Source organism: Geodermatophilus africanus, assembly GCF_900107105.1.
GTDB classification, from domain to species: Bacteria; Actinomycetota; Actinomycetes; order Mycobacteriales; family Geodermatophilaceae; genus Geodermatophilus; species Geodermatophilus africanus.
Window position 1 is genome coordinate 1 of record NZ_FNOT01000015.1, and the last position, 57,671, is coordinate 57,671.

At 74.5% G+C, this 57,671-nt stretch carries 49 protein-coding genes, 2 tRNA genes and 1 pseudogene (1 of these 52 running past the window's edge); 18 read left to right on the forward strand and 34 right to left on the reverse strand.

Annotated features, from left to right (window positions below):
• The 4 genes from BLW63_RS20795 to pknB all read left to right on the forward strand — a co-directional run.
• On the forward strand, window positions 1-886 hold an 886-nt coding region (locus BLW63_RS20795; RefSeq protein WP_139263709.1), incomplete at its 5' end, for an FtsW/RodA/SpoVE family cell cycle protein.
• Window positions 883-2,325: a peptidoglycan D,D-transpeptidase FtsI family protein gene (locus BLW63_RS20800; RefSeq protein ID WP_091158315.1), complete on the forward strand. Its 1,443-nt coding sequence runs from the start codon at window positions 883-885 to the stop codon at window positions 2,323-2,325. The genes BLW63_RS20795 and BLW63_RS20800, both read left to right, overlap by 4 nt.
• The gene (locus BLW63_RS20805) at window positions 2,325-4,127 is read left to right on the forward strand and encodes a serine/threonine-protein kinase (protein ID WP_091158316.1); all 1,803 of its coding nucleotides are present in this window, start codon (window positions 2,325-2,327) and stop codon (window positions 4,125-4,127) included. Before BLW63_RS20800 ends, BLW63_RS20805 begins: the two co-directional genes overlap by 1 nt.
• A 127-nt stretch (window positions 4,128-4,254) precedes the next feature.
• Window positions 4,255-6,189: a Stk1 family PASTA domain-containing Ser/Thr kinase gene (pknB, locus tag BLW63_RS20810; protein WP_091158317.1), complete on the forward strand. Its 1,935-nt coding sequence runs from the start codon at window positions 4,255-4,257 to the stop codon at window positions 6,187-6,189.
• A gap of 138 nt (window positions 6,190-6,327) precedes the next feature.
• Here the strand turns inward: pknB and BLW63_RS20815 are convergent, their stop codons facing one another.
• Window positions 6,328-6,984 (reverse strand): aminodeoxychorismate/anthranilate synthase component II, encoded by a 657-nt coding sequence (locus BLW63_RS20815; RefSeq protein ID WP_091158318.1) that lies wholly within the window; start codon window positions 6,982-6,984, stop codon window positions 6,328-6,330.
• Between the two features lie 71 nt (window positions 6,985-7,055).
• Window positions 7,056-7,823, reverse strand: a complete 768-nt coding sequence (locus tag BLW63_RS20820; protein ID WP_091158319.1) for a DUF881 domain-containing protein — start codon at window positions 7,821-7,823, stop codon at window positions 7,056-7,058.
• A gap of 68 nt (window positions 7,824-7,891) precedes the next feature.
• Here BLW63_RS20820 and BLW63_RS20825 point away from each other — a divergent pair, with 68 nt between their 5' ends.
• Window positions 7,892-8,164: a cell division protein CrgA gene (locus tag BLW63_RS20825; RefSeq protein WP_091158320.1), complete on the forward strand. Its 273-nt coding sequence runs from the start codon at window positions 7,892-7,894 to the stop codon at window positions 8,162-8,164.
• A 579-nt stretch (window positions 8,165-8,743) separates the two neighbouring features.
• Here the strand turns inward: BLW63_RS20825 and BLW63_RS20830 are convergent.
• A complete protein-coding gene (locus tag BLW63_RS20830) occupies window positions 8,744-9,907 on the reverse strand; it encodes a thiolase family protein (protein WP_091158321.1) in 1,164 nt (387 codons plus the stop codon).
• A gap of 277 nt (window positions 9,908-10,184) precedes the next feature.
• On the opposite strand from BLW63_RS20830, the gene BLW63_RS20835 reads away from it, so the two are divergent.
• Window positions 10,185-10,592, forward strand: a complete 408-nt coding sequence (locus BLW63_RS20835; RefSeq protein ID WP_091158322.1) for a PH domain-containing protein — start codon at window positions 10,185-10,187, stop codon at window positions 10,590-10,592.
• Between the two features lie 174 nt (window positions 10,593-10,766).
• Here the strand turns inward: BLW63_RS20835 and BLW63_RS20840 are convergent, their stop codons facing one another.
• The 12 genes and pseudogenes from BLW63_RS20840 to BLW63_RS20885 form a co-directional block, all read right to left on the reverse strand.
• Complete coding sequence (locus BLW63_RS20840; RefSeq protein ID WP_091158323.1) at window positions 10,767-11,525, reverse strand: rhomboid family intramembrane serine protease; 759 nt, start codon at window positions 11,523-11,525, stop codon at window positions 10,767-10,769.
• Window positions 11,526-11,531: 6 nt separating this feature from the next.
• Window positions 11,532-11,660, reverse strand: a pseudogene (locus BLW63_RS29045) (hypothetical protein); the annotation flags it as partial.
• Window positions 11,657-12,190 (reverse strand): peptidylprolyl isomerase, encoded by a 534-nt coding sequence (locus tag BLW63_RS20845; RefSeq protein ID WP_091158423.1) that lies wholly within the window; start codon window positions 12,188-12,190, stop codon window positions 11,657-11,659. The pseudogene BLW63_RS29045 and the gene BLW63_RS20845, both read right to left, overlap by 4 nt.
• Window positions 12,191-12,254: 64 nt before the next feature.
• A complete protein-coding gene (locus BLW63_RS20850; RefSeq protein WP_091158324.1) occupies window positions 12,255-12,749 on the reverse strand; it encodes a DUF1059 domain-containing protein in 495 nt (164 codons plus the stop codon).
• A gap of 117 nt (window positions 12,750-12,866) precedes the next feature.
• Complete coding sequence (locus tag BLW63_RS20855) at window positions 12,867-14,057, reverse strand: S49 family peptidase (protein WP_139263583.1); 1,191 nt, start codon at window positions 14,055-14,057, stop codon at window positions 12,867-12,869.
• A gap of 168 nt (window positions 14,058-14,225) precedes the next feature.
• A tRNA-Ala gene (locus BLW63_RS20860) sits at window positions 14,226-14,301 on the reverse strand.
• 28 nt (window positions 14,302-14,329) lie between these two features.
• Complete coding sequence (locus BLW63_RS27045; RefSeq protein WP_170856805.1) at window positions 14,330-14,473, reverse strand: DLW-39 family protein; 144 nt, start codon at window positions 14,471-14,473, stop codon at window positions 14,330-14,332.
• Window positions 14,474-14,566: 93 nt separating this feature from the next.
• Window positions 14,567-14,640: transfer RNA gene (locus tag BLW63_RS20865), tRNA-Ile, on the reverse strand.
• A gap of 155 nt (window positions 14,641-14,795) precedes the next feature.
• Window positions 14,796-15,467 (reverse strand): DUF3566 domain-containing protein, encoded by a 672-nt coding sequence (locus BLW63_RS20870; protein WP_091158326.1) that lies wholly within the window; start codon window positions 15,465-15,467, stop codon window positions 14,796-14,798.
• 169 nt (window positions 15,468-15,636) lie between these two features.
• On the reverse strand, window positions 15,637-18,105 hold the full coding sequence (gyrA, locus tag BLW63_RS20875; protein WP_091158327.1) for a DNA gyrase subunit A: 2,469 nt from the start codon (window positions 18,103-18,105) through the stop codon (window positions 15,637-15,639).
• A 179-nt stretch (window positions 18,106-18,284) separates the two neighbouring features.
• Window positions 18,285-20,330, reverse strand: coding sequence for a DNA topoisomerase (ATP-hydrolyzing) subunit B (gene gyrB / locus BLW63_RS20880; RefSeq protein ID WP_091158328.1), 2,046 nt, complete (start codon window positions 20,328-20,330; stop codon window positions 18,285-18,287).
• Between the two features lie 331 nt (window positions 20,331-20,661).
• The gene (locus tag BLW63_RS20885; RefSeq protein WP_091158329.1) at window positions 20,662-22,086 is read right to left on the reverse strand and encodes an APC family permease; all 1,425 of its coding nucleotides are present in this window, start codon (window positions 22,084-22,086) and stop codon (window positions 20,662-20,664) included.
• A 133-nt stretch (window positions 22,087-22,219) separates the two neighbouring features.
• On the opposite strand from BLW63_RS20885, the gene BLW63_RS20890 reads away from it, so the two are divergent.
• Window positions 22,220-23,752: an SDR family oxidoreductase gene (locus tag BLW63_RS20890; protein ID WP_091158330.1), complete on the forward strand. Its 1,533-nt coding sequence runs from the start codon at window positions 22,220-22,222 to the stop codon at window positions 23,750-23,752.
• A 104-nt stretch (window positions 23,753-23,856) separates the two neighbouring features.
• On the opposite strand, the gene BLW63_RS20895 is transcribed toward BLW63_RS20890, so the two are convergent.
• From BLW63_RS20895 to dnaA, 7 genes are all read right to left on the reverse strand, one after another.
• A complete protein-coding gene (locus BLW63_RS20895) occupies window positions 23,857-25,626 on the reverse strand; it encodes an ABC transporter ATP-binding protein (RefSeq protein ID WP_244522615.1) in 1,770 nt (589 codons plus the stop codon).
• Window positions 25,627-25,642: 16 nt separating this feature from the next.
• A complete protein-coding gene (locus BLW63_RS20900) occupies window positions 25,643-26,611 on the reverse strand; it encodes a hypothetical protein (RefSeq protein WP_091158331.1) in 969 nt (322 codons plus the stop codon).
• Window positions 26,612-26,666: 55 nt separating this feature from the next.
• Entirely contained in the window at window positions 26,667-27,167 is a 501-nt protein-coding gene (locus BLW63_RS20905) for a DciA family protein (RefSeq protein WP_091158332.1), read from the reverse strand.
• Window positions 27,164-28,351: a DNA replication/repair protein RecF gene (gene recF, locus BLW63_RS20910; RefSeq protein ID WP_091158333.1), complete on the reverse strand. Its 1,188-nt coding sequence runs from the start codon at window positions 28,349-28,351 to the stop codon at window positions 27,164-27,166. Before recF ends, BLW63_RS20905 begins: the two co-directional genes overlap by 4 nt.
• Before the next feature lie 114 nt (window positions 28,352-28,465).
• Window positions 28,466-29,398, reverse strand: coding sequence for a phosphogluconate dehydrogenase (NAD(+)-dependent, decarboxylating) (gnd, locus tag BLW63_RS20915; protein WP_091158334.1), 933 nt, complete (start codon window positions 29,396-29,398; stop codon window positions 28,466-28,468).
• A 119-nt stretch (window positions 29,399-29,517) separates the two neighbouring features.
• A complete protein-coding gene (gene dnaN, locus BLW63_RS20920) occupies window positions 29,518-30,681 on the reverse strand; it encodes a DNA polymerase III subunit beta (RefSeq protein WP_091158427.1) in 1,164 nt (387 codons plus the stop codon).
• A 947-nt stretch (window positions 30,682-31,628) separates the two neighbouring features.
• Complete coding sequence (dnaA, locus tag BLW63_RS20925) at window positions 31,629-33,395, reverse strand: chromosomal replication initiator protein DnaA (RefSeq protein ID WP_091158335.1); 1,767 nt, start codon at window positions 33,393-33,395, stop codon at window positions 31,629-31,631.
• A 586-nt stretch (window positions 33,396-33,981) separates the two neighbouring features.
• Here dnaA and rpmH point away from each other — a divergent pair.
• From rpmH to BLW63_RS20965, 8 genes are all read left to right on the forward strand, one after another.
• The gene (gene rpmH, locus BLW63_RS20930; RefSeq protein ID WP_089305879.1) at window positions 33,982-34,119 is read left to right on the forward strand and encodes a 50S ribosomal protein L34; all 138 of its coding nucleotides are present in this window, start codon (window positions 33,982-33,984) and stop codon (window positions 34,117-34,119) included.
• Window position 34,120: 1 nt separating this feature from the next.
• Entirely contained in the window at window positions 34,121-34,501 is a 381-nt protein-coding gene (rnpA, locus tag BLW63_RS20935) for a ribonuclease P protein component (protein WP_091158336.1), read from the forward strand.
• Window positions 34,498-34,833 (forward strand): membrane protein insertion efficiency factor YidD, encoded by a 336-nt coding sequence (yidD, locus tag BLW63_RS20940; RefSeq protein WP_091158337.1) that lies wholly within the window; start codon window positions 34,498-34,500, stop codon window positions 34,831-34,833. The genes rnpA and yidD overlap by 4 nt, the downstream gene beginning before the upstream one ends.
• Window positions 34,826-35,923, forward strand: a complete 1,098-nt coding sequence (gene yidC / locus BLW63_RS20945; RefSeq protein WP_091158338.1) for a membrane protein insertase YidC — start codon at window positions 34,826-34,828, stop codon at window positions 35,921-35,923. The genes yidD and yidC overlap by 8 nt, the downstream gene beginning before the upstream one ends.
• A 91-nt stretch (window positions 35,924-36,014) precedes the next feature.
• The gene (locus tag BLW63_RS20950) at window positions 36,015-36,668 is read left to right on the forward strand and encodes a Jag family protein (protein ID WP_170856806.1); all 654 of its coding nucleotides are present in this window, start codon (window positions 36,015-36,017) and stop codon (window positions 36,666-36,668) included.
• A gap of 65 nt (window positions 36,669-36,733) precedes the next feature.
• A complete protein-coding gene (gene rsmG / locus BLW63_RS20955) occupies window positions 36,734-37,462 on the forward strand; it encodes a 16S rRNA (guanine(527)-N(7))-methyltransferase RsmG (protein WP_244522616.1) in 729 nt (242 codons plus the stop codon).
• A 75-nt stretch (window positions 37,463-37,537) separates the two neighbouring features.
• Complete coding sequence (locus tag BLW63_RS20960) at window positions 37,538-38,599, forward strand: ParA family protein (protein ID WP_091158339.1); 1,062 nt, start codon at window positions 37,538-37,540, stop codon at window positions 38,597-38,599.
• Window positions 38,596-39,636 (forward strand): ParB/RepB/Spo0J family partition protein, encoded by a 1,041-nt coding sequence (locus tag BLW63_RS20965; protein WP_091158340.1) that lies wholly within the window; start codon window positions 38,596-38,598, stop codon window positions 39,634-39,636. The genes BLW63_RS20960 and BLW63_RS20965 overlap by 4 nt, the downstream gene beginning before the upstream one ends.
• 171 nt (window positions 39,637-39,807) lie before the next feature.
• Here the strand turns inward: BLW63_RS20965 and BLW63_RS20970 are convergent, their stop codons facing one another.
• The 9 genes from BLW63_RS20970 to BLW63_RS21010 form a co-directional block, all read right to left on the reverse strand.
• On the reverse strand, window positions 39,808-40,800 hold the full coding sequence (locus BLW63_RS20970; RefSeq protein ID WP_091158341.1) for a D-alanine--D-alanine ligase family protein: 993 nt from the start codon (window positions 40,798-40,800) through the stop codon (window positions 39,808-39,810).
• The gene (locus BLW63_RS20975) at window positions 40,797-42,089 is read right to left on the reverse strand and encodes an aminotransferase-like domain-containing protein (RefSeq protein ID WP_244522617.1); all 1,293 of its coding nucleotides are present in this window, start codon (window positions 42,087-42,089) and stop codon (window positions 40,797-40,799) included. The genes BLW63_RS20970 and BLW63_RS20975 overlap by 4 nt, the downstream gene beginning before the upstream one ends.
• 283 nt (window positions 42,090-42,372) lie before the next feature.
• Window positions 42,373-43,524: an N-acetylmuramoyl-L-alanine amidase gene (locus BLW63_RS20980; protein WP_244522618.1), complete on the reverse strand. Its 1,152-nt coding sequence runs from the start codon at window positions 43,522-43,524 to the stop codon at window positions 42,373-42,375.
• 163 nt (window positions 43,525-43,687) lie between these two features.
• The gene (gene trxA / locus BLW63_RS20985; protein WP_012951035.1) at window positions 43,688-44,014 is read right to left on the reverse strand and encodes a thioredoxin; all 327 of its coding nucleotides are present in this window, start codon (window positions 44,012-44,014) and stop codon (window positions 43,688-43,690) included.
• A 120-nt stretch (window positions 44,015-44,134) separates the two neighbouring features.
• Window positions 44,135-45,154 (reverse strand): thioredoxin-disulfide reductase, encoded by a 1,020-nt coding sequence (gene trxB, locus BLW63_RS20990; RefSeq protein WP_244522619.1) that lies wholly within the window; start codon window positions 45,152-45,154, stop codon window positions 44,135-44,137.
• Between the two features lie 154 nt (window positions 45,155-45,308).
• Window positions 45,309-46,937, reverse strand: a complete 1,629-nt coding sequence (locus tag BLW63_RS20995) for a protein kinase family protein (RefSeq protein ID WP_091158344.1) — start codon at window positions 46,935-46,937, stop codon at window positions 45,309-45,311.
• A 68-nt stretch (window positions 46,938-47,005) separates the two neighbouring features.
• A complete protein-coding gene (murJ, locus tag BLW63_RS21000; protein WP_091158348.1) occupies window positions 47,006-49,072 on the reverse strand; it encodes a murein biosynthesis integral membrane protein MurJ in 2,067 nt (688 codons plus the stop codon).
• On the reverse strand, window positions 49,069-51,420 hold the full coding sequence (locus BLW63_RS21005; RefSeq protein WP_091158350.1) for a DUF6049 family protein: 2,352 nt from the start codon (window positions 51,418-51,420) through the stop codon (window positions 49,069-49,071). Before BLW63_RS21005 ends, murJ begins: the two co-directional genes overlap by 4 nt.
• A 73-nt stretch (window positions 51,421-51,493) precedes the next feature.
• Window positions 51,494-51,970 carry an NUDIX hydrolase gene (locus tag BLW63_RS21010; RefSeq protein ID WP_091158352.1) on the reverse strand — a complete coding sequence of 159 codons (477 nt, stop codon included), beginning with the start codon at window positions 51,968-51,970 and terminating at the stop codon, window positions 51,494-51,496.
• A gap of 84 nt (window positions 51,971-52,054) precedes the next feature.
• Here BLW63_RS21010 and BLW63_RS21015 point away from each other — a divergent pair, with 84 nt between their 5' ends.
• Window positions 52,055-53,515, forward strand: coding sequence for a CCA tRNA nucleotidyltransferase (locus BLW63_RS21015; protein WP_091158354.1), 1,461 nt, complete (start codon window positions 52,055-52,057; stop codon window positions 53,513-53,515).
• Between the two features lie 41 nt (window positions 53,516-53,556).
• Window positions 53,557-54,537, forward strand: a complete 981-nt coding sequence (locus BLW63_RS21020; RefSeq protein ID WP_091158357.1) for a peptidase — start codon at window positions 53,557-53,559, stop codon at window positions 54,535-54,537.
• 12 nt (window positions 54,538-54,549) lie between these two features.
• Here BLW63_RS21020 and BLW63_RS21025 read toward each other — a convergent pair whose 3' ends face one another.
• Window positions 54,550-55,797 (reverse strand): MFS transporter, encoded by a 1,248-nt coding sequence (locus tag BLW63_RS21025; protein ID WP_091158360.1) that lies wholly within the window; start codon window positions 55,795-55,797, stop codon window positions 54,550-54,552.
• 118 nt (window positions 55,798-55,915) lie between these two features.
• Here BLW63_RS21025 and BLW63_RS21030 point away from each other — a divergent pair, with 118 nt between their 5' ends.
• A complete protein-coding gene (locus tag BLW63_RS21030) occupies window positions 55,916-56,575 on the forward strand; it encodes a YqgE/AlgH family protein (RefSeq protein WP_244522620.1) in 660 nt (219 codons plus the stop codon).
• A gap of 179 nt (window positions 56,576-56,754) precedes the next feature.
• Here the strand turns inward: BLW63_RS21030 and BLW63_RS21035 are convergent, their stop codons facing one another.
• Both BLW63_RS21035 and BLW63_RS21040 read right to left on the reverse strand, forming a co-directional pair.
• A complete protein-coding gene (locus BLW63_RS21035) occupies window positions 56,755-57,513 on the reverse strand; it encodes a hypothetical protein (RefSeq protein WP_091158363.1) in 759 nt (252 codons plus the stop codon).
• A 133-nt stretch (window positions 57,514-57,646) separates the two neighbouring features.
• Window positions 57,647-57,671, reverse strand: the 3' portion of a protein-coding gene (locus BLW63_RS21040) for an inositol-3-phosphate synthase (RefSeq protein WP_091158366.1). It continues 1,055 nt past the right edge of the window; the window shows 25 of its 1,080 coding nt (coding positions 1,056-1,080); its start codon lies beyond the right edge, outside the window; its stop codon occupies window positions 57,647-57,649.

Here is a 57,671-nt window from a genome sequence, read left to right on the forward strand (position 1 = left end):
CTGGATCCGGGTGGCCGGCTTCAGCATCCAGCCGGGCGAGTTCGCCAAGATCTGCCTGACCGTGTTCTTCGCCGCCTACCTGGTCGACAAGCGGGACGTCCTGGCGCTGGCCAGCCGCCGGGTGATGGGCCTGGAACTGCCGCGGGGACGCGACCTCGGCCCGGTGCTGGTCGCCTGGATGCTGTCGATCCTGGTGCTCGTCTTCGAGCGCGACCTGGGCAGCTCGCTGCTGCTGTTCGGCATCTTCGTAGTGATGCTCTACGTGGCCACCGAGCGGGCCAGCTGGCTGCTCATCGGCCTGGGCCTGTTCGCCGCTGGCGCGCTCGTCGCGTACCAGATCTTCGGCCACGTGCAGCAGCGCGTGGACTCCTGGTTGGACCCCTTCGCGTACTACGACGGCTCCGGCTTCCAGGTGGCGCAGGCGCTGTTCGGCCTGGGCACCGGCGGGCTGTTCGGCGCCGGGCTGGGCGGCGGCCGCCCCGACCAGGTCCCGGTCGCTAAGAGCGACTTCATCGCCGCCGCGGTCGGTGAGGAGCTGGGCCTGTTCGGCCTGGTCGCGGTGATCATCGTCTACCTGGTGCTCGTCGAGCGCGGGCTGCGCACCTCGCTGATCTGCCGGGACGCGTTCGGCAAGCTGCTGGCCGCGGGCCTGGCCTTCGCGATCGCCTGGCAGGTCTTCGTCGTCCTCGGCGGGGTCACCGGCCTGCTGCCGCTGACCGGCCTGACCACGCCGTTCCTCGCCTACGGCGGCTCGTCGCTGGTGGCCAACTTCGTGCTGGTCGCCCTCCTGGTGCGGATCAGCGACGCCGCCCGCCGCCCGGCCGCCCCCACCGGCCCGCCCAAACCCGCGCTCGGTGACGCCCCGACCGAGGTGGTGCAGACGTGAACGCCCCGCTGCGCCGTGTCGCGATCAGCGTGCTCGTGCTCTTCACGCTGCTGATCGTCAACGTCAACGTCATCCAGGTCGTCCGCTCCGACGAGCTGCGCTCCGACGGCCGCAACACCCGCGTGCTCGTCGAGGAGTACGACAGCGAGCGGGGCTCGATGGTCGTCGGCGGTACCGAGGTCGCCAACTCGGTCCCGACCGACGACCAGCTGACCTACCTCCGGCAGTACGCGAACGGCCCGGTGTACGCCCCGGTCACCGGCTACTACTCCCTGGTGTACGGCAACTGGCAGTTGGAGCGGGCCGCCGACGACGTGCTCTCCGGCGACGACGCCCGGCTGTTCACCCGGCGGCTGGCCGACCTGTTCACCGGGCGGGACCCCTCCGGCGGCGACGTCGTCCTGACCCTGGACACCGCGGTGCAGGAGACGGCGATGGCCGGGCTCGAGGGGGTCACCGGCGCGGTCGTCGCCCTGGACCCCTCGACCGGGGCGGTGCTCGGCCTGGCGAGCACCCCGACGTACGACCCGAACCAGCTCTCCAGCCACGAACCGGCCGCGATCCGCGAGTACGCCGAAGGGCTCGAGGCGCTGGAGATCGACCCGCGGCTGAACCGGGCGATCGACGCGCGCTACTCACCCGGCTCGATCTTCAAGGTGGTCGTGTCGGCCGCTGCGCTGGCCGACGGCCAGTACACGTCCGACACCGTCATCCCGGCCCCTCAGGAGCTGGTCCTGCCGGGCACCTCGACGCCGCTGGAGAACTTCGGCGGCTCGGCGTGCGACCCGAGCGGCCGGCAGAGCCTGCTGGACGCCCTGACCGTCTCCTGCAACACCGCCTTCGCCCAGCTGGGCATCGACCTCGGCGAGGACCGCGTGCGGCAGATGGCCGAGGCGTTCGGCATCGACGGCGAGGGCTTCGACATCCCGCTGACCGTCGCGGACAGCACCCTCGGCGAGATCGAGAACGACGCCCAGCTCGGGGTCAGCTCGATCGGCCAGCAGGACGTGCAGCTCACCCCGCTGCAGGCGGCGATGATCGCCTCCGCGGTGGCCAACGACGGGACGCTGATGAGCCCCTACCTCGTCGACCAGGTGCGCGCGCCCGACCTGTCGGTCATCGACCAGACCGACCCCGAGGAGCTCAGCGAGCCGGTCTCGGCCGAGGTCGCCGACCAGCTGACCGAGATGATGACCAGCGTCGTGGAGAACGGCAGCGGTCGCCGGGCCCGGATCCCCGGCGTCACGGTCGCCGGCAAGACGGGGACGGCGGAGAACGCCGGGCCCGATCACAACTGGTTCATCGGGTTCGCCCCCGCCGACGACCCGCAGATCGCCGTGGCGGTCTTCGTGGCCAACGGCGGCGGCACGGGCGGCGACGTCTCCGCCCCCATCGCCCGGGACGTCATGCAGGCCTACCTCGACGGGCAGGGCGGCTGATGACACTGTCGACCGGGACGATCCTCGCCGGCCGCTACGAGATCACCGCACCCATCGCCACCGGCGGTATGGGCGAGGTGTGGCGGGCGCGGGACCGCGTCCTCGACCGCGAGGTCGCCGCCAAGGTGCTCCGCAGCGAGTTCACCGGCGACCCGAGCTTCGTGGCCCGCTTCCGCAACGAGGCGCGGCACACGGCGGCGCTCTCCCACCCCAACATCGCGTCGGTCTACGACTACGGCGAGACCCTAGACGAGCGCGGCAGCCAGCTGGCCTTCCTCGTCATGGAGCTGGTCGAGGGCAAGCCGCTGGTCACGATCCTCCACGAGGAGGGCAAGCTCCCGGTCGACTGGACGCTGCACGTGCTCGGCCAGGCGGCCGACGGGCTCTCGGCGGCCCACCACGCCGGCGTCGTCCACCGCGACATCAAGCCGGGCAACCTCATCGTGCGCCCCGACGGCGTGGTGAAGCTGACCGACTTCGGCATCGCGCGCGCCCGCGACGCCACACCGCTGACCCGCACCGGCATGGTCGTGGGCACCGCCCAGTACCTCTCCCCCGAGCAGGCGCAGGGCTTCGAGGTCACCGCCGCCTCCGACGTGTACTCCCTCGGCGTCGTCGGCTACGAGTGCCTGACCGGCGGCCGGCCCTTCGACGGGACGTCGCAGGTGGCCGTCGCGCTGGCACACATCAACCGCCCGCCGCCGCCGCTGCCGGCCAACGTCCCGCCGGCCGTGCGGCTGCTCATCGAGCGCGCCCTCGCCAAGGACCCGGCCGACCGCTTCGCCGACGGCGCCGCCTTCGCCGCCGCGGTCCGGTCGGTGGCCTCCGGCAACGGCCTCGCCCCCGCCGCCGGGGCCGCCACGACCCCGCCGTACCCGCAGGGGGCGGGCACCGCGCAGACCGAGGTCGTCGACGACCTCGCCGACTCCCGCACCCAGGTGCTGGGTGCCGCCTCCGCCGGCGGAGCCGCCGTGACCGGCGCGCGCACGTCGGCGGGCGCGATGCCACCGCTGCGCCGTACCAGCGACGACGACGAGGACAGCCGGTACGCCGCACCGCCTCCGGACGACGACCGCCGTCGCGGGCCCTGGGTGTGGCTGGTCGCCGGGCTGCTGCTGCTCGCGCTGCTGGGTGGCGGGGTGTGGGCCCTGACCCGCGGCGACGACGCCGCGACGAACGACGACGCCGCCCCCACCACCTCGGCGCGCGCCACCTCGGACCCGGCCGCCGAGACCGTGTTCGTCGACAGCGCCGGCTACGTCGGCGAGCCCGTCGACGACATCGAGCAGGCCCTCACCGACGATGGACTCCAGGTCGTGACGGAGGAGGCCACCGCCGCGCAGCTGGCCGAGCTGGGCCAGGCGCTGGACGCGGGCGACGTCGTCACCACCGACCCGTTCGCCCAGGACGTGGCGCTGGGCTCCACCGTCACGCTCTACTACGCCGCCGACGACTTCGCGCCCGGCACGGGGGACGAGGACCCCGGCACCACGGACGAGCCCCCGGCCCAGCAGACCACCCAGGCCCCGCCGCAGACGACCGCCCCGGCCCCGAACACCTCGCGTGGCAACGCGACGACCTCGTCCGCGCCCGCGCCTGCGCCGAGCACGTCTGCCTCCACCGCCACGACGCCGAGCCGGCCCGCCGACGAGGACGAGGAGGACGCAGCGCCCGGCACGCCGGCGCCCGAGCCCCAACCGGGTGCGCCGGTCCCCGACGGTGCGGGTGGCGGCGCCGGCCGGGGTCCGGACGAGGACCCGGGCCAGGCAGCGGGGCAGCTGGACACGGACCCGGCCGGGTGACCGTCCTCCCTCGCGCCGCCCAGGTCCGGCCGGCCGCGGCGGTTACGCTGCCCGGCGGCCCGCCCGTCCGCTGCGCTCGGCCGGGCCGCGCCCGGACGCAGGACTGCACCGCCCGAGAGGACCTCCGATGACCACGCCTCCAGTGCTCGGCGAGCGCTACGAGATCGGCGGGGTGCTCGGCCGCGGCGGCATGGCCGAGGTGCACCGCGGCCGCGACCTGCGCCTCGGCCGCGAGGTGGCAGTCAAGGTGCTCCGCAGCGACCTCGCCCGCGACCCCTCCTTCCAGGTCCGCTTCCGCCGAGAGGCGCAGGCCGCGGCCTCGCTGAACCACCCGGCGATCGTCGCCGTCTACGACACCGGTGAGGACCGCTCGTCGAGCGGCGCGACGCCGTACATCGTCATGGAGTACGTCGAGGGCGAGACCCTGCGCGACGTGCTGCGCCGGGAGGGCGTGCTCTCCCCGGAGCGGGCGATGACCTTCGCGGCCGACATCTGCGCCGCCCTGGACTTCAGCCACCGCAACGGCATCGTGCACCGCGACGTCAAGCCCGGCAACGTGATGATCACGCCCGAGGGCACGGTCAAGGTCATGGACTTCGGCATCGCCCGCGCGGTGTCGGACTCCGCGGCCACCATGACCTCCACCGCCGCGGTGATAGGGACCGCCCAGTACCTCTCCCCCGAGCAGGCCCGCGGCGAGAGCGTCGACGCCCGCTCGGACGTCTACTCGGTCGGCTGCCTCCTCTACGAGCTGGTCACGGGCGCCCCGCCGTTCACCGGCGACTCCCCGGTCTCGGTGGCCTACCAGCACGTCCGCGAGGACCCGAGGCTGCCGTCGTCGGTCAACCCGGGGATCCCCGCGGACCTCGACGCCATCCTGCTCAAGGCGCTGAGCAAGAACCCGGCCAACCGCTACCAGTCGGCCGCGGAGATGCGCAACGACCTGCTGCGGTCGCTCGCCGGCCAGCGGGTCGAGGCCACGCCGGTGATGGGCGACGCCGAGAAGACCGCCATCATCGGTGCCCCGCCCGGCGGGTACGGCGACGGCGACTGGGACGACGAGGACGACGGCAAGCGCCGGCGCAACCGCGTCATCGCCGCGGTGATCGCCAGCCTGCTGATCATCGGCGGCGTCGTCGCCGTGGCGCTGCTGGTCAACTCCGGCGACGACGAGCCCGCGGCCGAACCCACGGCGACGCAGGTGAGCGTGCCGAACGTCGCGGGGCAGGACCAAGCGACGGCGACCCAGAATCTCGAGGCCGCCGGGCTGACCGTCGGCGAGGTGACCCAGCAGGTCACCCAGGACGTGTCCCAGGAGGGCACCGTGCTGGGCACCGACCCGTCCAGCGGCACCCAGGTGGCCGAGGGGACCGCCGTCGACCTGGCCGTCGGCGTCGGACCGGACACGGTCGAGGTCCCGGCCGTCGTCGGGCTGGACGTCGACCGCGCCGAGACGACGCTGGGGAACGCGGGCTTCTCGGATGTGCAGACCGAGGAGATCGACTCCCTCTCCCCCGCCGACCAGGTCGTCGACGTCAGCCCCGGTGAGGGCCAGTCGGTCGACCCGAGCACCACCGTGACGCTGCAGGTGTCCGACGGCGACGCCGAGGTGCCCGACGTCACCGGCCAGCAGCAGGCCGCCGCCACCCAGGAGCTGCGGAGCGCGGGGTTCACCAACGTCACGCCCGAGCAGGTCGAGTCCCCGCAGCCCGAGGGCACCGTCATCGGGACTGACCCCTCCCCCGGCGAGCAGGCCTCCGCGGACGACCCGATCACGCTGCAGGTCTCCAGCGGCCCGGCCGAGGACCCGCGGCCGACCGTGCCGGTCGTGACGAACCAGCCGTCTGCCGCGGCGGCCGTCAGCGCACTCAGGGCGGCCGGCTTCACGAATGTCGGCGTGGTCGACACCGCCGGGAACGAAGCCGACCCGTCATCGGCGACCGCGATCGTGGGCACCGACCCGCCTGCCGAGAGCCGGGCCGATGCGAACGACCGCATCCTGCTGGTGATCCAGGTGCCTGAAGCACCCACCCCTGGCGGTGACCCGGGCATCGAGGACTAGCGGCAGGACGAGGGCAGGACCCTTCCCCGCAATGGGGAGGAGGGCCCTTCCCGCACCGGGGGAAGGGCCCTGCATCGTCCCGGCCCCGTCCAGGGGCCCGCCCCGAGCGTGCGAGGGGTGGGGAGGACGGGGTCCTCTTCAGCCCGTCGTGGCGACCGTGGTCAGCCGGTGGGCCGCGGCGCCGGCCGCCTCGACGACGGCCGGGTCGGGCGCCAGGCCACAGGCCTCCAGCCAGGTGGCGAGCATCCGGTGGCCGCCCTCGGTGAGCACCGACTCGGGGTGGAACTGCACGCCCTCGATGGGCAGCTCGCGGTGCCGCAGCGCCATCACGATGCCCGAGGGCGTCGTCCCGGTGACCTCCAGCTCGGCGGGCACGGTGTCGCGGTCGACGGCCAGCGAGTGGTACCGGGTGGCGGTGAACGGCGAGGGCAGCCCGGCCAGCACGCCGGCGCCCTCGTGCACCACCTGGCTGGTCTTGCCGTGCAGCAGCTCGGGCGCGCGGACGACCTCCGCGCCGAACGCCTCGCCGATCGCCTGGTGGCCCAGGCAGACGCCCAGGACCGGCGTGCCCGCCTCCGCGGCGGCCCGCACCATCGGCACGGTCACGCCCGCGTCGGTCGGCGTCCCCGGCCCCGGGGAGAGCAGCACCCCGGCCACGTCGAGGTCGGGCAGCTCGTCGACGGTGACGGCGTCGTTGCGGCGGACGACGCACTCGACGCCCAGCTGGCCCAGGTACTGGACCAGGTTGTAGACGAAGCTGTCGAAGTTGTCGACGACGAGGACGGGACGGCTCACGCCCCCTGTCTACCAAAAGGACCCCGTGCCCCCCACTGCTCGCAAGCTCACAGCGGGACCCTGCACGGGGCCTAACCGGCAGCCGCTGTGGCGTACTCCATGGCCGGCGGGCCCTCGTAGGCCGGCAGCGTGAGCTCCCCGCGCTGCTGGACGGCGAAGCCCAGCCCGAAGTCCTCGACCGCCTGCTGGAACACCTGGACCTGCGGCGACGCGGCCAGCTGGGCGCGGATCGCGTCGACGTCCCCGATGGCGGTGACCACGAACGGCGGGGACCAGGTGCGGCCGTGCAGCAGCAGCACGTTGCCGACGCAGCGGACGGCGCTGGTCGCGATGAGCCGCTGGTCCATGATCGCCACTGCGTCCGCGCCGGCGGCCCACACGGCGTTCACGACGGCCTGCACGTCGGACTGGTGGATGACGACGTCGTCGGGCCGGGCGCCCATGGGCAGCGAGCCGTCGGGCCGCCGCGGGGCGTCGTCCAGGGTAATCTGCACACCCAGGCCGGTGAGGGCCACCAGACCCGCCGAGAGGGCCCCGGCGTCCCCGGCGTCGCGGGCGGCCGCCACGTCGCCGTCGCGGGACGCCGCCTGGTCGGTGAGGGCCTGCACCTGCGCCTGCAGCGCCTCCAGCTGCTCCTCCTGCGAGGCGACGGCCTCCTCCCGGGCGGGGATGAGGGCGGACAGCTCGGTGGCCTCCCCGCCGCGGAGGTCGGTGCCCTGCGCGGTCTGGCTGGAGGTGGCGAACAGCAGCCCCGCGGCCAGCGCCACCACGGGCACGAGGGCGGCCCAGGCGGTACCCCCACGGGTCATCCGCAGGCGCAGGGTGCGGGCTGTGGCCACACCCGCAGCTTAGGCTGGGGAACCGTCACGGCCGGTCGCGACGGACCGGCCCCGGAGGGAGTCCATCGGTGCCGAAGTCCAAGGTGCGCAAGAAGTCGGTCTACACGCCGCCGCAGGGCACCCTGCAGTCGGGGACGGCGAGCGCGCGGGCCGTCCAGCCCAGCCCGCGCTGGTACGCCCCGCTCATGGTCACCCTCATGCTGCTGGGGCTGCTGTGGATCGTCGTGTTCTACGTCGCGGGTGACCGGATCCCGGTCATGTCCGGCCTGAACGCCGGGAACTTCCTGATCGGCTTCGGCCTCATGGTGGCCGGCCTGGTCATGTCGATGCGCTGGCGCTGAAGACAGGACCTGCTGCCCCCACCGGTGAAGGACCCCGTCCTCCTCAGCCCTCGCGAGCTCGGGGCGAGCCTCGGGCCAAGGCCCGCGGCGGGCCCCTGAAGCAGGGCCGGTGAGCATCCTCCGCGGCCCCCGTCCCACCCGGGACGGGGGCCGTTCACTTGTGACCGCCCGGATACGCACAGTGCTGTACACAGGCCGCGCTGTGCACAGCCGGCCGGCGCTGTCCACAGGTCGACAAAGCGCTCAACCCCCAGGGTTGTCCACGACGTGTGGAGAACGCCTGTTCGACCACACGCCGCTGACCTGCGGTTCCACCACGAGTGGGACAGATGTGACGAGAAGGGCGGCCGGGTAACTACAGCGGTGCAAGTCCATCCCCAGCTGTGCACACAGCTGTGGACGAGTCGACATGGCGGCAGCCGGCGGACGGCCCCGCGCTCGCCGTCCGGCTCGCGCTGTGGTAGCGCGACACGCGGCCTGACCACGGCGAATCCGCTCCTCCACCGGCGCCGTCCCCGCGGACGGCGACGGCCCCCGGTCCACGCGGGACCGGGGGCCGTCGTCCGGGGGGACTGTGGACTACTGCGGCAGGAGCTCCAGGACGGTCGCGTTGGCCATCCCCCCGCCCTCGCACATCGTCTGGAGGCCGTAGCGGGTGCCGGTGGCGAGCATGCTGTGGACGAGCGTGGTCATGATGCGGGCGCCCGACCCGCCCAGCGGGTGGCCCAGCGCGATCGCGCCGCCCCGGGGGTTGAGCCGGTCGGCGTCCGCCCCGGTCTCCACCCGCCAGGCCAGCGGCACCGGTGCGAAGGCCTCGTTGACCTCGAAGACGCCGATGTCGTCGACGGACAGGCCCGAGCGCTGCAGCACCTTGTGCGTGGCCGGGATGGGGGCGGTCAGCATGACGACCGGGTCGTCGCCGGCCATGACCGTCGTGTGGATGCGCACCAGCGGGCGCAGGCCGAGCTCGCGGGCCCTCTCCGAGGTGGTGACCAGCAGGGCGGCCGACCCGTCGGAGATCTGGCTGGCGTTGCCGGCGCTGATGACGCCGTCGGCCTTGAACGGGGTCTTCAGCGACCCCAGCTTCTCCACCGTGCCGCCGGGGCGGATCCCCTCGTCGGCGCCGACCACCGTGCCGTCGGGCGTGGTCACGGAGACGATCTCCTCCTCGAAGGCGCCGTCGGCCTGGGCCTTGGCCGCCTTCTCGTGCGAGGCGAGGGAGTACTCGTCGAGCTGGGTGCGGGAGAAGCCCCAGCGCTCGGCGATCATCTCCGCACCCGTGCCCTGGTTGGGGAAGACCCCGTCGTAGCGCTCGAGGAAGCGCGGGCCCAGCGGCGCCCCCGCCCCGATGGCCTGGGCGTACGTCGAGCCCATCGGCACCCGGCTCATCGACTCGACGCCGCCGGCGACCACGACGTCGGCCTGGCCGCTGATCACCGTGGCGGCGGCGAAGGCGACCGCCTGCTGCGAGGACCCGCACTGCCGGTCGATCGTCGTCCCGGGCACCGACTCCGGCCAGCCCGCGGCCAGGACGGCGTTGCGGCCGATGTTGAACGTCTGCTCGCCGACCTGGCTCACGCAGCCCCAGAAGACGTCCTCGACCACGGCCGGGTCGATGCCGGTCCGCTCCACCAGGGCGTCGAGCACGGTGGCCGACAGGTCGACGGCGTGCACGCCGGACAGTCCACCGCCCCGCTTGCCCACCGGGGTGCGCACCGCGGCGCAGATGACGGCATCTCGCATGACCACTCCTCGTCGACGTGGGCGGCGTTCCACCCACCGTGGGGCCGATCGTAGGACGTCCACACACCCGTCCCCTGGCCCCGTCCAGAGGCTCGCCGGCCCCCTGCAGGCACAAGGACCCCGTCCTGCTCACCGGAGGAGGACCCCGTCCCCCTCATCCCTCGCAGGCTCGGGACGAGCCTCTGGACGGGGCCTGCGGCGAGCCTCTGGACGGGGCCTGGCGCGGGCCTGCGAGTGGCGGGGGCGAGGGGGTCCTCCCCCTGGGAGGCTGCACGGCGTGGAGTGGTCGCCGCGCACCGGGGAGTCGGCGGTCCTGGCGGGCGTGGGCGCTGTCCTGGGCGGAGCCACGGTGCTCCTGGACCCGCTCGGCCGGGTGCTGGTCGGCGCGGCCGCCGTCCTGCTGCTGGCCCTGGCCGTCCGCGACCGCCTGCTCCGCCCCCGGCTGGCCGCCGGGCCCGACGGGGTCGTCGTCCGCCGGCTGACCGGCGCCACGGTGCTGCCCTGGGCGCGGCTGGGGGTGCAGGTGCGGGAGAGCCGCCGGTGGGGGCTGCGCTCCCGGCTGCTGGAGCTGGACACCGCCGGCGGGCCGGACGACGACGGTGAGCTGGTGCTGCTCGGCCGCCGGGACCTGGGCGCCGACCCGGGCGAGGTCGCCCAGGCGCTGACCGCCCTGCGGCCCTGGTGACGGACCGGAACGGCCACCCTTCAGGGCCGCGCGCCGAGCCCCGACGGCCCCCTTGCAGGCACAAGGACCCGTCCCCCTCACCACTCGCAAGCTCGCGGCGAGCCTCTGGACGGGGCCTGGCGCGAGCCTGCGAGTGGCGGGGGCAAGGGGTCCTTCACGGGGGAAGGGTGGTCCTTACCCGAGGACGACGAGGGTGGACACGGTCAGCGCGACCACCACGAGCGCCGCCGTCAGCAGCATCAGGCCCAACACCTGCAGCTCGGTGCGGCGCCGGGCGAGCACGACCACCCCGGTGGCGGCGAAGCCGGCCACCAGCCCGCCCAGGTGCCCCAGCAGCGAGACGCCGGGCAGGAAGCTGATCAGCACGTTGATCGCCAGCAGGGTCAACAGGCCGCGGAGGTCCTCCCGACGGGCGATCATGGTGACGGCGAGGCCGCCGAGCAGGCCGTATATGGCGGCCGAGGCCCCCGCGACGGGACGTCCGGGCTCACCGAACAGCTGCAGCGCCACCGCACCGCCGAGCAGCGACACCAGGTAGACGGCGAGGTAGCGCCACCGGCCCAGCTGGCGTTCCAGCTCGGAGCCGAAGACCAGCAGCGCGAGCATGTTGAGCACCAGGTGCAGCACGCCGATGTGCAGGAACGCCGCCGTGACCAGCCGCCAGTCCTCACCCAGCTCGACGAGCACGGGGATCTGCGCCAGCTGCACGAACAGCGGGCTGAGCTGGTTGTCGAGCGGGTCGGACCCGGCCAGGCCGGCGGAGACCGCGGTGGCGACGAACACCGCGAGGTTCAGCCCGATGAGGGTGACCGTGACCGCGCCGAAGCGCCGGCCGGCCCGCTGCAGGAACGAGGCCTGGCGGGGACGGCGCACGGAGGCGTTGCCGGCCCGGACGTCGTCCGGGCACTGGAAGCCGACCGAGGCCGGGGTCATGCACTCCGGACAGATCGGCCGGCCGCACCGGGTGCACGCGATGCGGGTCGGCCGGTCCGGATGCCGGTAGCAGGTGGGTGGCGGGGGCGCCGGCTGCGGCTGGCCGGCGCCCCCGTCGTCCGGGCTGGTGGTCAGCTGCGCTGCACCTCGACCGACTGCAGCACCACGTCCTCCACGGGGCGGTCGCCGCGGCCGGTCCGCACCTTGGCGATGCGGTCGACGACGTCCCGGCCGGCCTGGTCGGCCACCTCGCCGAAGATCGTGTGCTTGCCGGTCAGCCAGGTGGTCGGCGCGACGGTGATGAAGAACTGGGAGCCGTTGGTGCCGGGCCCGGCGTTGGCCATCGCCAGCAGGTAGGGCTTGGTGAAGGCCAGTTCGGGGTGGATCTCGTCGCCGAACTGGTAGCCCGGACCGCCGATGCCCTGACCCAGCGGGTCACCGCCCTGGATCATGAAGCCGTCGATGATCCGGTGGAAGACGGTGCCGTCGTAGAGGCGGTCGGTGGTCTTCGCGCGGGTCTGCGGGTGGGTCCACTCCCGGCGGCCCTCGGCGAGGTCGGCGAAGTTCGCGACCGTCTTCGGAGCGTGGTCGGGGAACAGGTCGACGGTGATGTCGCCGTGGTTGGTGTGCAGGACGGCGCGGCGCGCAGGAGTCGCTTCAGTCACGACGTCCACTCTCCCACTGGTCCGCGCCCCGCGAGCACGGGGAGCGGGCCGGTGGGCGCCGGCGTCAGGGCCGCAACACGCGGACGACGTCGAGGTCGCGGTAGGACGCCTCCCCTTCGGTGACCTCCTGCATCCGCTTGGCGAAGTCCGCGGTCACCGGGTGGTCGGAGTTGCGCATCGCCGAGGTGTGGTCGGGGAAGGCGACTATCTCGACGTAGGTGTCGGCGCGGTGGCGGTCGGCAGCGACCACGCCCCAGCGGATGGTGGTCTCCTGCCCCATCCGCTCCCGCCACTCCTCCACGATGCGGCCGAAGCCGTCGAGGTCGCGGGCGTGGAACTCGATGAGCTGCAGGAAGGAACCAGGCTCGGCCAGGAGCCCCTCCTCGTCCCGCAGCCCGGCCCGCAGCCCCTCCCGCAGCTCGGCGCCGTCGGTGTGCCCGTGCGCGGCGACGGCGTGCGCCACCGCCAGTTCGAGGACCTCGTCCTCCTCGCCGGAGATCTGCACGGTGCAGCTGCGCTCGCCGGGGATCGTCCGGCAGTCCAGGCTCTTGCGCGCCACGGCTCCTCCTCCGTCGCGAGGCCCCGGCCCGCCCGGCCGGTGGGCCAGTGGCCGGGGCGACGGTGGCGCAGGGAGGGAGCGGCGTCCAGTGCCGGAGGTCCTGGTCGCGCGGGTGCCTCAGCGCGGGGTGCAGGCGGCCGCGAGCTCCCCGTGGTAGGCGAGCACCAGGGGGGTGCCGGTGCACACGACGCTGCGCCCGGGCTCGCCTGCCACCGCGCCGACACCGGAGGGGCCCACCGGCCACTCGGCGCCGAGGAGGGACTCGACGAACCCCGGCGCCACCATCCGGTCCACGCGGGTGTCCTCGGGGTCGACGCCGTTCATCTCGGCGGCGTACCGGTAGGCCTCCTCGCGGCCGAGGACCCGGTCGACCAGGCCCCGGTCCACGGCGGTGTAGCCGTCGAAGACGAAGGCACCCAGCTCGTCGACGATCGTCTGCGGCGGGATGCCCCGGGTCTGGGACACCCACCCGACGAACGCCTCGTACTCCCGGTCCAGGCCGCGTCCCAGGACGGCCCGCTCCTCTTCGGTCATGTCGCGGTAGGGGTTGCCGAGGTCCTTGCCGCGGCCTCGGGAGAGGTACTCCTCGGTGACACCGCCGTCGGTGGTCACGCCCGGCTCCAGCAGCGAGCCCGGGATGCCGGTGACGTCGCGGAACCGCTGGAACGGGCCCATGACCACGCCGATGCTGCCGACGAGGCTGCCGTGGTCGGCGACGATCTGGTCGGCCCCCGCCATGGCGTACACCCCGCCCGAGGCCGACATGCCCTGCACGTGGGCCATCACCTGGTTGCCGGTCCGCTTCTGGTAGCGCTCCACGGCGTCGGCGATGGCGCGGGAGCCGTAGATCGTCCCCCCGGGGGTGTTGAGCTCCAGGATCAGCCCGTCGGCGTCCTCGGCCTCCAGGGCGTCGATGGTGTCGGCGACGTCGTAGCCGTAGGTCGCACCGCCGAAGGTGACACCGTCGCTCTCGCCGCCCAGGATGACACCGGTGACCGGGACGGCGATCAGCCGCGCCGAGGCACCCGCTGCGCCCCACACGGTCTCGGTCGGCGGCCCGGGAGGAGAGCTGTTGTCGGCCCCTGCGGTCAGCCCGACCAGGGCCAGCACCATCACCACGGTCAGCCCCAGGGCGACCCCGCCCAGCGCCAAGCCGGCGCCCAGGGCCGCCCCCAGCCCGACGGCGAAGCCGCGCCGGAAGTAGCCGGGCCCCCACACCCGCGGTGGCAAGGGCACCGGTACCGGCCGCGCCGCCGGCGGCGGGGTCGCCGGCGGCGGCGCATCGGGTGGTGGCAGCTGCGTGCTCACGTCGGGGCCCCCCGGGATGTCATGACAGCGGAGCGGCGACCCTAACCACGGACATCGGCCACGGACAGTCACCGCGCCGCGTCGTCAGCAGCCCGTGACCGGGCCGACCGGGGAAGGGGGACGGGTACCCACCGACCGGCAGGAGCGCAGGTCGGACCCTCGCTGGGCTGGTGGAGACGAGGGGAATCGAACCCCTAACCCCCGCCTTGCAAAGGCGGTGCTCTGCCAATTGAGCTACGTCCCCGGGGTGGGAGGCGGGGCCTCCCGGCGGGTCAGCGAGCGGCCGGCGTGCTGACCGCCTGGGGGCCGCGGGTCGCCTCGGCCCAGAGGTCAGCCTCTGCCCTGCCCGCCGAGCGCCGGCGGACGGCGGCGAGGGCGGTCGCGGCGGCGGCCGCGAAGACCAGCTTCCTGAGCACGCGGGGTACCTCCTCGAGGGGAGTCCCCCTCCTCGAGAGGGGGCCGGAGGCCGACCCCGGGACCGGGGTGGGCCGGTGGGGCCAGTACACGGGTGGGCCTGGGAGGACTTGAACCTCCGGCCTCATCCTTATCAGGGATGCGCTCTAACCGCCTGAGCTACAGGCCCGTGGACCTCGACCAGCGTACCTGCCGCCGGTACGCCGTCCGCAGGGGGGTGGTGCGAGGTCGACCTCGCGGGCCGGCTGCGGATACACGTCAGGCGCCCCCTGAGCAGGTGCGAGAGGACGCCTGTCGCGTGTTCGCCGAGGACGGGGTCCTCTGTCAGTCGCGCTCGGAGAGGGTGACCTCCAGGCCGCCGACCAGGTCGGAGCACATGTTGTAGATGAACGCCGCGACGGTGCACAGGGCGGTCATCAGCACGATGTTGATGGCCCCGATGACCGCGGCGCCACCGAAGACGATGCCCGGGGTGATGACCTCGCTGCGGCCGTCACCACCGGAGGCGCTACCGAGCTGGCCGAAGAGGTCGTTGAGGGTCTCGAAGACACCGAGGCCGGAGAGGATGCCGTAGAGCAGGCCGACGGCGACCATCCAGATGAAGAACATCGCGATCGACAGGACCAGCGAAATCTTCAGCGCGGAGAACGTGTCGATGTGCCGCAGCTGCAGCCGGGCGCGGCGCGGGCCGCGGGCGGACTTGCCGGCACCCCCACCACTCGCAGCGGAGGCCGCCACCGCACCCGCGGCGGGCTGCGCGCCGGTGGACGGGGAGGCGGCGGGCTGCGTGCCCGACGCCGGGCCGGTCGCGGCCGGGGCCCCGTCGGCGGCCACGGCCTGGCTCCGGGCGGTGTTCGCGCCGGGGATGGTCTGCGTCGACCCCACCGAGGGCGGATCGTCAGCCGCGGGCTGCTGACCGGTCGCCGTCCCCTGTGCCGGGGAGGTCTCCCCGGTCCGGGACCCGGTGCGCACCGAACCCTGCGTCCGGTCGCTCATGCGAGTCTCCCGTTCCCCAGCGGCCCTCGCCGCTGCCTCACACCCGGGGTACCCGGCGCGCGGCCGGGAGCACCCGGGCGCCGGTCAGATCCCTGGTGGCTGTGACGGAGGAGCGGGGCGCCCACACCCGGGAGTGCGGACGCCCCGCCTCTCCGTCATCGTCCCCAGACTAGGCGGCAGGCTCGTCGTTGTCCGTCGTACGGGCGATCGCCACGATCGACACGTCTTCCGGCAAGTTCATGAGCTTGACACCCATGGTGGCGCGGTCCTTGTTGTGCCGGACGCCGTTGACCGGGGTCCGGATGACGCCGCCGCCGGAGGTGATGGCGTAGAGCTCGTCGCCGAGCCGGACCGCCAGGGCCCCGACCAGGTTGCCCTTGCGCGCCTTGGGATCGGCGGTGAGCACGCCCTTGCCGCCGCGGCCCTGGGCCGGGTAGTTCTCGATCCCGGTCCGCTTGGCGAAGCCGCGCTCGGTGGCGACGAGGACGTCGACGCCCTCCTCGACCACCATCATCGACAGCAGCGAGTCGTCCGAGAACAGCGCGATGCCGCGCACGCCCTCGGTGGCCCGGCCCATCGGCCGCAGTGTGGCGTCGTCGGCCTTGAACCGGATCGACATCGCCTTGCGGGTGACCAGCAGCAGGTCCTGCTCCGGGTCGATGAGCGCGGCGCCCACCAGCTCGTCGCCCTCGCGCAGGTTGATCGCGATGACGCCGCCGCTGCGCGGGGAGTCGAAGTCGGTCAGCCGGGTCTTCTTGACCTGCCCGTTGGCCGTGGCCAGGACCAGGTACGGGGCGACCCGGTAGTCCTTGATCTGCATGACCTGGGCGATCTTCTCGTCGGGCTGGAAGGCCAGGATGTTGGCCACGTGCGCACCACGGGCCGTGCGGTTGGCCTCGGGCAGCTCGTACGCCTTGGCCCGGTAGACGCGGCCCTTGTTGGTGAAGAAGAGGATCCAGTCGTGGGTGGAGCCCACGAAGAAGTGGTCGACGATGTCGTCCTGCTTCAGCGCCGCACCCATGACGCCCTTGCCGCCGCGGCGCTGCGACCGGTAGAGGTCGCTCTTGGTCCGCTTGGCGTAGCCGGTGCGGGTGATGGTGACGACGACCTCCTCCTCCGCGATGAGGTCCTCCATGGAGACGTCGCCGTCGTTCGGCACGAACTTCGTGCGGCGCTCGTCGCCGTACTTCTCCACGATCTCGGCGAGCTCGTCGTGGACGATCTGCCGCTGCCGCTCGGGCGAGTCGAGGATCGCCTGCAGGTCGGCGATGCGGGCCTCGAGCTCGCCGAGCTCGTCGAGGATCCGCTGCCGCTCCAGGGCGGCGAGCCGGCGCAGCTGCATGTCCAGGATGGCGGTCGCCTGGATCTCGTCGATGTCGAGCAGCTCCATCAGGCCGCTGCGCGCGGCGTCGGCGGAGGCGCTGGACCGGATGAGGGCGATGACCGCGTCGAGCTGGTCGAGGGCCTTGGCCAGCCCGCGCAGGAGGTGCGCCCGCTCCTCGGCCTTGCGCAGCCGGTAGCGGGTCCGCCGCTGGATGACCTCGATCTGGTGCAGCACGAAGAAGCGGATCAGCTCGTCGAGCCGCAGCGTCCGCGGGACGCCGTCGACGATCGAGAGCATGTTGCAGCCGAACGTCGTCTGCAGCTGGGTGTGCTTGTAGAGGTTGTTCAGCACCACCTTGGCGACGGCGTCCCGGCGCAGCGTGATGACCAGCCGGCGGCCGACGCGGTCGCTGGACTCGTCGGCGATCTCGCTGATGCCCTGCAGCCGGCCGTCGCGGACGGCCTCGGCGATCGCCTCGGCCAGGTTGTCCGGGTTGACCTGGTAGGGCAGCTCGGTGACGACCAGCTGCACCCGGCCCCGGGCGTCCTCCTCGACGGTGACCACCGCGCGCATGCGGACCGAGCCGCGGCCGGTGCGGTAGGCCTCCTCGATGCCCTCGCGGCCGACGATGAGGCCGGCGGTCGGGAAGTCGGGGCCCTTGACCCGCTGCATGCAGGCGGTCAGGGCCTCCTCCGGCTCGGCGTCGGGGTGGTCGAGCACCCAGAAGACGGCCTCGGCCACCTCGCGGAGGTTGTGCGGGGGCATGTTGGTGGCCATGCCGACGGCGATGCCGGCCGAGCCGTTGATCAGCAGGTTGGGGATGCGCCCCGGCAGGACCAGGGGCTCCTGGTTCTTGCCGTCGTAGTTGGGCTGGAAGTCGACGGTGTCCTCGTCGATGTTGGCCAGCATCTCCATGGCCAGCGGGGTCAGCCGCGCCTCGGTGTAGCGCATGGCCGCCGCCGGGTCGTTGCCCGGCGAGCCGAAGTTGCCCTGGCCGTCGATCAGCGGGTAGCGCATCGACCACGGCTGGGCCAGCCGCACGAGGGCGTCGTAGATGGCCGAGTCGCCGTGCGGGTGGTAGTTACCCATGACCTCGCCGACGACGCGGGCGCACTTGACGTAGCTCCGGTCGGGGCGGAAGCCCTGGTCGTACATCGCGTACAGCACGCGGCGGTGCACCGGCTTGAGGCCGTCACGGACCTCGGGCAGCGCGCGGCCGACGATGACCGACATCGCGTAGTCGATGTAGCTGCGCTGCATCTCCTGCTGGAGGTCGACCGGCTCGATGCGGTCGCGGGCAGGGGTCTCGGTCACGGTTCAGGTCTCCAGGTCGTGCACAGATGGGAACGAAGTCGCGGGTCGGGCCCCTGCAGGACCCGACGCCGGCCCGCGTGCAGGTGGAAGGACCCCGTCCTCCCCACCCTCCGCGAGCTCAAAGCGGGACCCGGGACGGGGCCGGGAAGAAGACGCTGCGGGGGGCACGGGGTCCTCTCTCAGACGTCGAGGAAGCGGACGTCCTTGGCGTTGCGGGTGATGAAGCTGCGGCGGGCGTCGACGTCCTCGCCCATGAGCACGCTGAACAGCTCGTCGGCGGTGGCGGCGTCCTCGAGGGTGACCTGCAGCAGGATCCGCGTCTCCGGGTTCATGGTGGTCTCCCACAGCTCGGTCGCGTTCATCTCGCCGAGCCCCTTGAACCGCTGGATGCCGTCGTCCTTGGGGATCTTGCGGCCGGCCTCGGCGCCGGCCTTGAGCAGCGCGTCCCGCTCGCGGTCGGAGTAGGCGTACTGGTCGCCGACCTTGCCGCCCCACTTGATCTTGTACAGCGGCGGCTGCGCCAGGTAGACGTGCCCGGCCTCGACCAGCGGCCGCATGAAGCGGAACAGCAGGGTCAGCAGCAGGGTCCGGATGTGCTGCCCGTCGACGTCGGCGTCGGCCATCAGCACGATCTTGTGATAGCGCAGCTTCGACAGGTCGAACTCGTCGTGGATGCCGGTGCCGAACGCCGTGATCATCGACTGGACCTCGGTGTTCTTGAGCACCCGGTCGATGCGCGCCTTCTCGACGTTGATGATCTTGCCGCGGATGGGCAGGATCGCCTGGAACATCGAGTCGCGGCCGGACTTGGCCGAGCCGCCGGCGGAGTCGCCCTCGACGATGTAGACCTCGGAGTTGCGCGGGTCGGTCGAGCGGCAGTCGGCCAGCTTGCCGGGTAGGCCGGTCGAGTTCAGCGGGTTCTTCCGCGCCAGCTGGCGGGCCTGCTGGGCGGCGCGGCGGGCGCGCGCGGCCGAGCTGGCCTTGGTGATGATCTGCTTGGCCTCGGCCGGGTTGGCCTCGAACCAGTGCCCGAGCTGCTCGTTGCAGACCCGCTGGACGAAGCCCTTGACCTCGGTGTTGCCGAGCTTGGTCTTGGTCTGGCCCTCGAACTGCGGGTCGCCGAGCTTGATCGAGACGATCGCGGCGAGGCCCTCGCGGATGTCCTCGCCCGTGAGCTTCTCGTCCTTGCCCTTGAAGAGCTTCTTCTCCTCGGCGTAGCGGTTGACGATCGAGGTCAGCGCCGCGCGGAAGCCCTCCTCGTGGGTACCGCCCTCGTGGGTGTTGATGATGTTGGCGAAGGTGTGCACCGACTCGGAGTAGGCCTCCGACCACTGCATCGCGATGTCCACCGACATCGCCGTGTCGTTCTTGCCGGTGCCCTCGGCCGCGAAGCCGATGACCGAGCGGTGGATGCCGGTCTTGGTCCGGTTGAGGTGGGCGACGTAGTCCTTGAGGCCGCCTTCGTAGAAGTACGAGATCTCGGTGGGCTCGAAGGCCGGCTCCTCGTCCTGCGGGGCCGGGGCCTCCTCGGCGAGCGACACCTCCTCGGCCATGCCGGTCTCGGCCTTGCTGTGACCGGGGCGCTCGTCGCGCAGGATGATCCGCAGGCCGGCGTTGAGGAACGCCATCTCCTGCAGCCGGCGGCTGATCGTGTCGAACGAGTAGGTGGTCGTCTCGAAGATCGCCGGGTCGGCCCAGAAGGTGATCTGCGTGCCGCGCTTCTTCGTCGGACCGATCTTCTCCAGCGGGGAGGGCTTGGCCTCGGCGTAGTGCTGGTGCCACTCGGTGCCGTCGCGCCAGACGCGCACGTCGAGCTCGCTGGACAGCGCGTTGACGACGGTGACGCCGACGCCGTGCAGGCCGCCGGAGACGCCGTAGCTCTTGCCGTCGAACTTGCCGCCCGCGTGCAGGACGGTCATGACGACCTCGACGGTCGGCCGCTTCTCGACCGGGTGCATGTCGACCGGGATGCCGCGGCCGTTGTCCTCCACCCGGATGCCGCCGTCGGCGAGCAGCGTCACCCGCACGGTGTCGCAGTAGCCGGCCAGGGCCTCGTCGACGGCGTTGTCGACGACCTCCCAGACCATGTGGTGCAGGCCCCGCTCACCGGTGGAGCCGATGTACATGCCGGGGCGCTTGCGCACCGCCTCGAGACCCTCGAGGACGGTGATGGAGCTGCCGGAGTAGGCGTCAGCCTGGGCGTCGGTCTTCGGTCGAGCGACCACGTGGGGCCCTTCTGTCGCGCACCCGGTGGCTGGCGCCCCGAGTGTGGACAGGGGCGCAGAACGGCTCTCAGCCGGATGCTGGCGGTTTCTGCTCTCCAGGATACCGGGTGGTACGACAGGAATGCCGTCGTCCCGGCCCTCACGTCGTGTCTGCGCCACTCGCAGCTCGTCTGCCACCACCGGTGTTGCCCCCGGGGTCGACACGCCGTCCCCGGGACGCTGGCGGCCCCGTCCCGGGCAGGCCCCGTCCAGAGGCTCACCGCGAGCTCGCGAGCGGTGAGGAGGACGGGGCCTGCTACTGCGAGCGGTGGGGGGCGGAGGGGTCCTTCGTTCAGTTGTGCGGTCCCGTCGGCCCCTCGCCGGTCAGGTGGGCCGGGTCGAACCGGGGCACCGCGGCGCCGGTCCGCCGGTTGACGAGGACCGTCACACCCCACAGGACGACGCCGATCGCCAGGAGGACCCCGGCGATCCGGTACTGCTCGGCCGGCCGACCCGCCCACGGGGTGGCGAGGTAGGCGCAGGCCAGAGCGCCGACGACGGGCAGCACCGTCGGGGTGCGGAAGTGGTCGGCGTCGACCCGGTCCCGGCGCAGCACGAGCACGGCGACGTTCACCACGGTGAAGACCATGAGCAGCAGCAGGGCCGTCGTGCCGCCGAGGGCCGGCACCGCCCCGACGAAGGTGATGAGCCCGAACGCGAGCGCGGTGGTGAAGAGGATCGCCGTGGTCGGGGTCCGGCGGCGGTGGTGCACCCGGCCCAGCAGGGGCGGCAGCACCCGCTCACGGCTCAGCCCGTAGACCAGCCGGCTGGCCATGAGCATGTTGATCAGCGCGGAGTTGGCGACGGCGAACATCGTGATGACGCCGAACAGCCCCAGGGGGAACCCGGGCGCCCCGGCCTCGACCACCTGCAGCAGCGGGGTGTCCCCCTGGCTGAGGTCACCCGCCGGCACCAGCGCGATCGCCGAGATGGACACCAGCACGTAGATCAGGCCGGTCAGGCACAGCCCGGCCAGCAGCACCTTCGGGAAGATCCGCCGCGGCTCCTTGCACTCCTCGGCCATGTTCACCGAGTCCTCGAAGCCGACCATCGCGAAGAAGGCCAGCCCGGTGGCGGCGATGACCCCGCCGACGACCGAGCGCTCGCCGGTGTCGAACTCGGTCACCCGCGAGAAGTCGCCGTCCCCACCGGCCAGCGCCCACACGCCGACGCCGATGACGATCAGCAGCCCGGTCAGCTCCACGCAGGTCAGGACGACGTTGGTCTTGACGCTCTCGCCCACCCCGCGGAGGTTGACCAGCGCGACCAGGGTCATGAAGCCCAGGCCGATCAGCGTGATGCCGATGCCCTCGCCGAGCCCGAGGCCGGTCACGCTCGCGAAGTTGGCGCTGAACGCCCGCGCGGCGGTGGACGCCGAGGTGATGCCCGAGCTCATCACCGCGAAGGCGACCAGGAACGTCACGAAGTGGACGCCGAACGCCTTGTGCGTGTACAGCGCCGCGCCGGCCGCCTGCGGGTACTTGGTGACCAGCTCCAGGTAGCTGAACGCGGTGACCAGCGCGACGAGGAAGGCGACCAGGAAGGGCAGCCACACGACACCGCCGACCTGGGCGGCGACCTGGCCGGTGAGGGCGTAGATGCCGGTGCCGAGGACGTCGCCGACGATGAACAGCAGCAGCAGGCCCGGGCCCATCACCCGCTTCAGGGCGGGCTGGCCGTCGGACGTGCGGTCGGGTGCAGCGGTGGTGTCGGCCATCGGGGACCCCCTGCTCGACGGGTGCCGGTCGACGCGACCGCCGTTGGTCTGAGCGGACCCTGCCGATGGTGGCGGGTCGACCGGGTGTCCTGCGACCCGAGCGCGCGCGGGGTCCACGGCCGACACTCGGGACATGGCCGAGAGCGACGGCACCACCAGCGTCCCCCCAGCGAAGACCTGCCTCGTCACGGGCGCCACCGGCTACATCGGCGGGCGGCTCGTGCCCGAGCTGTTGGCCGCCGGGCACCGGGTCAGGGTGATGACCCGCGCCCCGGAGCGGCTGCGCGACCACCCCTGGGCCCGCCGGGTCGAGATCGCCCGGGCCGACGCCGCCGACGAGGAGGCGGTCGCGGCGGCCTGCGCCGGGGTCGACGCCGTCTACTACCTGATCCACGCCCTGGGCGCCGGTCCGCAGTTCGAGGAGACCGACCGGCGGACGGCGCAGGTGATGGCCCGGGCGGCGCGGGAGGCCGGCGTGGGCCGGCTGGTGTACCTCGGTGGGCTGGAGCCTGACGGCGAGGAGCTCTCCCCGCACCTGCGCTCGCGGGCCGAGGTCGCCGAGATCCTCCTTGGCTCCGGCGTCCCGACGGCCGTGCTGCGGGCCGCGGTGGTGCTGGGGTCGGGGTCGGCGTCCTTCGAGATGCTGCGCTACCTGACCGAGCGGCTGCCGGTGATGGTGACGCCGCGCTGGGTGCACAGCCGGATCCAGCCGATCGCCATCCGCGACGTGCTGCGCTACCTGGTCGGCTGCGCCACGCTGCCGCCGGAGGTGCACCGGTCCTTCGACATCGGCGGCCCGGACGTCATGACCTACCTCGACATGATGCAGCGGTTCGCGGCGGTGGCCGGGCTGGCCCGGCGGCGGATCCTGCCCGTCCCGGTGCTCAGCCCGGGGCTCTCCAGCCACTGGGTCGGCGTCGTCACCCCGGTGCCGGCGTCCATCGCCCGGCCGCTGGTGGAGTCGCTGCGCAACACCGTCGTCTGCTCCGAACACGACATCGCCCGGTACGTCCCCGACCCGCCGGAGGGGCTGCTCGGGTTCGACGAGGCGGTACGGCTGGCGATCCAGCGGGTCCGGGACGCGACCGTGGCCACCCGCTGGTCGTCGGCGTCCACACCCGGTGCGCCGTCGGACCCGCTGCCCACCGACCCGGACTGGGCCGGCGGCACCCTCTACCTCGACGAGAAGACCCGGGAGACCTCCGCGTCACCGGAGGCGCTGTGGCGGGTGGTCGAGGGCATCGGCGGGGACGCCGGCTGGTACTCGTTCCCGCTGGCCTGGGAGGTGCGTGGCTGGCTGGACCGCGCGGTCGGCGGGGTGGGGCTGCGCCGGGGACGACGGTCGCCGTCGGACCTCTACGTCGGTGACGCGCTGGACTTCTGGCGGGTCGAGGAGCTGGAGGAGGGCCGGCTGCTGCGGCTGCGCGCCGAGATGCGGCTGCCCGGGCTGGCCTGGTTGGAGTTCCACGTGGAACAGGAGGACGGGCGCACCCGGCTGCGGCAGAAGGCGACGTTCAAGCCGAACGGCCTCTTCGGCCACCTGTACTGGCGGGTGCTCGTACCCTTTCACGGCCCGATCTTCGGCGGCATGGTGCGCAACATCTGCCGCGCCGCGGAGCAGGGCACGGCCGCCGCGGCGGGGCAGCAGCGCGCCCACGCGGCCTAGCGGCGTGACGGTGATGATCAGCTGAGCTCACCGTTCCGCGTCCTGGCTCAGCACCGGTGGTGAGCCAGGAACCGCGGTGATCAGCTCACCTGATCACCGCGGAATCAGACCAACAGTTGGGCGGCGGCGAGCTCGCGGTAGAGCGGGCTGGTCTCCACCAGCTCCTCGTGGGTGCCGGTCGCGACCACCCGCCCGGCGTCCAGGACGACGATGCGGTCGCTGTCGAGCACGGTCGACAGCCGGTGCGCCACCACCAGCAGCGCCCGGTCGGCGGACGCCGCGGCCAGGGTGTCGCGCAGCAGCGCCTCGTTGCGGGCGTCGAGGCTGGCGGTCGGCTCGTCGAGCAGCAGCAGCGCCGGGCGCGACAGCAGCGACCGCGCGATCGCCAGCCGCTGCCGCTCCCCGCCGGAGAGCAGCACGCCGTCGTCCCCCACCGGGACGTCGAGCCCGCGCGGCGAGCGCTGCACCACCTCGGTGAGCCCGACGTCGGCCAGCACCGCCCACAGCTCGGGGTCGGTCGCGTGCGGCGCCGCCAGCAGCAGGTTGTCGCGCACCGACCCGGCCAGCACCGGCGCCTCCTGCTCGACGTAGCCCAGCCGGGCGCGCAGGCCGGCCCGCGGCAGGTCCCGGACGTCGGTCCCGGCCCACCGCACCGCCCCGCCGGTCAGCGGGTAGAAGCCCTCGACCAGCGCCAGCACCGTCGACTTGCCCGCACCCGACGGGCCGACCAGCGCCACCCGGCTGCCGGCGGGCACGGCCAGCGACACCCCGCGCAGCACCTCCGGGCCGTCCGGGTAGCGGAACGAGACGTCGTCCAGCTCGAGCAGCGGCACGTCGTCCCCCGGCGACGACGCGGGGACGGCGACGGCCGCTCCGCCCCGCTCGGGCCGCGCGTCGTCCTCCGGGTCGAGCGCGAGCACCTCCCGCACCCGCGCGAGCGCGCCCAGCCCGTTCTGCAGCTGGGTCCACGCCCCGATCGCCTGCCCCAGCGGCATGACCAGCAGGAACAGGTACAGGATGAACGCGACCAGGTCGGCGACGGCGATCGAGCCGGCCGCCACCCGGTACCCGCCCAGCCCGAGGACGGCGAGGAACGCCCCCTGCACGGCGATCGAGCCGGCCGGGCTGACCAGGGCCTCCAGCCGGGCCACCCGCACGCCGGCCTCGTAGGCCCGGCCCGCGCTGGCCGCGACGACGTCCACCTCGCGCGCGGTCGCCCCGCTGGCCCGGATGGTGCGCACCGCCGACAGCGCCCGCTCCACGGCGGCGGTCATCGCGCCGACCTCGTCCTGGGCCTGCCGGGAGAGCCGCTGCACGCCGCGGGCCACCGAGACGACGACCGCGAGCCCGACGGCGACCGACGCGACGGTGACCAGGAGCAGCCACCCGTCGACCAGCGCCATCGCCACGACCGCGCCCACCGCCACGACCGCGGACCCGGCCACCTCGACGACCCCGGAGGTCACGGTGGCCCGGAGCAGCGTGGTGTCCGCACCGACCCGCGACATCAGGTCCCCGGTGCGCCGCCGGTCGTACTCGGCGACCGGCAGCCGGAGCAGCCGGTCGGCCAGCGTGCGCCGGGTGGAGAGCACCACGCCCTCGGCGGTCCGCTGCAGCAGGTACCCCTGCACCGCCCCGAGCGCCGAGGAGGCCACCAGGACGACGACGAGCAGGCCGACCGCGGGCAGCAGCTCCCGGCCGGCGCCGACGGCCTCGATCACCCGGGCGACCAGCACCGGCTGGGCCAGGGCACCGGCCGCGGCGACCAGCGAGAGGACAGCGGCTGCGGCCAGCGGGCGCCGGTGCGGCCGCAGCAGCGGCAGCAGCTCGCGCAGCGTCGCGGGAGGAGCGGCCGCTGTGGGGGTGGTGCTCACCGGCCCGGACGCCGGCTCAGAGGGCGGGGGCCAGGGCGCTGACGATCGCGGTCAGCAGGCGGGCGTGGTGCTCGATCAGCTGCGGACGGTGCCCGTCGGGACGGATCGCCGCGATGTAGCCACCCGCCAATCCACCCCCATCAGCCCCCGCCGCCGTCCAGAACTCGTCGCCGTCGTCGGTCCCCAGCAGGAGGCCGCGCACCGTGGCGTCGCCGACCAGCGCGCGGGCGGCCGGGCCGTCGTCGGCGGCCAGCAGCACCCAGCGGGTGTCGAAGGCAGGGTCGCCGCTGGGGACCTGCACGAGCCCGCCGGTGCGGTGCTTCCAGAAGCGGGCCGGCGACAGCCGCAGCGGCGGGAGGATGCCGAGCACCGGAGCGGCGGTGACCGCATACTCCGGCACCGCGTACCGCCCGGAGGCGTACAGGACGTCGAAGGCGACCAGGTCGAGCGTGCCGTGGCGGCCGCGCATCACGCCGGCGGGGCGGTGGTCCCTCGTGGCGCGGACCGGGGCCGTGCGCACCAGCTCGGCGAGGACGGCGTCCTCCGGCGCGGTGCCGTCGGAGATGGCCCAGCCCTGCTGGACGGCCCAGCCCTGCGCCCCGACGGCGTCGCCCTGGTAGGCGAAGACCTGCTCGAGCTCGCTGGGCCGGCGTGGCCGCCGGCTGCCGAAGAGGCCGCCGGGGACCGGCTGCTCGCCGGCGGTCTGCGGGCCGGCGGCCGGGGGCTGCGCCGGGCGTTCCGGGGCGGCGGGCGGCAGGTCCCAGCCCGGCGGCTGCCAGGCGGTGCTGCCGCCGCTCTCACTGCCGCCGCTCTCGGCCGGGCGGTCGGCGGCCGGCCCGTCGGCGGGCGGCTGCTGTCCCGGGATCTGCTCGGCCGGCGGCTGCCCGCCGGAGCCGCCGGCCCCGCCGAGGTGGCCGGGCTCGCGCCAGCCGCTGCCGTCGTCGGGGCGCTGCTCGAAGCCGTCGCGGTCGCGCGGGCTGCTCATCGCTGCCTCGTCTCCATGTGGGTCGTCCTCCCGGAGCCCCCGCGCCGGGCGGCTCCTACCCGTACGTGTCCCGCGGTCCGCGGCCGCGGACCGAGCGGGGGCCCTTCTTCCAGCTCGGGGCCGTCGGACCGACAACGCGCAGCCGGGTCACGACGTCCCCGCCGACCGACGCGTGCAGCTTGGCGAGGATCGTCGGGGCCAGCAGCCGCAGCTGAGTGGCCCACGCGGTGGACTCCGCGACCACCAGCAGCTCGCCCTCGGTGAGGGTCTGCGGCGCGCAGTGGGCGGCGATGTCGGGACCGACCAGTGCCGACCACCGGCCGAAGACGGTGCCGACCTTCGTGTGCTCGGTCCAGTCCTGGGTCCTGACGAGGTTGTCCACCAACCGGGCCAGTGGCTGCGGGTCGTCGTCCCCCGGCCGGGGCCCGCTCCAGGTGCGCTTCGGGCCGGCGATCCGCCGCCGGGTGGGGCGGGGCCGGGACGCCGACGCCGCGCGCGCCGCCTCCAGCGCCGCGCGGGCGATGTCGCTGGGCCGCGCCGGCCGCTCCTCGCTCATGGGACCTCCTCCCGCACGGCCCCATCCTCGGCGGCCTGCGGGTCGAGCGGTACCGCCTGCCCGCCGGCGACCTGCACCACCGTGCCGCGCAGCTCCGCCGGGACGTCGTCGAGCACCGCCGCGGTGACCAGGGACTGCTCCGCGCCGCGCGCCACCGCGGCCAGGGCCGCCCGGCGGTCGGCGTCCAGCGTGGCGAAGACGTCGTCGAGCACGAGGATCGGCTCGTCGCCGTCGGCCCGCAGCAGCGCGAAGCAGCCGAGCTTGAGCGCCAGGGCCAGCGACCAGGACTCCCCGTGGCTGGCGAACCCCTTCGCCGGCAGCGACCCCAGCGAGATGACCAGGTCGTCGCGGTGCGGGCCGACCAGCGTCATGCCGCGGTCGACCTCGTCGCTCCTGCGCTCCGCCACCCGTTCCCGCAGCGCGACGGAGAGCTCCCCGGCCGTCGGCAGCCCCGTCCCCTCGCCGACCGGCGTCCCGTCCCCGGCCAGCGGCACCGTGCTGGCGTAGCCGAGCGCGGCGACGGCGGCATCGGCGCCGGCGACCTCCGCGTAGGCGCGGGCCATGTGCGGGGCCAGGTCAGCGACCAGCCGCAGCCGCGCGGCGAGCAGCTGCCCCCCGAGGTCGACGAGGTGCCCGTCCCAGACGTCGAGCGTGGCCAGCGCGTCGCCGCGGGCCATCCGGGCGGTCTTGAGCAGGGCGTTGCGCTGCTTGAGCACCCGGTCGTAGTCGTTGCGCACGCCGGCCAGCCGCGGGGTGCGGCTGACCAGCAGGTCGTCGAGGAAACGCCGCCGTTCGGCCGGGTCGCCGCGGATGAGCACCAGGTCCTCCGGTGCGAACAGCACGGACTTCACCAGCCCGAGCAGCTCGCGGGGCCGCGGCAGCGGCGCCCGGTTGACCCGCACCCGGTTGGCCTTCCCCGGGTTGATCTCGATCTCGACCAGCAGCTCGCGGTCCTCGCGGCGCAGCGCCGCCCGGACCACCGCCTGGGACGCGCCCTGCCGGACCAGTGGGCCGTCGCCGGCGACCCGGTGGCTGCCCATCGTGGCCAGGTAGCCGACCGCCTCGACGAGGTTGGTCTTGCCCTCGCCGTTGCGGCCGACGAACACCGTCGGCCCCGGCTGCAGCGCGAGGTCCACCCGGTCCCAGTTGCGGAACGAGCCCAGCTGCAGGTGTCGCAGGTACACCTCAGCATCCCCGCGGTGAGGTGCTGGAACGGCCCCCCGGTGACCGGATGGAACGGCCCCCTTGCAGGGCCCCGCCACGAGCCTGCGAGTGGTGGGGGGCAAGGGGGTCCTTGTTCATGCGGGGCGCTCGGCCTCCTGCTCGCGGACGGCGTGCACCGCGTGGCCGCCGAACTGCTGGCGCAGCGCGGCGACGGCCTTCATCGTCGGCGAGTCCTCCTGCCGGGAGGAGAACCGGGCGAACAGCGAGGCGGCGATCGCCGGCATGGGGACGGCGTTCTCGATGGCCTGCTCGACGGTCCACCGGCCCTCGCCGGAGTCCTCCGCGTAGCCGGTGATCTTCTCGAGGGCCGGGTCCTCCTCCAGCGCGCGCACCAGCAGGTCGAGCAGCCAGGAGCGGATGACGGTGCCCTGGGTCCAGGACTTGACGACGCCGGGGACGTCCTCGATGAGGTCGACGGCGGCCAGCAGCTCGTAGCCCTCGCCGTAGGCCTGCATCATCGCGTACTCGATGCCGTTGTGGACCATCTTGGAGAAGTGCCCGGCGCCGACCGGCCCGGCGTGCACGAAGCCCGCGCCCGGCATCTCCTGCCCGGACTCGTCCTTGGGCGACGGCGGCTTGAGCGCGTCGAAGACCGGCTGCACCTTGGCGACGTCCTCCCGGGTGCCGCCCACCATCAGCGCGTAGCCGTTCTCCAGGCCCCAGACCCCGCCGGAGACGCCGGCGTCCAGGTAACCGATGCCCTTCTCGCGGCACAGCACGTCGTGGACCTGGTCGTCGGTGTACTTGGAGTTGCCGCCGTCGACGATCACGTCGCCCGGCTCGAGCAGCCCCGCCAGCTCCTTGACGGTGGCCCGGGTGGGCTCACCTGCCGGGACCATCACCCACACCACCCGCGGCGCGGACAGCGCCTCCACCAGCGCGGGCAGGCTGTCGACGTCCCGCCTCTCCGGGTGGTGGTCGAAGCCGACGACCTCGTGACCGGCGCGGCGCACCCGCTCGGCCATGTTGCCACCCATCTTGCCCAGCCCGATCAGCCCCAGCTGCACGACGCAGTCCTCTCCTCAGCAGTTGACGGACCCCCTGCCCCACGGCTCGCGTGCTCGCGGCGGGACCCCTCGGGAGGGACGTGCACGCGCCCGCGCTCGAGGGGGCCTGGGTCCATCTTTCAGCCTGGCAGGCGCACCGGCATGATCAGGTACCGGTAGCTCCCCGGCCGCTCCGCCGGGCGGGACGCCGCCTCGTCGCCGTCGGCCGCCGGCTCCAGCACGCCGGAGAGGACGGCGGGCTTCAGCGGGCTGGTGAAGTCCATGCGCGCCCGCGGCGTGTGCACCGCGGCCAGCCCGTCGAGCAGGAACGTCGGGTTGAAACCGATGGTCAGCGGATCGCCCTCGAACTCGACGTCGCAGCGCTCCTCGGCCTGACCCTCGTCGTCGGTGCCACCGGCGCGCAGGGTGACCTGGCCCGGCGTGAACTCGCAGCGCAGCGGCGTGCCCCGCTCGGCGACCAGCGCGACCCGCTTGGCGGCGTCGGTGAACGGCCCGACCGGCAGCGTGGCGTTGCTGGCCGACTCGGTGGGCATGATCGCCCGGTACTTGACGAACTCGGCGTCCAGCAGCCGGGTCGTGGTCTGCCGGTCCTTGCCGGAGAGCCCCAGGATGCCCTCCCCGGAGCCGCCCGAGGACAGCGACAGGGTGATCTCGGGCCCACTGGTCAGCGTCTTCGCCGCGTCCGCCAGCGTGCGGGCGGGCACCAGCACGGCCGCGGTCAGGCCCGGGGTCTCCGGCCGCCAGGCGAACTCGCGGACGGCGAGGCGGTAGCGGTCGGTGGCCGCCAGCGTCACCAGGTCGTCCTCGATCTCCAGCCGGACGCCGGTGAGCATCGGCAGGGTGTCGTCACGCCCGGCGGCGACGGCCACCTGACCGACGGCCTCGGCGAAGACGTCGCTGTCGACGACGCCGGCCGACGACGGCATGGCCGGCAGGGACGGGTAGTCCTCGACCGGCAGCGTCGGCAGGCTGAACCGCGCGTTGCCACAGGAGATCGACAGCCGCGGGCCCTCGGCGGTGAGGTCGACCGGGTGCGGCGGCAGCGCCCGGGTGATCTCGGCGAGCAGCCGGCCCGGCACCAGCACCCGGCCGCTCTCGGAGGCCTGCACGTCGACCTCCGCGCGCGCGGAGACCTCGTAGTCGAAGCCGGACACCGACAGCTGACTGCCGTCGACCTCGAGCAGGATCCCGGCCAGCACCGGCACCGACGGCCGAGGCGGCAGGCTGCGCGCCGTCCACGCGACGGCATCGGCGAGCACCTCACGTGCCACCCGGAACTTCATGACCCGATCCACCCCAGCTGTCGTCGACGTCCCTCGTGGTGCGCTGCTCATCGTGCCCTCTAGGGGGGACATCGAGGTAACCGCTGTCCTCGATCAGGTCACTCCCAGCGCAGCGTCCCCACCCAGAGTGTGGTTCGAGAAGCCCCGATCTATCTCCCTCATCCTCGTCATCACCGGTGTGGATCCTGGGGATCGAGGCCGTCCGCGCAGGTCAGCCCACAAGTCGACGTGTTGACCGGCTGTGGGGGGATCGGCGGACTCCCGTGTCGACACGTGGACATCTCGACGGTTGCCCACACCGGCCGCCGTCTCTCCACGCCCTGTCCCCTGCTTGCCCCAGCTCCGTCCCCAGTCGGTACCCAGGCGCGGGCGCCCGGCGTCGCGACGGCCGGCCCCGACGGCGCCAGAGCGAGGAAAGCCGCAGGTCAACGCGTTCCCCAGGTGGATCCCCAGGCGTGGACGGCGCCGCGGGTGTCCCGGGCACGTCGTGACGGCTCGTGACCGAACGAGGAGAGATCTCCCCAACCTGTGCACATCGCTGGGGACAACTCCTCTCCGAGTCGATACCGGTCACCGGTACGGGTGACCTGCTCACCGCGCCGGGCGGGGACGGCGACCGCGCGTCCACCCACAGACTTGTGGACACACCGCGGCCCGGTGGGGACGCAGAGGTGGACGACCGGGAGTCGCCGCTGCCGCTGACGGCGGTTCCCGCGGGGACCGCCGGGAGACCTCGGTCAGGCGGACGGGGGACGACGCCCAGCGCCCCCCGATCCGCCTGACGACGTCGGCCGTCGACCGCAGGTCTGCGGCGGAGGGCCGGATCACCGTCCAGCCGGCGGCGACGAGCCGCCGGAGCCGGACGCCGTCCCGAGCGACCTGACGGCTCTCGACGCGGCGCTGACGCTCGTACCGAGGTGCCGGGCCGACGGAGGTGCCGACAGGGGTCAGGAGCGCGCGCGGCTCTTGATCCGGGCCGTCAGCTCGGTGACCTGCGTGTACGTCGCCCGCCGCTCGCTCATCAGGTTGGTGATCTTCTTGACGGCGTGCATGACCGTGGTGTGGTCCTTGCCGCCGAAGGAGGCCCCGATCCGCGGCAGGGACAGCTCGGTGAGCTCCCGGCACAGGTACATGGCGATCTGGCGGGCGTTGACCAGCGTGCGGCTGCGGTTGGCGCCCTGCAGCTCCTCCATCGTCACGGAGAAGTACTCCGCGGTGGCGGCCATGATGATCGCCGCGGTGATCTGCGGGCCCTGCTCGTCGCTGATCAGGTCCTTGAGCACCAGCTCGGCCAGCGGCAGGTCGACCTGCTGCTTGTTCAGCGAGGCGAACGCCGTCACCCGGATCAGCGCGCCCTCGAGCTCGCGGATGTTGGTCTGCACCTTGCTGGCGATGAACTCCAGCACCGGGTCGGGCACCTGCAGCCGCTCGCCGTAGGCCTTCTTGCGCAGGATCGCGATGCGGGTCTCGAGGTCCGGCGCCTGGACGTCGGTGATCAGCCCCCACTCGAACCGCGTGCGCAGCCGGTCCTCGAGCGTCGTCAGCTTCTTCGGGGCGCGGTCGGACGTGATGACGATCTGCTTGCTGGCGTTGTGCAGCGTGTTGAACGTGTGGAAGAACTCCTCCTGCGTCCGCTCGGCGCGCTCCAGGAACTGGATGTCGTCGATCAGCAGGAAGTCGATGTCCCGGTAGCGGCGGCGGAAGTCCTCGGCCCGCCCGGAGTGCACCAGGTTGATGAACTCGTTGGTGAACTCCTCGGTGCTCACGTAGCGCACCCGCACGTTGGGGAACATCCGCGCCGCGTAGTGGCCGATGGCGTGCAGCAGGTGCGTCTTGCCCAGCCCCGAATCGCCGTAGACGAACAGCGGGTTGTAGGCGCGCGCCGGCGCCTCGGCGACGGCGACGGCCGCGGCGTGGGCGAACCGGTTGCTGTTGCCGATGACGAAGGAGTCGAAGACGTACTTGGGGTTCAGGCCCGGGTCCTGGGCGCCGGCCGGAGCGCGGCGTTCGCCGAACAGCGGGACGGCGTCCCCGGCGCCGCGGACCCCGCCGCGCCGGCCGCGGGACGGCGGTGCGGCCGGCTGCCCTGCGTCCCCGGCGGTGTCGCCGGTGTCCAGGTCGAAGGGCAGCACGGCCACGCCGTCCTCGTCGAGGTCGGTGCCGCCCCAGTCGCGGTCGGCCGCACGGGTGCCGCGGGGGGCGGGGCGACGCGCCGGCGGGCTCCAGTCGGTGGGGGACCACTCCTCCGCGTCGCGCTCGGCGGGCCGGGCGTCGGGGGCACCGGCACCCGGGTCCTCCCAGGCGGGCCTGACGTCGGCGCGCACCCCGAACGCGCTGCGCCCGTCGTCGGCGCGGTCGCGGGTCTCCCGGTCCTCCTCGGCGCGCTGCGCCTCGACCACCGACCAGGGACGGCGGGTCGGCACCTCGGGCGCGGGCGCGGGTGGCGGCGGGGCCGGGCTGTCCTCCACCTGGACGGCGACGCGGATGTCCCGCCCGAGGTGCTCCGACAGCGCCTCGGCCAGCACCCGGCGCATCCGCGACTCGAGCACGGTCTGGGTGAACTCGTTGGGCGCCGACAGCACCGCGGTGTCCTCGAAGACCCCGACCGGGCGGGTGAGGTTGAGCATCGCGTTCTGCTGCGGGGACAGGCTCGTCGCCAGCCGCTCGCGGATCTGGTCCCAGACCGTCGCCAGGTCCACCGTGGCATCGGCCATGGCCCTCGTCCTCCCAGGTTCCCGTGTGTCGTCGGCCCCCGCCGCGGCCGCCCGCCGTCGGGTCCGTCGTCCCCGGTCGGTGCCCCACTGTGGACATCCGGACACACGGAGTCCACACCGGTGTCCACAGGCTGTGCACGATCGGCGACGGATGCGCACCGGCTGCCGAACGTGTCCGCCGGACTGGGGCATCGCCGCTGGTCAGAAGAGAGTCGTCGTTGATCTCCGGAGTGCGTGGTGGTCGGTCGACACCAGCGGGGCGGCCCCTGCGCCGGACGTCGTTGTCCGGTGTGGAGCGACGGCGACGCTAACAGCCCCGTCCACAGCCCGGCAACGAGCCCGGCGGCGCCCGACGGCGCGCCGCGTGGCGTGTCGCGACCGTCCGCGGCGCGGCAGCGCCCGTCCGGTCCGCCGCAGGGGGAACCTGAGGAGTCGGCGTCCGGGCCGCCGGTCCCCGCGTGTCCTCGGCTATGCTGGCGGGAGATCCGTGGACGGGGAGCCGGCTCCCGCCGTGTGCCCGTCCCTGTCGCGTGCGCCCGCCTGCCGGTGGGCGCGCCCCGTCGATGTCGTGTAGTGGGAGTACCTCGTGAGCAAGCGCACGTTCCAGCCGAACAACCGCCGCCGGTCCAAGACCCACGGCTTCCGGCTGCGGATGCGCACCCGCGCGGGTCGGGCGATCATCGCCGGCCGTCGGCGCAAGGGCCGCGAGAAGCTCTCCGCCTGAGGTGCTGCCCGCGCAGGCACGCCTGCGCCGGCGTCCGGAGTTCACCGCGGTCGTCCGGTCCGGCAGGCGTGCCGGACGGCCGACCATGGTGCTCCACTACCTCCCCGAACGGCCCGTGACCCCGACCCCCCGCGACGACGCCGGGACGGTCGGTGGTCCACGGGCCGGCCTCGTGGTGGGCCGCGCCGTGGGGAACTCGGTCGTCCGTCACCGCGTGACCCGGCGGCTGCGTGCGGTCGTGCTCGACCAGCTCGACCGGCTGCCCCCCACCGCGGACCTGGTGGTCCGCGCCCGGCCGGAGGCGGCCGCCGCGAGCTCGGCGGAGCTGCGTCGCGACCTCACCGCCGGGCTCGACCGGCTGCTCCGGGTCCGCACCCCGTGACCGCCGACCCGCCGGCCCCCCGCGCCGGACGACGTCCGGTTGCCCGGGCGCTGCTGGCGGCCGTCGGCTTCTACCAGCGGGCCATCAGCCCGGTCTTCCCGCCACGCTGCCGCTTCCAGCCCACCTGCAGCGCCTACGCCGCGGAGGCGATCGCCGTCCACGGTGCCGGCCGCGGCAGCTGGCTGGCCCTGCGGCGGTTGCTGAAGTGCGCCCCCTGGCACCCTGGTGGCCTCGACTTCGTGCCGCCGGCCCGCACGACCTCGCCCGGAACCGCTCGACCCGTCCCGTCGGCACCCCGCCGGGCCCCGCAGGAGGAGTCCCCCGTTGCTTGACTGGCTGTACACCGCCATCTCGTGGGTGCTGGCCCGGTGGCACTCGCTGTGGAGCCTCGTCTTCGACGACCCGGCGGCGGGGACGGGCCTGTCCGGGTTGACCTGGGCGCTGTCGATCGTCTTCCTCGTGGTCACCGTCCGGGTGATCCTCTTCCCGCTGTTCGTCAAGCAGGTCAAGTCACAGCGGGCGATGCAGGAGCTGCAGCCGGAGATCCAGCGGCTGCGCAAGCAGTACGGCAGCGACCGGCAGGGCTTCGCCGTGGCCATGCAGAAGCTGCAGAAGGAGCGGAACGTCAGCCCGCTCGCCGGCTGCCTGCCGATCCTGCCGCAGATCCCGATCTTCCTGTCGCTCTTCCACGTGCTGCGGCGGCTCGCCCCCGACGCGCAGGGCCTCTACAGCTGGGACGACCAGCTCACCGACGAGGCCGCGCGAGCGCCGTTCTTCGGGGCCCCGATCTCCTCCTCGTTCTTCATGAGCGGGGCCAAGGAGGAGGCGATCCTCGGGATCACCGGCGGCTACGGCCAGATCCGGGTCGTCGCGTTCCTGCTCATCCTGATCATGAGCTTCACGACCTTCTTCACGCAGAAGCAGATCATGCGCCGTTCCGGGCCGGTCGAGGGCCAGGCCGCGATGGTGCAGAAGATGCTGCTCTACGTGATGCCGATCGGCCTGTTCGTCTCCGGCTTCCTCTTCCCGATCGGCGTCCTCCTCTACTGGTTCACCAACAACCTGTGGACCCTGGGCCAGCAGTTCTTCATCCTGCGCAAGATGCCGCCGCCCGGCTCGGACGCCGCCAAGGCCAAGGCCGCCGCCGACAAGCCGGCCGTCGACCCGAAGACGCTCGCGCCCCGGCCCGGTGCCAAGCCGGTCCGCCCGAAGAGCGGCCGCACCGCCGCCCCGGAATCGACGGTCGACGGCGGCAACCCGACCGGCGACACCACCGCCGACGACCCCCCCACCCCGACCGGCGCCACGGCCGCGGGCTCCGACGGCACGTCGGCCACCCGCTCGTCCAGCGGTCGCCCGCGGAGCGGGACCAGTCGCGGCAGTCAAGGGCCGGCCAACCGCGGCAAGCGCAAGCGCCGTTGAGCCGGCGCGCGCGGCGCCCCTGCGGGCGCCCGCGCCGGCGACCGACCACCGGGGGCGACCCCGGACGCCCGCACCGACTGGAGGACACGCCATGAGCGCCCCGCAGCACCCCACCGAGCCGGCCGGCCCCGTCAGCGAGGCCACCTCCGGCGCGGTCCTGAGCCCGGTGCCCGCCGACGTCGGCGTCCCGGCGCAGCCCGACCTGCCCGACCCGGACGCCGACGGCGCCGACGCGACCGTGGAGCCCGTCGACGTGGCCGGCGATGAGGACGACGACGGCGCCGACGACCTGCTGGTCCGCGAGGGGGACGTCGCCGGGGACTACCTGGAGCGGCTGCTCGACATCCTCGACGTGGACGGCGACATCGACCTCGACGTCGAGGGCGACCGGGCCTCGGTGGCCATCGTCGGCGGCGAGCTGGCGGACCTCGTGGGCACCGACGGCGCCGTGCTCGAGGCGTTGCAGGAGCTCACCCGGCTCGCCGTCGCGCAGGCCACCGGCGTCCGCAGCCGGCTCATGCTCGACATCAGCGGGTTCCGCGCCCGGCGCCGGGCCGACCTGACCTCGCTGGCGGCCGAGACCGCCCGCCGGGTGGCGAGCAGCGGGCAGCCGGAGCGGCTGTCGGCGATGAACCCGTTCGAGCGCAAGGTCGTCCACGACGTCATCGCCGGGGTCGCCGACGTGCACAGCGAGTCCGAGGGCGAGGAGCCCAACCGCCGCGTCGTGGTGCTGCCGGACAGGTGAGCGAGCTCGCGAGCTCACCAGGAGACAGAGCAGCGTCGCGATCGCAGCCGCCGAGCGCCAGCGAGGTGGCTGGCGGGAGCGAGCTGGCCGGGGACCCAGCAGGGCCGCCGTTCGGCCCGCCGGGCGGCGGCGCCGCCTCACCCGACGCGGACGCCCCAGCCGTCCCACCGGCCCCGGAGGTCGCTCGCTCGGTTTTCGGGCCGGGGCTGGCCGACGCCGAGCGCTACGTGGCCCGGCTGGCCACCGACGGGGTCACCCGCGGGCTGATCGGGCCGCGGGAGGTGCCCCGGCTGTGGGAGCGGCACGTCCTCAACAGCGCCGCGGTCGCCGACGCCGTCCCGCCGGACGCCCGCGTGGTGGACGTCGGCAGCGGCGCCGGCCTGCCCGGCATCCCCCTGGCACTGGCCCGGCCGGACCTCCGGATCACCCTGCTCGAGCCGATGGCGCGCCGGGTGGAGTTCCTCGAGGAGGTCGTCGCCGAGCTCGGGGCACCGTGGCGCGTGCTGCGGGGCCGCGCGGAGGAGCGGTCCGTGCGGACCGCGGTCGGGCCGGTGGACGTCGTCACGGCGCGCGCCGTCGCCGCCCTCCCCCGGCTGGTCGCGTGGTGCCGCGGGCTGCTGCGCCCCGGCTCCCAGCTGGTCGCCCTCGTCGGCTCCCGGGCGCTGGAGGAGCTCCCGTCGCTGGTGCCCGAACTGGAGGCGGCGGGGATGCGCGACGTCCACGCGCGGGCTGTCGGTGCGGGGCTGGGGGAGGCTGCCACTACCGTGGTGGTGATGACGCGAGGGACGCGGTGACGCGCGTTCCACGTGGAACCCGTACGACTTCCCGCGTCCGTTCCACGTGAAACGGACCGGCAGGAAGGACTCCAGATGACCGACCCGGGCCAGCGGCTGCGGAGCAGTCTCACGGCCGAGCAGTCGGCCTCCGCCGTCGAGTTCGACAGCCCCATCGCGATGGAGGCGCTCCGGGCCACCCAGGTCCTGCACGCGGCCGACCAGGAGCCGTTCCCCGCCCCGGGCCGCATCCGGGTCATCACCATCGCCAACCAGAAGGGCGGCGTCGGCAAGACCACGTCCTCGGTCAACCTCGGGGTCGCCCTCGCGCTGTACGGGCTGCGGACGCTGGTCGTCGACCTCGACCCGCAGGGCAACACCAGCACGGCCCTGGGCGTCGACCACAGCGTCGGGACGCCGTCGGTCTACGACGCCCTGGTCGGCGACAGCTCGCTCACCGAGGTGGTGCACCCGACGACGGCCACGCCGCTGCTGTCCTGCGTGCCGGCGACGATCGACCTGGCCGGCGCGGAGATCGAGCTCGTCTCGGTGGTCGCCCGGGAGTACCGGCTGCGCCGGGCCATCGAGACCTACCTGCAGGAGCTCCCGCCGGAGCAGCGCCCGCACTACGTCCTCATCGACTGCCCGCCGTCCCTCGGCCTGCTCACGCTGAACGCCCTCGTGGCCGGTGACGAGGTGCTCATCCCCATCCAGTGCGAGTACTACGCGCTCGAGGGCCTGGGGCAGCTGCTCAACAACATCGACCTGGTACGCCGACACCTCAATCCGGGGATCGCCGTCCGGACCATCCTGCTCACGATGTACGACGGGCGGACCAAGCTGGCCGACCAGGTCGCCGAGGAGGTCCGCAACCACTTCGGCAGCCTCGTCCTGGACACCGTCATCCCACGGAACGTCCGAGTCTCGGAAGCCCCCGGCTACGGGCAGTCCGTGGTGACCTACGACCCCGGCTCGCGCGGCTCCACCAGCTACGTCGAGGCCGCGCGGGAGCTCGCCCGCCGCGGCGTCTCCCTGCCCCCACTGCCCTCGCGCCCGACCCCCGGCACCCCCGTCGCCGCACCTCTGGGGGCGGCGTTCCCCGACACCGACGCGGCAACGGTCCCCGTCCTACCGTCTCCTGAGGAGAACAAGGCATGAGCAAGCGTGGCGGTCTGGGCCGAGGGCTGGCGGCGCTGATCCCCACCAGCGCGCCGGACGACGAGCAGCCGGCGCTGCCCGCGGTAGACGAGAGCGCAGGTCAGCCGGCCGATCAGGAGGCCGCACCGGCCGCGGCGCCCGTTCCTCCGGTGCACCTGCTGCCGCCGGCGGCCCAGGCTGCAGCGACGGTGGCCGCGCAGGCGGAGGCGGCCGTCGGCGTCCCCGGCGCGCAGCTGCGCGAGGTCGCGGTGATCGACGTCGTCCCGAACCCCAAGCAGCCGCGCCAGGTGTTCGACGACGAGGCGCTGGAGGAGCTCACGTACTCCGTGCGCGAGTTCGGCCTGCTGCAGCCGATCGTGGTCCGCGAGCGCGCCGAGGGCGGCTACGAGCTCATCATGGGCGAGCGCCGGCTGCGCGCCGCCCGGGCCGCCGATCTGAAGTTCGTGCCGGCGATCATCCGGGACACCACGGACGACGCCCTGCTGCGCGATGCGCTGCTGGAGAACATCCACCGGGTCCAGCTCAACCCGCTGGAGGAGGCCGCGGCCTACCAGCAGCTGCTGGAGGAGTTCGGCGCCACGCACGAGGAGCTGGCCAGCCGGATCGGCCGCAGCCGCTCGCAGGTGACCAACACGATCCGGCTGCTCAAGCTGCCGGTGAAGGTGCAGACCCGCGTCGCCGCCGGGGTCATCTCGGCCGGCCACGCCCGGGCGCTGCTCGGCCTGCCCGACGCGGAGAAGCAGGAGGCGCTGGCCGCCCGGATCGTCGCGGAGGGGATGTCGGTGCGGGCCACCGAGGAGGCGGTCGCGCTGGCCGTCGCCGAGGAGCCGACGGCCAAGCGCCGGCCGCGGAAGTTCAGCGCGCCGGGCGTGGAGGACCTAGCCGGCCGGCTCTCCGACGCCTTCGAGACCAAGGTGAGGATCCAGATCGGCCGCGCGAAGGGTCGCATCGTGGTCGAGTTCGGCTCGGTCGACGACCTGCAGCGCATCATCGGTCAGATGGCCCCGGACATCACCGGACGCCGTCCCGAGGAGTGATCAACACACAGCGGCCCGGTTCCGTCACCGACGGAACCGGGCCGCTGTGGTGAGCGACGGGTGCGGCCCCGTCCAGAGGCTCGCCGCAGGCCTCGTCCCGGGTCCCACCCTGAGCCTGCGAAGGGTGGGGAGGACGAGGTCCTTCCACGGTGAGGAGGACGGGGTCCTTCTTCAGCGGGCGGTGGCCCGCCGGGTCAGCAGCCGGGCGAGGACGTCGCCGAGCGAGGACCCGGCCGCCTCGACCGCCATCGGGAACATCGAGGTCTCGGTCAGCCCGGGCGAGACGTTCACCTCGAGGAAGTGCACCTCGCCGTCCGGCGTGACGATCGCGTCGGTACGGGAGAGATCGGCCAGGCCGAGCACCTGGTGCACGCGGACGGCCATCTCGGCGGCGCGGGTGGCCACCTCCGTCGACACCCGGGCCGGCGCGTGGTACTCGGTCAGGCCGGGGGTGTAGCGCGCGGTGTAGTCGAAGACGCCGGATTCCGGGGCGATCTCGACGGCCGGCAGCGCCTCCGGGCCGTCGCCGAGGTCGACCACCGCGAGCGCCAGCTCCACCCCGTCGACGTAGCGCTCCACCATCACGGTGTCGCCGTAGGCAAAGCAGCTGACCATGGCGGCGGGCAGGTCCTCGACCCGGCCGACCTTCTGCACGCCCAGGGCCGACCCGCCCGAGGCCGGCTTGACCATCAGCGGCAGGTCCAGCCGGGCGACGATGAGGTCCAGCACCGCACCGGCGCCCAGCTCCCGGAAGGTGCTGTGCGGCAGGGCCACCCAGTCCGGCGTGGCCACCCCGGCGGAGCGCACGACGGACTTCGCTGCCGGCTTGTCCCAGGCCAGCCGGCAGGCCGCGGCCGGGGACCCGACGTAGGGGACGCCGGCCAGGTCGAGCACCGCCCGCAGCGCGCCGTCCTCACCCGTGGCGCCGTGCAACGCGATGAACACGGCGTCCGCCGGGGCGGCGGCGAGGCCGGGCAGCAGCTCGGCGTCGGCGTCGCGCAGCTCGGCCTCCACGCCGGCGCGGGCGAGCTCCTCGGCCACCTGGGTGCCCGAGGAGAGGCTGACCTCCCGCTCGACGTTCAGGCCGCCGGCGAGGACGACGGCGCGCAGCGGGTGCGCGACCGCCCCGGGCTCCGCAGCGGGGACGGCGGTCGGCTCGCTCATGCGCGGTCCTCGTATCGGTCGCTGTTGGCCGGGCCGACGATGGTGCCGGCACCCGGCGCCGCTCCGCCGTGCGGACCGGGAACGGCCCGGAAGGTGCCGGTGTCCACGGCGTCGAAGGTCGAGTGCAGGTCCAGCTCGGCCTCGATGACCCGGGCCAGCCGGCGCACCCCCTCGCGGATCTGGTCCGGCTCGGGGTAGCAGTAGGACAGCCGCATGAACTCCGAGCCCGACCCGTCGGCGTAGAAGCCGATGCCGGGGACGTAGGCCACGTGCGCGTTCACCGCGCGCGGCTGCATCTGCTTGGCGTCGAGCCCGTGCGGCAGCTTCAGCCAGACGTAGAAGCCGCCGTCGGGCCGGGTCCACGTGGTGCCCGCCGGCATCAGCGCCTCGAGCGACTCCAGGGTGGCGTCGCGCCGCTCCCGGTAGAGCTCGACGAAGTGCTTGACCTGCTCCCGCCACGGCTGGGTGTCGAGGTAGCGGGCGACGGCGTACTGGGTCAGCGAGGGCGGGCAGAGCACCTGCGCCTCGGTGGCCAGCACCAGCTTCTCGCGGACGGCGAGCGGCGCGAGCACCCAGCCCACCCGCAGGCCCGGCGAGAACGTCTTGGAGAACGAGCCGAGGTAGATGACCCGCCGGTCGTCGCGGGCCCGCAGCGCGCGCATCGGCTCCCGGTCGAAGCCGAGCAGGCCGTAGGGGTTGTCCTCGATGACCAGCAGGTCGTAGCGCTCGGCGATCTCCATGACCGCCTGCCGCCGCGGCTCGGACAGGGTGACGCCGGCCGGGTTGTGGTAGTTCGGCACGGTGTAGAGGAACTTCACCCGGTCGCCGTCGGCCCGGCACTCGAGCAGCGTCTGCTCCAGGGCCTCGGGGATCAGCCCGTCGTCGTCCATGGGCACGTGCCGGACGCGCGCCTCGGCGGCCTGGAAGACCCCGAGCGCGCCGACGTAGGACGGGCCCTCGGCGAGGACGACGTCGCCGGGGTCGCAGAAGACGCGGGTCACCAGGTCCAGCCCCTGCTGGGAGCCGACGGTGACGACGACCTCGCTGGGCGAGGCGTCGGTGATGCCCTCGAGGGCCATGACGTCGCAGATCCGCTCGCGCAGCCGCGGGTCGCCCTGGCCGGAGCCGTACTGCAGCGTCTGGGCGCCCATCCCGGACACCAGCTCGCCGATCATCGAGCCGACCGCGTCCAACGGCAGGGCGGTCACCGCGGGCATGCCGCCGGCCAGCGAGACGACCTCGGGGCGGCTGACGACGGAGAACAGCGCACGGATCTCCGAGGTCTTCATGCCGTGGGTGCGTGCTGCGTACCGGTCCGCCAACGGGTCCAGCCGCGGGTGTCGCGGAGCAGGGTGGTGCACACCGGGGCCCGGGGGTGTTCCGGGCTGGAGATCGGCCACGCTCCGAGTGTAGGGAGCCACACCGGGCGGCCCGCCGGGGACACGGCGAGGGGACGGACTGGTCCCCTCCCGCCCGTTCCACCCGGCGCGCCACCCCGGCGAGATCGCCGATCCCACACGTCTGGAGGGCCTGGACCGTGCGAGATCGCCGATCTCGCCGGCCACGAACCCCTCAGCGCTTCGCAGGCAGGATGAAGGTGCCGGTCGGCGGGTCGGCCTCGGCGGGCAGGAACAGCCGCTGGACGGCGGCCAGGACGGCGCTGGCGACCGTGCTGCGCAGCCGCGCGTCGAGCAGCAGCAGCCGGTCGACCGGGTGGGACAGGTAGCCGACGTCGAGCCGGACGGCGGGCATCCGGCTCATCCGCAGCAGGTCCCAGGTCTTCGGGTGCGAGCCGAGGTCCAGCATGCCGGTGCGCGCGACGACCTCCCGGCGCACCAGGTTGGCGAACTGCTCGCCCACGGTGGACGAGGCGCCCGAGCCGGTGCCGTAGTAGTAGCTGGCCACCCCGCGGGCGTGCTCGGAGCTGTGGGCGTCGGTGTGCAGCGAGAGGAACAGGTCGGCGCGGGCGTCGTTGGCGAACGCCGTCCGCTCCGCCGGCGAGGGGTCCTGGTCGCGGCCGCGGGTCAGGTAGACGGTGGCGCCGGCCGCGGCGAGCCGGCCCTCGATGCGCGAGGCGAGGTCGAGCACCAGGTCGGCCTCGGTGGTCTCCCCGACGGTGTTGCCGGTGTCGGTGCCGCCGTGGCCGGGGTCGACGACGATCCGCCGTCGGATGAGGTGCGGGCCGCTCTCCACGAAGCTGGCGCTCTGCCGCAGCAGCTGCGGCCGCCCGCCGGTGACCTTGCGGCCGAGCTGGCGCAGCGCCCGGAGGGTGGCCGGCCCGCAGGTGCCGTCCGAGGTCAGCCCGTAGTCACGCTGGAAGGCCCGCAGCCCGACCTCGGTCTCGGGGCCGAAGACGCCGTCGACCGGGCCGGCGTCGTAGCCGAGCTCGTGCAGCCGGTCCTGCAGGTTGGTGACGTCGTCCCCGCGCATGGCGCGGACCGGGTCGTGGTGCAGCAGCCGGTCACCGAGCGACCAGCGCGCCTCGGACAGGGCGCGGTACGTCTCCTCGCCGACGCGGCCGTCGACGGTCAGCCCGCGCACCTGCTGGAAGTGGCGGACGGCGAGCTCGGTGGCCGGGTCGTAGACCGCCTGGTCCAGCGACGCCTCCTCTGCGGCGCCGGCCGCCGGCAGGAGGGTAAGAGCGCGCAGCGCGGCGTGCACGTCGGCCACGGCGGGGCCACGGTCGCCCGGCCCCAGGGGCTGCATGCTGTCGTCGGTTGCCATCGTGGGTCGATTGTGGTCCCCGGGCGGCGCCGCGGCCCGACGGGGGCCCACACGCGCGAGGGCCTCCTCCGCCACCGGCGGAGGAGGCCCTGGTGACCGGTTGGAACGGCCTCCCTGCAGGGTCCCGCCCCGAGCCCGCGAAGGGGGGAGGGCGGTCCTCCCGTTACAGGTAGTCCGCGAGGTCGGAGAGGATCGCGCCCTTCGGCTTGGCGCCGATGATGCTCTTCACCGGCTTGCCGCCCTGGAACACCGTCATGGTCGGGATCGACATGACCTGGTAGTCGCGCGCGATCTGCGGGTTCTCATCGATGTTGAGCTTGGCGATCGTCAGCTTGTCGGCGTGCTCGGCGGCGATCTCCTCGAGGACCGGGGCGACCATCTTGCACGGCCCGCACCACTCGGCCCAGAAGTCGACGAGGACGGGCTTGTCGCTGCCCAGGACGTCATCGGCGAAGGTCGCGTCGGTGACCGTCACGGTGTTACCTGCCATGGGTCGTTCTCCCTCTCGGTCTGCTGGTACCCGTCGGCTCCAACCGGACGGGAGGTCGGTGTATGCCCCGGACCGGGCGCGGCCCCCTGCAGGGTCCCGCCGCGGGCCGGGGGGCGCCTCTCAGCGCTCGCCGAAGGCGGCGGCCAGCCAGCGCTCGGCGTCGATCGCCGCCGCGGCGCCGGTGCCGGCCGAGGTGATGGCCTGGCGGTAGATGTGGTCGACGACGTCGCCGCAGGCGAAGACGCCCTCGATGTTGGTCCGCGTGCTGGGGTGCTCGACCTGGACGTACCCCTCGTCGTCGAGCTTGAGCTGGCCGGCGAAGAGCTCGCTGCGGGGGTCGTGGCCGATCGCGACGAACACCCCGGAGACCGGCAGCTCCTCGGTCGCGCCGGTGCCGACGTCGGTCAGCCGGACACCCGAGACGGTCTGGTCGCCGAGCACGTCGGTGACCTGCTTGCCCAGCGCCCAGCGGATCTTCTCGTTCTCCTGTGCGCGCTGCTGCATGATCTTGGAGGCGCGCAGCTCCTCCCGCCGGTGGACGACGGTCACGGTCTTGGCGAACCGGGTGAGGAACGTCGCCTCCTCCATCGCCGAGTCGCCCCCGCCGACCACGACGATGTCCTGGTCGCGGAAGAAGAAGCCGTCACAGGTGGCACAGGCCGAGACGCCGCGGCCGAGCAACCGGGCCTCGTTGTCCAGGCCGAGGTACCGGTACTTCGAGCCGGTGGCGACGATGACCGCGTGGGCGCGGTGCACCTCGTCGCCGACCGTGACGATCTTCGGCTCGGCGGTGAGGTCGACCTCGGTGACGTCGCGGGCGACCAGCTCGGCGCCGAAGCGCTCGGCCTGGGTGCGCATGTCGTCCATGAGCTGCGGGCCCTGGACACCCTCGGCGAAGCCGGGGAAGTTCTCGACCTCGGTGGTGGTCATCAGCGCGCCGCCGAACTGCGAGCCCTCGAACACCAGGGGGTGCAGGTTCGCGCGGGCGGCGTAGATGGCGGCGGTGTACCCGGCCGGACCCGACCCGATGATGATCAGGTCACGGACGCCGTCCTGCTCGGCGGGCGGGATCGCGGGCTCCACGTGCTCCGCCGTCACGGCGGGGCCGGGGGTCGGGTGGTTCGTCGTCACGCGCGGCACAACGGAGATCGTAGGGGCTGCATTCCCAGGTCCACGGCCCCGCAGGGGGTGTCAGCCGCCACCGCCGGCCCCGTTCAGAGCACCGCCCCGAGCTTGCGAGGGGTGCGGAGAACGGGTCCTTCTCCGAGGCGTGGGGAGAAGGGTGGTCCCTACTTCAGCCCGCCGGCGTGAGGGTGACCTCGGCGACCTCGGCGGAGAAGCCGCCGTCCGACGGCGCCAGCCCGGTCAGCCACAGCAGCACGTAGCGGGTGGTGACCGGCTCGTCGAAGGAGAGGTCGGCCGCGTCGCCGAGCTCGCCGTCGGCGACCACCTCGTAGGAGTCGAGGTCGCCCTCGGCCTCGTCGCCGACCCGGACCTCGACGGTCGCGCCGGCGGTGCCGGTGACGCCGAGGCCGGTCAGGGCCTGCTCGGAGCCGAGGTCGTAGAGGACGCCGATGCCGTCCTTGAGGTTGCCGAACGCCGCCGACCCCCGGTAGGTCACCGTCGACCAGGCGGTGGACGGGTCGCCGTCGAAGGACAGCGGCACGTCGTCGGGGTTGTCCGGGTCCCCGTCGCCGAACGGGTCGTACACGCTCGCGCCGGAGATGGTCAGCGCGGGGGTGTCGTCGGGCTCGGCCGTCCCCCCCGCGGGCGGCGCGCTGGACGACGGCGTGCTGGGGACGGGTGACTGGTCGCCGGTGACGTCGTCGGGCGAGATCACGTTGCCCAGGTAGACCGCGAGCGCGATCACGACGGCCAGCGCGGCCAGCGGCAGCCCGACGACGAGCAGCCGCCGCCGTCGCTCCTGCGCGGGGGCGTGGTCGCGGGCGTGGACCGCGCCGTCGCGGTCGTCGTCCCGGTCGGCCGACAGCGGCAGCAGGTCGTCCTCGTCGTCCTCGTGCCGGCGGGCGGGGACCGGCGGCAGGCCGCGGGCGTCCAGCGGCGGGGAGGCGGTGCCGGAGGCGTCGCGGGTCGGCGCGGGGTCGACCGCGACGTCGTCCCGGGCGCCGGCCGAGCGCTCCTCCTCGCGGCGCTCGCGCAACCGGCGCAGCCACCCGCTGTCGGACTCGTCCGGGGCGCGCTGCGGGTCGGCGGTGTGCCCGGTGCGCGGGCGCTCGGCCAGCAGGGCGGCCATCGCGGCGACGCTCGACAGGCCGGCGCCGGGCTCGGTGGACCGGGCGCGGCGCACCAGCGCGGCGAGGTCCGGGGGCATCCCCGCCGTCCGCCCGGCCGGTGCGGTGCCGGGGCGCCGGCCGGTGAGGCAGTACTCGAGCAGCTCGCCGAGGGCGGCGACGTCGCCCTGGACGCTGCCGCTGGCGGCCGGCACGGACCGCAGCCCGACCAGGCCGTTGGGCCGCAGGACGACGGTCTCCGGGGTGAGCCCGCCGACGGCGAGTCCCACCCGGTGGGCCGCGGCGACGCCCTCGGCGAGCCGGCGCAGCACGGTGCGCGCCTCGCGCTCGGGCATCGGACCCTCGGCCAGCCGCTCGGCGAGGGTGCGGCCCTCGATCCACTCGTTGACGACGTAGGCCGCGCCGCCGGGTGCCGCCCCCTCGCTGCCCTCGGCGGCGTCGTAGACCATGGCCAGGGCGGGTGTGGCCAGCCCGCCGGCGGTGAGCGCGCGGGTGATCCACTCGCGGGCGGCCGGGCCGCCGGGGGTGTGCACCCGGATGGCGACGTCGCGGTTGAGGATCCGGTCCTTGGCCCGCCAGCAGTGGATGACGCCGGTGGCGGTGGTCTCGGTGGGGCCGACCTCGTCGAGCGGGCGGTACCGGTCGGGGAGACCGATGGCTGTGGACGTCATCGGTGCGTCCGGCCCCCTGTCCCCTCCGTGCCGGCGGCTGGGTTGCCCCGGCGGCGGCGCCACGCCGCTCACCTGCGCCCCAGCCGGGCCCGGACGGCGGCCAGGGGCTCCTGGACCTCGGGGACGCGGGCGAGCACGAACCCGATCAGGGTCGCGACGCCGATGACCACGGTACCGAGCAGCACGGTGCCGAGCGAGCCTGCCACCGACGGTCCCAGTGCGCCGTCGGCCAGGGACACCGCCAGCCAGCCCAGCAGGCCGGCGACGACCGCGACCAGGGTGACGCGCAGCACGGGGACCAGCGTGGCGCGGTTCTCCAGCGTCCCGAGCCGGCGGTGCAGCACGGCGTGCCCGATCAGCCAGCCGGCCACGTACGTGACGCTGGTGACCAGCATCAGCCCGGCCACCACCCGCTCGGGCGGGACGACGACCGGCACGAGCAGCAGCAGCGACACGCGGACGGTGACCATCCCCACCTGGATCAGCGTGGGGGTGCGCGAGTCCTTCATGGCGTAGAAGACCCGCAGCTGCAGCAGGGTCACCGCCATCGGGAGCAGCCCGAACGCGCCCACGGCGAGCGCGAGGCCGATGGCGCGGGCATCGTCGGCGCCGGTGTTGCCGCGGGCGAAGACGACGACAGCCAGCGTGGGGCCGAGCACGGTCAGCGCGGCGCTGAGCGGCAGCAGGCCGAGGGCCGACAGCCGCGTGCCGAGGGAGAGGTCGCGCACCACACCGGGGACGTCGGCGCGCGCGGCGGCCCGGCTCAGGCGCGGGACCAGCGCGGTCAGCAGCGCGACACCGATGATCCCGTAGGGCATCTGGAACAGCAGGCTGGCGTTGGCGAACCCGATCGAGCCGAGCCCGCCGGCGCGCCCGGCGGCGTTGGCGATGCGGGTGGCCACCACGACGCCGACCTGGCTGGCCGCCACGTAGCCGATCACCCAGAGGCCGAGCCTGGCCGCCTCGCCCAGCCCGGTGTCGCGGAGCCCCCAGCGGGGACGCAGCGGGACGCCGGCCCGGCGCAGCAGCGGCAGCAGCACCAAGGCCTGGACGGCGATGCCCAGCGTGGTGCCGGCACCGAGGAGCCACACCTGGCCGTCAGTGATGGTCACCGGCGTGAGCTGACCGGGGCCGGTGGCGGCGAGGAACAGCAGCCCGGTGGCGATGACGACGACGTTGTTGAGCACCGGCGCCCAGGCCGGCGGGCCGAACACCCCGCGGGAGTTGAGGATCGCCTGCGCCAGGGCGCCGAGGCCGTAGAAGACGATCTCCACGAGCAGGATGCGGGCCAGCCAGGTCGCCAGCCGGTACTGGTCGGGGTCCTCGTCGAGGCCGTACAGCGCGGTCAGCAGGGGCGCGGCCAGGATCGCGAGTCCGGTGACCAGGACCAGCCCGGCGGTCGCGACGGTGGCCAGCCGCTGGGCGTAGGCGGTCCCGTCGTCGTCGTCCCGCTCCTGGGCCCGCACGAGCAGCGGGACGACGACCGAGGTGAGCACCCCGCCCAGCAGCAGCTCGTAGACGATGTTGGGCAGCGTGTTGGACGTGTTGTAGGCGTCGCCGACCAGGCCGACGCCCAGCGCCGCGGTGAGCACCATGGTCCGCAGCAGTCCGGTGATGCGGGAGACGAGCGTGGCCACGGCCATCGTGCCGGCGGCGCGCAGGATGCCGCCGCTGGCGCCCGGCCGGCCCTCGCGGGCCTCGACCTCCTCGTCGGTCTCGTCGACGCGGCGCGGCACCGCCGGCAGCACCGGGATGAGCTGGGTGTCGTCGGGCCCGGGGACCCACCGGGAGGCGCGCCGCGGCGGCGGCACCGGCGGCAGGTCGCGGACGCGCGGTGCCGGCGGCGGGACCGGCGGCAGCGGCCGCCCCCCGGGCGGCGCCTTGGGGTACGGCGGCGGGGGCAGCGGCAGCGCCGGCGGGGTCCGCGGACCGCCCACCGGCGGCGGCTCCCCGCGGCCGTCGCCCGGGGCCCGGGTGCGGTCGGCGGGGCGGGGCGGCGCGGCGGGCGGCGGCGGGACGGGGGGCAGCGGCCGACGGGGCTGCTCCCCCGCGCCGCGATCGCCCCGGGGCCGGCGCTCGGCGGCCCCGTCCGCGGGGCTGCGGTGCTCCTCGTGCGAGCTCGTGACCTCGCTCACACCGGACTCCGCGTGGGCGGCAGCGGGACGGCCGCGCCCTCGGGGGCCGGGCCGGGCAGGTCGCCGTCCTCGTCGCCGGGGACGCCGCGGCGGCGGCGCAGCACGAAGCGCACCAGCCGGCGCAGGAAGAGCAGTCCGAGCAGCGCCGCGGCGCCGATCGTGATGACCACCGAGATGGTGCCGTACGCGGTGCTCTGCACCTGCAGCTGCACCGGGTCGCCCAGCGGGGCGCCGTCCGGGGTGACGAGCGTGGCCGCGACGCCGAAGCGGCCGGACTGCCGCACCTGCGCCGGGACCTGCAGCGTCGTTCGCTGCTCGGGGCCGAGCACCTGGTCGCCGAGGTCGCCCACCGACAGCGCGTTGCCGCGGCTCTGCACCCGCAGCTGCACGCGGAGGGCGAAGGGCAGCTCGTTGCTGACGGTGAGCACGAGCGGGGAGTCGCTGGAGGCCAGGCTGTAGATGCCGGCGGCCGGGGCGAGCAGCGTGACCCGCTCGAGCAACCGCCGGACCGTCGTCCGCAGGTCCGCGGCGGCCGAGAGGAAGGCGGCGGGATCGTCCCGCCACGCGGCGGAGGTGGTGCGGGCGACCGCGGCGTCCCAGGGCGCGAGCACCGCGTCCGCGTTCCCGACGACCGCGCCGGCGAGCTGGTCGCGGACGCGCACCGCTTCGGCGACGTCGGCCAGCCCGGCGGCCTCGAGGCCACCTGGGTCCTCCGGGGCGGCCAGCTCGCCGGTGTCGGCGACCGGGCCGTCGCCGAGCTGGGCCACCGACAGCGGCCGCAGCCCCGGCAGTGTCGCGGCGGCGGCCATCACCGCGCTGACCGTGGCCGGGTCGGGGTCGACCTCGCGCGGCGGGGCCACGAGCAGGGTCTGCCCGGTGGCGGCGTCGCCCGGCTGGAGCGTCTGCAGCACCAGCTCGGCGACCGAGCGCTGCTCGGCGGCGCGGGGTCCGCCGGCGACCGGCGCCCCGCCCGCCAGGCCGCTGAGTGCGGGATCGGCGACCAGGGCGTCGACCGCGCCGTCCCCGGCGGGCACCGTCGTCCGGGCGACGGCCGGGCCCTCGAGGCCGAGTGCGGCCGCGCCGTCGATGAGCCCGCCGGGGGCCAGGACGACCTCCTCGACGCCGCCGTCCCGGAGGACGTCGAGCGTCTCCGGGCGCAGCGCGCCGCCGACGGCCCAGGCGAGGTCGGTGCGGGCTTCCACGCCCAGCACCTCCCGGAGGATGTCCGCGCCGGCGGTCCCGTCGGCCTCGGTCTCGGCCGGCGCGCCGGTCGGTGGCGCGGCGGGCGCGTCGGGGTCGTCCTGTGCCGTCCCCTCGGCACTGCCGGGGAGGCTGCGGCTGACGACCGCGGAGAGGCCCGCGCCGGTGAGGGAGTCGGCGTCGACGTCGCCGTAGGGCAGCGCGACCACCGGGTGGTCGGCGGCCACGGCGCGCAGCCGGGTGAGCCAGGCGGCGGCCTCGTCGCTGCCGGAGCCGGCGTCCTCCTCCCCGCCGACGGGATACGGGCCGTCGGCCATGACCTGCAGCTCCTCGACGAGCGCGGGGTCCACGGCCAGGGTCACCGGCACCACCGGCGCCGGCTCGCCGCCCTCGGGCGGGGCGGTCTCGGGGAGCCGCTCCACGGTAGCCAGTGCCCGGTCCAGCCGGCCGCCGGCCGCCACCTCGTCGGTCAGCCGGTCGTCGACGAAGGTGCCGGAGGCGTCGCGGTGGGTGCGCTCGACCAACGGCCAGAGCCAGGCGACGCCGGTCGGCGTCGCGGGCACCGCCGGCGGCTGCACGAGGTAGGTGGTCAGCTCCCCGACCCGGCGGCGCTCCCCGTCGGCGCCGATGCCGTTGAGGTTGAGCAGCACCGGGTGGACGCCGTCCCGGTCGATCGCCAGCGCGTCGCTGGTCGTGGTGAGGCTGAAGGGGACGGCCCCGCCCGGGGGCAGCTCAGCGGTCACGTCCTGGAACGGCGTGGTGGCGACGGCGACCGGGTCGGGGTCGCCGTCGACGGCCTGCAGCTCGCCGCGCGTGTCCAACGGCTCGCCGCGCTGCAGCCGCACGTCGAGGTCGGTGAGCGTCTCCGTGCCGGTGTTGGTCAGCTCGCCCTCGATGGTGACCGTCGCGCCCGGCACCAGCGTGCGGGGGTCCAGGCGGGTGAGCCGGACGCCGACCGGGCGCTCGTCGGAGGTCGCTTCGGTCGTGGCGGGTTCCCGGGGCGCGGCGGCCGCGGCCGGCGCCAGCGTGACGAGCGGGGCGGTGAGCACGCCGGCCAGCGCGGCGGCGACCGTCGTCCCCCGGGCGGTGCGGCCGGGGCCCCGGGCGGCGGACCGGCCGCCGGTGCGCCCGGCAGCCGGCCGGCTCACCGCAGCTCCTCGCCGGTCGTCGCCACCGCGACCCGGTCGGCTGCTGTGCCCCCCGGTGCGCTCGCGAGCTGGCTCACGCGCTGTCGGCGAGGAGGGCGGGGGCCCGCTCGACCAGCGCCCGCTCGTCGGCGTAGGCCAGCCGGGTGCTGAGCTCGTCGAGCGGCACCCAGGCGACCTCGGTCACCTCGATGTCGGCGTCGGACAGGGCTCCGCCGATGGCGCGCAGCAGGAAGTGGTGCACCGTCTTGTGCACACGGCGGCCGTCGGCGACGAACCAGAAGTCGATGATGCCCAGCGGGGCGACGACCTCGCCGATGATCCCCGTCTCCTCGGCGACCTCCCGGACGGCGGTGTCCTCCGGGGTCTCGCCCTCCTCGATGTGACCCTTGGGCAGGGACCAGAGCAGCCGGCCGCGTCGGTCGGTGCGGCCGATGAGGGCGGCGCGCGGCCCCGTGACGGGGTCGTCGGCCACCACCAGGCCCCCGGCGGAGGTCTCGTCGACCCGCCGCAAGCGGCGGCCGGGGCGCCCGCGCCCGCCCGTCCCAGCCATGCCAGGAGGGTAGCGCGCGCCACGGCAGTACCCTGGATCGTCGTGTCCGGTGAGCCTTCCCCTCCGACGGCGGCTGCTGCCCCCGTGCCGCCCGCCGTCCAGGAGACGGTGCGCGAGCTGGTCGACCTCTCCCCCGTGCTGACCCGGCTCGGGGAGCGCTTCACCGCCGCCGGGTTCGAGGTGCACCTCGTCGGGGGCTCGGTCCGCGACGCGCTGCTGTCCGCGGGCTCCGGGGGTGGGCGGGGAGCCGGCACGGTGCCCGGCGACCTCGACGTCACCACCGACGCCCGGCCCGAGCAGGTGCTGCAGCTGCTCCGCGGGTTCGCCAGTTCCACGTGGAACACCGGCATCGCCTTCGGGACGGTGGGGGCCGAGGTGGGCGGCGTCCGGCTGGAGATCACCACCTTCCGCGCCGACCGCTACGACCGGGAGTCGCGGAACCCGGAGGTGGCGTGGGGCGACTCGCTCGTCGACGACCTCGCCCGTCGCGACTTCACCGTGAACGCGATGGCGGTCTCCCTGGGGCCCGACCGCACCGTCACCGACCCCTACGGAGGCCTGGGTGACCTGCTGGCCGGTCGGCTGCGGACGCCGGGCACGGCGGTCGAGTCCTTCGCCGACGACCCGCTGCGGATGCTCCGCGCGGTCCGGTTCGTCTCCCAGCTGGGCTTGACGCCGGTCGACGAGGTGGTCGAGGCGATGACCTCGCTGGCGCCCGAGCTGGGCCGCATCACCCCGGAGCGGGTCCAGGTGGAGCTGTCGAAGACGCTGCTGCAGCACTCCCCCCGGGCGGCGCTGGAGCTGTTCGTCGCCACGGGCCTGGCCGACGTCGTCCTGCCGGAGCTCTCCGCGCTGCGCATGGAGATCGACGAGCACCACCAGCACAAGGACGTCTACAGCCACTCGCTGACGGTGCTCGACCGGGCGATCGCCCTGGAGGAGGCCGACCCGGACCACGAGTCGCCCGACCTCGTGCTGCGGCTGGCCGCGCTGCTGCACGACATCGGCAAGCCGGCCACCCGCCGGCACGAGCCGCGCGGCCGGGTCTCCTTCCACCACCACGAGGTGGTCGGCGCGAAGCTGGTCCGCAAGCGGCTGCAGGCGCTCCGGTACTCCAAGGAGGTCGTGGAGGCGGTCGCCCGGCTGACCGTCCTGCACCTGCGCTTCCACGGCTACGGCCGCGGCGAGTGGACCGACTCGGCCGTCCGCCGCTACGTCACCGACGCCGGGGACCTGCTGCTCCGGCTGCACAAGCTGGTGCGCTCGGACTGCACGACCCGCAACCGGCGCCGGGCGGCCGCACTGGCGGCGACGTACGACTCGCTGGAGCAGCGGATCGCCGAGCTGTCGGCGGCCGAGGACCTCGCGCGGGTGCGCCCGGACCTCGACGGCAAGGCGATCATGGCGATCCTGGGGATCGGGGAGGGCCCCGACGTCGGCGCGGCGTGGCGGTTCCTCAAGGACCTGCGGCTCGAGCGCGGCCCGCTCGACCCCGACGCGGCCGAGGCCGAGCTGCGCGCCTGGTGGGCCACCCGCCACGGCTGACCCGGCTACAGCCCGGGCCGCCGGCTGCCGACAGGAGACACGTGCGCGACGAGGACGGCCCGGAGCCGCGGTCGGGGCTGCCCACCTCGCCGAGCGGACGCACGCCGCAGTGGGTGGTGGACGAGGCACTCGGCCTGCCGGTCCGGCCGGTCCCCTGGCGTGCCGCGGAGCCGCCCCCGCGCCGGCGCCGCGGCTCGGGCCTGCTTGGCCTGCTCGCCGTCCTGCTGGTCGTCGGCGGCTCGCTGGGGGCCGCCCTCCTCACCGGGACCGTGCAGTGGCCGTGGGACCGCGTCGTCGCGGCCGACCCCGCACCGGGCGCGGGCGTCCCGGTGGCGGCCGCCCCGTCGGACCGCCCCACCCCCGGCGTCGACGCGAGCGGCTCGCCGCGGGGGGTCCCGCAGCCCGTCCCCGAGGGTGGCGGACCGCACGCGTTCTCGCTGCTGCAGGCCGACGGGACGACGCCGGTGGCCTACGACCCGTGCCGCGTCGTCCGCTACGTCGTCCGGCCCGACGAGTCCCCCACTGGCGGGGAGGAGATGGTGCACGCGGCCGTCGCCCGGCTCGGCCGGGCGACCGGCCTGGTGTTCGTGTACGACGGCCCGACCGACGAGGTGCCGTCCCTGGAGCGGGCGGCGTACCAGCCCGACCGCTACGGCGACCGCTGGGCCCCGGTCCTGGTCAGCTGGCGGACGGCGGCCGAGGCGCCGGGGCTCGCGGGCGACACCGTCGGCGAGGCCGGCAGCCTGGCGGTGTCGCTGGGCGAGGGCGCCCGGGTCTACGTCACCGGCACGGTGACCCTCGACGCCGAGCAGTTCCCCGAGATCCTCGCGCAGCCCGGCGGCGCGGCCACGGCCTCGGGTGTCGTGCTGCACGAGCTGGCCCACCTGGTGGGCCTCGACCACGTGGACGACGACTCCCAGCTGCTCTACCCGGAGACCGTGCCCGGCGTCACCGACTACGCCGCCGGGGACCTCGCGGGCCTGGCCCGCCTCGGCCAGGGACCCTGCGTCCCGGAGCTCTAGGCCCCCGGCCGGTCAGCGCCGCAGCAGGGCGCGAGCGGCGTAGAGGGCCGTGAGGACGTAGGCCGTGCCGACGGCGACCACGGCGGGCGGGGAGACGCCGTCGGCCGGCAGCAGGAACGCCGCGGCCAGCAGCGCGACGACGTAGCCGACGTTGACGAGCACGTCGTAGACCGAGAACACCCGGCCGCGGACGTCGTCGTCCACCGCCTGCTGCAGGGTCGCGTCGACGCAGATCTTCACGCCCTGACCCAGGAACCCGAGCACCGCGCCGGCCAGCACCACCGTGACCGGCAGGAAGGGCAGCGCGAGTGCGGTCAGCAGCACGCCCCCGAGCGCCAGCAGCAGGGTCACCCACCGCGCCGTCCCGAGCCGGCGCACCGCCCCGGGGGTGACCGCGGCGGCCAGCAGCGTGCCGACCGCGCCGGCGGCCACCGCCGTCCCCACGCCCAGCAGCCCCGCCCCGGGCGGTGCGGTGGCGCGGGAGAACAGCAGCGTCATCAGTGTCAGCACGCCGAAGCAGAGCCGGTGCACGGTGATGACGGCCAGCGCGGGGACCGCCGGTGGGCGGGCCCGCACGTGGCGCACGCCGGCGACCAGGCCGACGAGCACCTGGCGGGCGGACGAGTCCGCGGTCCCGTCCGGGCCGAGCGCGCCCGGGGGGAACCCGGCGGCGGCCGCCGCGGCGAGCAGGTAGGGCCCGGCCGCGCCGAGGGTCAGCAGCGCGTACCCGGCGTCACCGGCGATGCCGGCGACCTGCTGCACCGCGACCGCGGCCGCCCCGCCGACCACCGTGGCCACCGCGCCCGACGTCGTGGACAGCGCGTTGGCCGGCACCAGGTCCACCGTCGTGTGCGGCAGGGCCGCCGACAGCGCCGACAGCACGAAGCGGGCGACGGAGAACAGCGCCAGCCCGGCGAGCAGGAACGGCAGACCGGTCGACCCGCCCGCCACGAGCAGTGCCAGGACGCCGACCAGCGCCGCGCGCAGCAGGTCGGCGTGCACCAGCACCTGCCGCCGGCGCCACCGGTCCAGCCAGACGCCGGCGAAGGGCCCCACCAGCGAGTACGGCAGGAGCAGGACGGCGAACGCGGCGGCGACCGCGACCGGGTCGGTGGCCCGCTGCGGGTTGAACAGGACGGTCCCGGCGAGGGTGGCCTGCAGCACGCCGTCCCCGAACTGGGCGGACAGCCGGGTGGCCAGCAGCCGTCGGAAGTCGGGGCGGGCCAGCAGCGAGCGCACGGTCGTCCCCGCCTGCCGCACCCGGTCACCCTACGATGGCCTCCCCTCCCCTCAGGGTGGACGACGGGCCGAAAGACCCTTCCCCGCGGGGAGAGTTCCGCCCGCCGGTCGGCGTTCCCGTGGGGCACACTGGAGAGCGATGACTCCCCCGTCCTCGCCCGATCCCGAGTCGGGGCCGCCGGCCCGGCCCGCGACGGGCCGACGCCGTCCGGACCCGGTCCCGGCGCTCTCGACGGGCACCCTGGACGACGTCCGCCCCGGCTCGCTGCTCGTGGCGATGCCGGGGCTCACCGACCCCACCTTCGCCGGCACGGTCGTGTTCGTGCTCGACCACAACGACAGCGGCACGCTGGGCGTCGTGCTGGGCCGGCCGAGCCAGGTGGAGATCGGCGACGTGCTGCCCGGCTGGTGCGACCTCGCCGTCGACCCCGGCGTGTTCCACGTCGGCGGCCCGTGCGAGACGGACACGGCGCTGTGCCTCGCCGTCTGCACCACCCCGAGCGGGGACTGCGGCCTGCGGCCGGTGGCCGGCGACGTGCACCTGGTCGACCTGGACGCCGACCCCGACGAGCTGGTCGGCCGGGTGCGGGGCCTGCGGGTGTTCGCCGGCTACGCGGGCTGGTCGCCGGGCCAGCTGGCCGCCGAGGTCGCCGAGGGCGCCTGGGCCTGCGTGCCGGGCCGCCCGGACGACGTGCTCAGCGAGCTGGCCGGCCCGGAGCTGTGGCGCCGGGTGATGGGCCGCCAGACCGGGCCGCTGGCGGTGCTGTCGACGGCACCGGCCGACCCGACCGTGAACTGACCGGCGCGTCGGTGGGTGCGGGGACGCCCCGCGTCTGGTAGGAACGTGCCCGGAGGGGGCGGTCTGGGGAAGAGGCCGCCCCCTCCCCTCATGTCCCGGATCCTGCAGGCCCCGCCCCCTGCAGGGTCCCGCCCCCTCCCCTCAGGTCCTTCCATGGTGGGGGGCAGCGGGTCCTTCGACTACAACCCGACGGTCGCCGCCACGTCCGGGTGCGCCTCGCCGTCCACGGACTCCCCCTCGGCCGGCAGCGTGATCTCCCGCGGGCCGTGGTCGGACAGCGTGACCGTCACCTCGAACTCCTGACCCGGCAGCGGGGTGCGGTACTGCACCAGCAGGTCGGTGGAGCGGTCGACCGCGACCGACCAGCCGGCCTCCGAGGCGTAGAGCTGGGCCAGCTCCCCGTCGATCGAGCGGTCGCCCGCCCACGTGTAGCCCGCGGCGCGGAAGTCGCCGGTGTCGTCCGGCTCCTCGGCGGCGAGGTTGAGCACCACCCGGGTGAGGACGTCCACCAGCGGCGCCTGCTCCCCCAGCGCGACGGGACGGCGCACGTAGGAGGCCTCGGGCAGACCCTCGGCGCCCAGCGCGGCCGGGAGGCCCGGCACCTCGCCGAACCACAGCTCGTCGGCGGTGAAGAAGAGGGTTCGGGTCTCGTCGGCGCGGTCGTCGCCGTACGTCGTGACCGCCTGTGCGCGCCCGGCACCGCCGGCGAGGTCGACCTCCCCGGTGAGGGTGAGCACGGTGTCCTCGCCGTACGGGGCGGTGACGACGAAGTCCGCGCCGCCCCGGTCGTGGGTGTCGGCCAGCAGCTGGGCGAGGAGGGCGGCCTCCTCCTCGGTGACCGGCGCGCCCTCCGCACGCTCGTCGGTGCCGCCGCAGCCGGCCAGCAGCGCCACCGTCAGCCCCAGCGCGGGCAGCAGCGGACGGCGGCGGGCGGGCATGCGGTCAGCGTAGGCATCCGGGCAGGTCGCCGGCGCCGTCCCACGCGGTAGGAGGACCCCTCTGCCCCCGCCTCTCGCCGGCTCGCGGCGGGACCCTGCGGAGGAGCCGGCCGGCCCCTCCGCAGGGGTGTCCTCACCGCTCCAGGTCACCCCGGATG

Bases quoted from the DNA above. Each gene is read 5' to 3' on its own strand.
- BLW63_RS20805 (WP_091158316.1), top strand. From the start codon at position 2,325: ATGACACTGTCGACCGGGACGATCCTCGCCGGCCGCTACGAGATCACC.
- pknB (WP_091158317.1), top strand. From the start codon at position 4,255: ATGACCACGCCTCCAGTGCTCGGCGAGCGCTACGAGATCGGCGGGGTG.
- BLW63_RS20830 (WP_091158321.1), bottom strand. From the start codon at position 9,907: ATGCGAGATGCCGTCATCTGCGCCGCGGTGCGCACCCCGGTGGGCAAG.
- BLW63_RS20840 (WP_091158323.1), bottom strand. From the start codon at position 11,525: ATGACCCCGGCCTCGGTCGGCTTCCAGTGCCCGGACGACGTCCGGGCC.
- BLW63_RS20870 (WP_091158326.1), bottom strand. From the start codon at position 15,467: ATGAGCGACCGGACGCAGGGTTCGGTGCGCACCGGGTCCCGGACCGGG.
- BLW63_RS20885 (WP_091158329.1), bottom strand. From the start codon at position 22,086: ATGGCCGACACCACCGCTGCACCCGACCGCACGTCCGACGGCCAGCCC.
- BLW63_RS20890 (WP_091158330.1), top strand. From the start codon at position 22,220: ATGGCCGAGAGCGACGGCACCACCAGCGTCCCCCCAGCGAAGACCTGC.
- BLW63_RS20900 (WP_091158331.1), bottom strand. From the start codon at position 26,611: ATGAGCAGCCCGCGCGACCGCGACGGCTTCGAGCAGCGCCCCGACGAC.
- BLW63_RS20905 (WP_091158332.1), bottom strand. From the start codon at position 27,167: ATGAGCGAGGAGCGGCCGGCGCGGCCCAGCGACATCGCCCGCGCGGCG.
- dnaN (WP_091158427.1), bottom strand. From the start codon at position 30,681: ATGAAGTTCCGGGTGGCACGTGAGGTGCTCGCCGATGCCGTCGCGTGG.
- dnaA (WP_091158335.1), bottom strand. From the start codon at position 33,395: ATGGCCGATGCCACGGTGGACCTGGCGACGGTCTGGGACCAGATCCGC.
- BLW63_RS20950 (WP_170856806.1), top strand. From the start codon at position 36,015: ATGAGCGCCCCGCAGCACCCCACCGAGCCGGCCGGCCCCGTCAGCGAG.
- BLW63_RS20960 (WP_091158339.1), top strand. From the start codon at position 37,538: ATGACCGACCCGGGCCAGCGGCTGCGGAGCAGTCTCACGGCCGAGCAG.
- BLW63_RS20965 (WP_091158340.1), top strand. From the start codon at position 38,596: ATGAGCAAGCGTGGCGGTCTGGGCCGAGGGCTGGCGGCGCTGATCCCC.
- BLW63_RS20970 (WP_091158341.1), bottom strand. From the start codon at position 40,800: ATGAGCGAGCCGACCGCCGTCCCCGCTGCGGAGCCCGGGGCGGTCGCG.
- BLW63_RS20975 (WP_244522617.1), bottom strand. From the start codon at position 42,089: ATGAAGACCTCGGAGATCCGTGCGCTGTTCTCCGTCGTCAGCCGCCCC.
- BLW63_RS20980 (WP_244522618.1), bottom strand. From the start codon at position 43,524: ATGGCAACCGACGACAGCATGCAGCCCCTGGGGCCGGGCGACCGTGGC.
- trxA (WP_012951035.1), bottom strand. From the start codon at position 44,014: ATGGCAGGTAACACCGTGACGGTCACCGACGCGACCTTCGCCGATGAC.
- BLW63_RS20995 (WP_091158344.1), bottom strand. From the start codon at position 46,937: ATGACGTCCACAGCCATCGGTCTCCCCGACCGGTACCGCCCGCTCGAC.
- BLW63_RS21010 (WP_091158352.1), bottom strand. From the start codon at position 51,970: ATGGCTGGGACGGGCGGGCGCGGGCGCCCCGGCCGCCGCTTGCGGCGG.
- BLW63_RS21030 (WP_244522620.1), top strand. From the start codon at position 55,916: ATGACTCCCCCGTCCTCGCCCGATCCCGAGTCGGGGCCGCCGGCCCGG.
- BLW63_RS21035 (WP_091158363.1), bottom strand. From the start codon at position 57,513: ATGCCCGCCCGCCGCCGTCCGCTGCTGCCCGCGCTGGGGCTGACGGTG.